The following is a 57,671-nucleotide window of genomic DNA, read 5'->3' as shown; positions in this document are numbered from 1 at the left end:
ACATTCTGGGTATTTTTTCAGGTATAGGTGCAGCGCTGGCGTATACTTCTATACGGGAACTTAGAAAGTACTATGATACACGTGCCATTGTGATGTCATTTATGGGGGTAGGAACTGCAGCACCACTGGTATTAATGCTGATCACTCCGTATGTCAATGTCTCAGAAGAATTTGACTGGATGTTTGCAGAATTTGTCATGCCATCGGGTATAGAGTGGGTCTACGTGATTGCAGTCGGTATCTTTGCTACTATCTCTCAGCTTTTGATGACCAAAGCGTATGAACTGACAAAGGCAGGTATCGTTGGTACCATTAGTTACAGTAATATTGTCTTTGCAGTAGTGATCGGTATCATGTTGGGAGACCCCATTCCTGATATTTGGACAGTTTTGGGTATAATCTTGGTAATATTATCAGGGCTTCTCGTAGCTCTGCCAAAAGGACTAAAATGATTTTAATCGCTGGACCTTGTGTTCTGGAGAGTCGTGACACTGTGATGCGTATAGCAGAATCTTTAGGGAAGTACCATGATGACTGTACTAAAGATTTTTATTTTAAAGCAAGTTTTGACAAAGCCAATCGTACCAGTCTCGACTCTTTTAGAGGTCCGGGACTGGATGAAGGGCTTAAAATGCTTCAAGAGGTCAAAGAGCAGTTTGGCTATAAGATCTTAACGGATGTCCATGACTACACACAACCAGCAGCAGCAGCTGAGGTAGCAGATGTCCTTCAAATTCCAGCATTTTTATGTCGTCAGACTGACCTGCTTGTGGCAGCTGCAAAAACATCTGCGGTAGTGAACATTAAAAAAGGACAGTTCCTGGCACCAGCTGCAATGGAACACTCTGTAGGAAAAGTGCTTAAAACCCGAGGGTTCGATGGTGAGGTCAGTTATGAAAATGCCAAGAAATATAACGTATGGCTCACCGAGAGGGGTACAACATTTGGATATGGTAATCTTGTCGTAGACATGCGTGGTCTTAAAACGATGCGTGAGTTTGCTCCGGTAGTATTTGATGCAACACACTCTGTACAGATGCCTGCATCTGGCGGAGCAAGTTCAGGTGGAGACTCTTCATTTGTACCCTATCTTTCACGTGCAGCAGCAGCAGTAGGTGTAGACGGTTTCTTTTTTGAAACACACTTTGATCCGAGTATTGCTTTAAGTGATGGCCCTAATATGATAGAGTTAAGCAAGTTAGATGCATTAATCCAACAGATCGATGAGATCCGAACGATCGTCGAATAAACAAAAATTTAAATACTAAATTAAAGGAATAACATGAAAATTGTAGAAGGTCAATTATCCGTAGATAAGAGTAAAAAAGTAGCGATCATCAATGCAAGATTTAACCACTTCATTACAGACAGACTGGTAGAAGGGGCAAAGGATGCTTATGCAAGACATGGCGGAAATGCAGATGATCTGGATCTTATCTTGGTGCCGGGTGCATTTGAAATACCATTCGCATTGGACAAAGCATTGGCTTCTGGAAAATATGACGCAGTATGTTGTTTAGGTGCAGTGATCCGTGGTGCAACACCTCACTTTGACTATGTATCCGCAGAAGCAACCAAAGGTGTGGCATCAGTAACACTAAAACATGGTAAACCGGCAACATTCGGTGTACTTACCGTAGACAGTATTGAACAAGCTATAGAAAGAGCGGGTACCAAAGCAGGAAACAAAGGTGCTGAAGCGATGGTAGGCCTTATTGAACTCATCAACCTATACAGTGAGCTTGACTAATGGCTACTAGACATCAGGCACGTACTGCTGTAGTGGGACTACTTTATGCTTATGACTTAGGGAATGAGAACATAAGTAAGTTTTCAGATGAAATTTTGGAAGAGGGTAAGATTCGAAATAAACAAAAAGCTTTTTCAGATACACTTTTCCAGGGCACTATAGAAAATCTTGAAATGCTGGATGCTAAAATTAAAGAACATTTGAAAGATTGGGATTATGAGGGTATTGGTAAAGTAGAAAAAGCGATCATGAGACTGGGAGCCTATGAGATCCTTGTTGCAAAAACAGATAAAGCCATTATCATCAATGAAGCAGTTGAATTGGCAAAAGAACTTGCAGATGAAAAGTCACCACAGTTTATCAATGGTGTTCTAGATGCATTGGATAAAGAGAAATAAAAAATGATGTGCGTTAAAACGCAATCTGAGTGAGGTACCAAATGACGATTCGTACTAATTCTACAAATAAACGTATGAGTGTGGATGAAGCCGTAGAGCTTATTGAAAAGGCTGATCTGAAAACCCTTGGAAAGATGGCACTTGCACGTAAGAAAGAGATGCATCCCAAAGGTGTTACTACCTTTGTTGTGGATAGAAATATCAACTATACGAACATTTGTTGGGTGGATTGTAAGTTTTGTGCTTTTTATACGCATGAGAAAAAAGAAGATGCGTACATTCTGAGTTTTGATGAGATAGACCAAAAGATAGATGAACTCCTGGCTATAGGTGGAACACAGATACTCTTTCAAGGAGGTGTGCACCCTAAACTGCAGATAGAGTGGTATGAAGATCTGGTTGAACATATCTCAAAGAAATACCCTCAAGTCACGATACACGGTTTTTCATCTATCGAGATAGATTACATTGCCAACCGTTCAAAGATAAGTATCTCCGAAGTCTTACGCAGATTGAAGGCAAAAGGACTCAGTTCAATTCCCGGTGCAGGTGCAGAGATACTTTCAGACAGGGTACGTGACATCATAGCACCTAAAAAACACGATAAGGACACATGGCTGGATGTGCACCGTCAAGCGCATAAGCTTGGGATCAAGTCAACAGCTACGATGATGTACGGTACGGTGGAGACAACACGTGAGATAGTGGAGCATTGGGATTATGTACGTCAGCTTCAGGATGAAACCGGAGGGTTTAGAGCATTTATCATGTGGTCTTATCAAAGTGACCATACACAGCTAAAAAGAGAGTTACCAACGATCACTAAGACTTCTTCAAATCTCTATCTTCGTTATTTGGCTGTAGCCAGACTCTTTTTGGACAATGTTCCCAATATACAGAGTTCATGGGTGACGCAGGGTTCTTACATAGGACAAATGGCACTTCTTTTTGGCGCGAATGATCTGGGTTCAACGATGATGGAAGAAAACGTCGTTTCAGCAGCTGGAGCTAAGAATGAGATGAATCAAGAAGAGATGATCAAGCTCATTAGAGATGTGGGGGAGAACCCTGCAAAACGTAATACTGCGTATGAGATATTAGAACGTTACTATTAATAGGACGTTTTTTAATCAAAGCTCAAAAAACTACGTTAACACTGGGGTGCACCTAAAGGTATTTCCTTCGGGCACTTCAGCAGTCGGCTCATGTGACTGGTCACATTTATTTCTACATCGGAGTAAATAAAAACCCAAAGGTTTTATATGAAGAAAATTATTTTATTATTGATAGCAGTACAAGGAGTATTGATGGCAGCATTCGTTCACGAGATAGAGATTAAAGAGAGTAAGGTACCCGTTGTATTTGAGCAAGAGAAGTATCTTCCTATCGTATCGATGCAACTGGTCTTTAAAAATGCAGGACATTTGAGTAATACCAAAGATGGTTTAGCCGATATGTCTGCAAGGCTGATGAATGAAGGTACATCGAAAGAAGGAAGTGTAGGATTCGCTACCAAACTTGATGCACATGCAGTAGATATCGGTGCACATGTAGGACGTGAGAGTTTTATGATAGAGGTTTCTTCATTAAAAAGTGAATTTCCTTATGCAGTAGAGCGTTTGGAGGAACTTTTAAAAGATCCAAATTACACGCAAGAAGCATTGGCTCAAATTAAACATCAAAAGATAGGTTGGCTGACACAAAAGAAGAGTGACTTTGATTATATAGCAGGTACTTCTTTGAGAGCGACACTTTTTAAAGAAAGCGTTTTAGCCAGACCGTATGACGGTACGATTGAGAGTATAGAGAGTATCTCACTGGAAGATATTCAAACATTTATCTCTACACATGTAGGGTACAACAATGCCATAGGTGTTGTGGGCGGTGATATTACTTTGGATGAAGCAGAAGGATATCTGACAAAACTTCTTGCAGTGTTACCAAAAGTTGAAGAGAAAGAAGTGAAACGTATTCAAGCTTCAGATAAAAAAGAAGTTGTACTCATCGATGAAGATACACAACAGGCATATATCTATTTTGGTGCCCCCTTTAACTACAGTTATAAAGAAAAAGACCAGTACCTCGCAAAGATCGCAGAGTATCTTCTTGGAGGTGCCGGGTTTGGTTCCCGTCTGATGGAAGAGATACGTGTAAAACGCGGACTCACCTATGGTGTCTACTCCTCATTCAGACGTACAAAACCGGTTTCTTATTTGAGTGGTTACATGCAAACAAAGCTCAGTACACAAGATGAGGCAAAAGATCTGATACAAGAAGTGGTAGACACTTTTGTCAAAGAGGGGATCACCCAAAAAGAGCTTGACGATACGAAGAAGTTTTTACTCGGTTCTGAGCCTCTGCGTATAGAAACACTTTCGCAAAGACTGCATAGGGCTTATAATGATTATTATTATGGAAGACCACTTGATTTTACTAAAGCGCAGTTAAAAAAGATCGAGTCTGTTACACTTGATGAGGTCAATGCCTTTATTAAAGCACATACAGAGCTGTCAGATATTACTTTCAGTATTGTCACAAAAAAGGAAGCTTCTTCTACTAAATAATATGCACTTCTAGGGCATTTCCTCGCTATACTCATCGCATGATCTGAATTGTCATACTTAAAAGCATGACAATTTGACATATTATTTCTTTTGTCTTTAAAACTTTTTGTATAATCATTAAAACAAAAGGGAAATAGTATAGAGATGGAAGAAGCAAAACAACTCTTTAAAAAGCTTAAGATTCACTCTTTGCTTGACTTAGCACTCATCATTCCTACTTCATATAATGATACAACACTCTCAACTACTCTGGAACTAGGTAAAGTCAATACCCTTGAAGCCAAAGTAGTTGATTCAAGTATTTACGGGGGGAAGCTGCGTGTCACGTTTAACCTCACAAAATCAGGAAGACGACTCTCTTCTACTTTTTTTAGGGTGACGCCTTACCACCATAAACTTTTTGAAGTAGGCTCAAGCCATGTGATACAAGGCAGGCTGGAAGAGTATAAAGGCTACTTGCAAATGTCACAGCCCAAGTCCATCAAAACAATAGGTAAAATAACACCTAAGTACAAAACCGTACTCAAAGAGAGTGAGATATCTTCTTTGATAGAGTGTTATATCAATGAACAAAATCTATATAATGAAGGTTTGGACAGCAGAGAAGTCTCAACCCTGATGCATATACATTTTCCAAAAAGTATGGAAGAGGTGTATGATGGCACAACATTTAAGCCGGACTTTGTCACTGTACTAAAGTTTGTTGAAGCCTACAATCATCTAAAAAAATTACGGGGTAAAAGGGCAGATTTTCCTGCACACAGAGCACTAACCGGGAGTATAGAACCTTTTGTTGATCATTTGCCTTTTACGCTGACACAAGAACAGAAAAAGGTCATAGCACAGATACGATCAGACTTGGCAAGAGAAGACAAAGCAGCCAAACGAATGGTCGTTGGTGATGTGGGTTCTGGTAAAACGATGGTGATACTTGCCTCAGTGATGATAGCGCTGCCGCATATAAGTATTTTGATGGCACCTACCTCACTGCTTGCACTGCAACTCTATGAAGAGGCATGTAAACATTTGCCCGAACATGTCAAAGTGGCACTGGTCATGCAAGGCAAAGATCAGGGAGATTATAGAACTGCAGATTTTATTATAGGTACGCATGCGCTTCTTTTCAAAGAAGATCTACCCCAGGCCTCTTTGGTCATGGTGGATGAACAGCATCGTTTTGGAACCAAACAGAGACAGAGTCTGGAAGCCTTGGTAAGTGCAGATGAGAAAAAACCGCATTTTATACAGTTCTCTGCTACCCCTATACCAAGAACACAAGCGATGATGGAGTCTGAACTTCTTGATGTCAGTCTCATTACCACCACGCCTTTTGAACGTGAAGTATTGACTCAGACCATCAGTAAACAAGATTTTCCCAACCTTTTGACACATATCAAAGAAGAGATAGCACAAGAGCATCAGGTGCTCATCATTTACCCCTTGGTAGAGGAGAGCAGTGAAGTACCCTATCAGTCTCTGGAAGAGAGTAGAGGATTTTGGGAAGAGAAGTTTGAGAATGTCTATGTTACACATGGAAAAGATAAACAAAAAGAGGATGTGTTACTTGAATTCAGGGAAAAAGGAAACATACTTTTAGCAACCACAGTGGTTGAAGTGGGAATCTCCTTGCCGAAGCTTACACTGATCGTTATAGTTGGTGCAGAACGGCTTGGACTTGCTACACTGCATCAACTCAGGGGTAGAGTAGGCCGTAACGGTTTAAAGAGCTGGTGTTATCTCTACTCTAACAGTACAGAGAACTTCAGACTGGAACAATTTTCCCAAACAACCAATGGCTTTGATATCGCGAAACTGGATCTGAAGTTTCGAGACAGTGGTGATATACTAGATGGTAGTATACAGAGTGGGCAAAGGTTTAAATGGTTAGATATGGCTGAAGATGAAGAGGTGGTTCTCAGGGCTAAAAATAGATTGGGAAGTGTGAATATGAATGGTTAAGATTTAAAGTGACACCAGTGTCATGATCCGGTTGCTGACAAGTAACTAAATTACAGTGCATGCGAGGCATTAAATGCGAGTCGTAAGCCAAGTAAGCGTTAGCGTAGGCAAGATGGGCTTTGCCCATTTGCCTTTCTATTAATAGAGTCCGAATCTCCCATCCGCTCTTTTATACATGACTCTCATCAACCCCTCATTGTCATTAAATACAATAAATTGTCTTTTTTTCTCAGCTTGAAGTGCTTCTATCGCTTCATCAAAATCAATTGGCTTGTGAAGCTCTAAGTCCATTGGGACAATCTCTACTTCCTCTGTGGTTAATTCACTGACAGCTTCAGCTTCTTCTCCCAAATCCCTAAAACTCATAACTTTATGATCTTTTATTTTATCGGCATGTCTTCTAAGTGATTTTTTCACTCTTTCTATAGCAAGGTCCATGGCAGCATACACATCTTTATCCACTTGGGTGATAACGATCGTGTTTTTATCTTTAAGGTTAATAATGAACTCTGTGACAAAGCCTTTTTTCCCATTCTTCTCACTTGCAGAGATAACTGTACTGGCAGATATAATGTCTAAATGATATTTCTCTAAACTATCTATGGCTGCTTCAGCATATGCCTTTATAGGCTCAGTCAGTTCGAAATGTCTTCCCGTTATACTTTTGTTCATAATATATCCTTAATATTAAAGTATAGATATATCGCTATATCCATACTTAATTTTAACTTAAGATACTTAATGAAAGGTAAATAGAGAAGAGATTAAGAATCCTCTTGACCATCAATATAGGCATATCCAGTTTCTTTTGTGATAATGATAGAAAAAGGTAAAGCTGCATTATTTGTAAAACTGAATGTCAAATTACAGTCAGCACTCATATATGTATTATAAGTATTTCCTGCACCACCTACATTTGTATGCGGTCTTCCAAGTTGATCGAAAGCAAGTTGTTGAGTGGTACATCCTCCAGTTGGATTTACTCCAGATACACCATATTTTTTCCCTAAAAGTATATTTGGGCTCTCTTCATCTTGAAGTTCAGAGTTTGCACTTATATGGAATATATATTTACCATTTACGGGATCAATGGCTGTTTCCTCTTTTGCAGGGTAAGCTGTAGTTCCTCCAGTATGATCTGTATCTGACCCAATAACATAAAACAGATAGCCTGTAGATGCTGTTGTACTAAATTGAATTTGCCATAATTCATTTTGCCAGTTCGGATCAAATGGATCTGTCTTATCATCATTAAGTGCCAAATGTTGTGTATATCGTATTGCAGAGAGAATGTTATCTGCTGCTTCCTGCCTTAAATCACGATCCATTCTAGGGAGAGCAAGTGCAGCAAGTATACCCAGAACGACAATGACGAATACTAATTCAATCATAGTAAAGGCTTTTGTTTGTTTAGTTATAGTTCTCATATTTTTTGTAAGCTCCTTCTATGATAAGTGGTATCAGGTGTATTTGCACCTGCTGGATGATCTAAATCTTTATATTTGACAAAGACATCAACAATAATGTTGAGTGGAGATTTTGTAGCGACGACACTATTACTTAGTGTTCTACAATTCGCATGTAAGTTCGTATCTCCGATATAAGAGATATTGACATCAATATTATAGAGATAATTACCACCCCCAATATCTCCATAACCACCACTAATATTATTCAGGCAGGTAGAGGTATTATGCTCATTTGCAGTGACCGCCATAATGGCATATTCAGTATAGCTTTTTGCCAAAAGAACAGACTGTTCATGTTGGAACTGTGCAGTAGTTCCTTTAACCATTTTCCCTGAAAGATTCATTATAAATGCTGCTACTGTTGCCATCAAAACGATAATAAAAATCGCTGTTAACATTGAAAATGCTTTTCTCATTAGAATACCGCCTTTTCTTTACATGCTGTGATATTTATATCCTCGCTTATTCGTTCTTCTTTGCAAATCTTAAATCGGATGGTTTGTCCATCACCTTTAAATTTGAATGTACTAACATTTGATAACAATAGTGATTTTTTAGTACCGACTCCTACTGCCGGTATGGCAGGAAAATCATAATAAAGATAGAGGTCTCCATTCTCTACTGCTAAAGCATAAGAAGACCAAGCCAGTTTGTAGTGCTCTACGATATGTGGTGCTCCCGCTCCTGAGAGTGTAATGGTTGTACCGGCAATTGTGGCATTATATTCATTAGAGTCATAAGGAAAATATATTTTAGGCGCAGGTGCAGATGATGAGAGGTTATTTATAACAGCAGTGGTAGTACCCAATGCAGATCCTGGAGTTGAAAGTGAATTTGCTGTATTGGCAGGATCATCAATATCACAAAATCCACTCCATCCAGGTGTAGCTGCTGCATTGTAACTGTCCATGTCACTAGCAACCCATTGAAGCACAGTATATGCATTTCCAGGTAAACTCATATCATCAGTTATCTCTTCAATAACAGTTGCGCCACTATTTTTTCGATAAACAGTACCCGGAATTGCAGAAGTAAGTCTATTTGCTATCTGTGTTGCTGCTAACTCTGTTTTAATTGTAGCTCGATGCTCTGCTCTTTGAACAATATAGCCTTCATAGACTTTGGCGATCAATTCAGCACCAATGGATGAAACAATACCAAGTATGGTGATAACAAAAACAAGTTCGAGCATACTAAAGGCCGGGGTGAGTCTCTTGTGATTCATATTAGAAATCCCTCTCTTCAAGTTTGTATCCACCTATATTGCAAGAAAATGCATGCAGTATAATAGTTTTGTCAAGTTCGTCCGGACTCGCAGCATCACTGGTAAGTGTAGTGCTGATACGTTTTATGTTAGTGGTAGTTGCTGATTGCTGGGTAAAGTCTGCATTAAAATTGATGGTATTGCCAGCAGGATTGTAATTTGTATTATCGGATATATAGAATACTGCAGTGGCAATAGTTACATTCTTTTCAATGTAATTTGTCCCTGTTCCCGTTCCTGCAAGATTCAATCCGATAATACCTATAAAATCGTCTATGTCATTTTCTAGACCATCATTTCCCAGTCCACCTGCTGCTGTAGCTGTAAGTCTGGAACCATCCGGTCTCACAAAACTTCTGTAGCTCTCCAATGGAGTACCAACTCTTCGTCCTGTCCCATTTCCGTCTGTATATGTAGATTCCGCAAGGTCGGCTACTGGACTTGCAGTTTGTAAAATAGGATCGAGCACAGTTTCATCTGCACTGTTTTCATCCCAATGGTAACCCATGATCATGTTAATTCTGGATGCAGCCTCATTGATAGCTTCCTGTTGGATCGCAACATAACCACTTTTGGTTGCTGTACTGATGAGTTGAGGCGCAGACATCAGTATGATGCCCATGACCACAATGGCAAAGATCAATTCTATCATGGCAATTGCCGGACGCATTATTTTAGTTTTGAGAATCATTTACCATCCTAGTCGTCTATTTTTCTTGGTACTGGTACTACCACCAACAACATGTCCTGTATCACCATGCCCCGCCCAATCAGATATACCGATAAAACGTACTTTATAGAAAGGACTTGGAAGGTCTAAAGAGTCCTCATTATAGATCAACCAACTGTTAGTATATGGTATTGAAGCGGTATAGTATGGCAATGTGAATGGCAGTATGTTGTGTACCAATTCTATATCAACAGTCATAGGTCTATCTGCTGAAGTGGCTGTTACACCAACAGTTGGATCTATACCACCCAAGGTAATTTGCACTTCGGCTGGGTCTGTAGATATTATAGAGGAAACGGATGCGGTGCCTGCAGGGGTAACAGCACCTACATGAAGTGTGACATTCCCATCATGACGTGTATTGTTTTCAGTATGATCTAATGATAACCACCAATCCGCTTCATTGATCTGTGCATTGTATATATCTATACCATATTCATAGCATTCTGAAAATAGAAGATCACAATAGACATCGATCGCAATAGGCGTATTGACATTGGCAGCTGTGATGTCATCATAAAAATATTGAGATGGTCGGGTTCTTGCATAGTAGAAAGTTGCTTTTGATGCTGCATTAGAGTTGACACAACTTCCCGCCGGTGGTGCAATACATGGTGATGTTGAAGCATTATCATCACCGACGCGACTTCCATCTATTTTTGCTAGGTTTCCAGTATCTATATCTACATACTCAGAGGTGACCGAAATGGAATAGTAAGTACCATTAACATCAAATGGGTTTGCCTCTTCATTGATCTTTCTTTGGAAGTTAAAATCGAGTGGGTAAGTACTTTCATCCCATTTGATATTTCTTGTTCCTGGACTATCTGTTTCTGTACCAATAGTCCGACCAAATCCTATAAGCTTGTTATCTATTTTAGATTCATTTGCATCAGATCCAAATAGATAAGCATGCGGTTCATTAGGAAGGGTACGAGCAGTTGGTATTTTAACCTTTTGAATAACTGTAATATTATTTTCATAATATTGGTTTCCAGCAAAGTCCTTTTTAAAGTTTTGTGTAATGCCATTTTGTTTATTAAGTGCTTCTATACGTGTCTTTACTCGGGCAGCCATTGGGCTTCTTGTAGGTGGAGTTGTAGACGGCATACCCCTTTTATCTGCAACATAGGTAAAGTCACTAGTTGGACCTGCATGGTTATAGATAGCAAGCTCTGCAAATCCGAAGTGATGAGGAATGAAAGTCACATTTAAATCTCCACAGATATAAGTATGCTTAGAACTATTACAATCCATTGGTGTATCATCATTATCTATCGCAGCCCACTCTTCATCATATATTTCTAAATTTATTTTACCTACATCATCATAGGTTACATCAACAATTTCTTGTGCACTTCCTGGATTGGAAGTGGTTAAACTTGACAAACCTTCAACCATGTATGCTACAGCCGTATTATTTAATTCAGATGTACCGTGAAGTAGGTCGGACGTATCTACAATTCCGTTTTTAAAATATTTCGTTGTCCTACTAGCAAGATCGCTATTGAAATTGTGATCAGTCACCGTATAGTCAACTGGCATATTGCCTAGAGCATCTCTTGCGGTCAGAGAAACACCATAACCTTCTCCTGCACGCAAAAGATTAGGTGCATCGGTGTCTGACATCTCCATATCAAACTTTTCAGGACGGATGGCAAAGTTATCTGTTGAGCAGACCGGTGCAACATTAAAGGTACACAAATAACAGCCGTAATCATTCACATAAATACTGTCTGTATCTGGATTATAAGAGGGATCACTTGTGTTTGCAATACCATGATTATTTGGGTCACAAGGTCTTCCACTAGCTATACCACATCTATCCCAGGCATCTTGACCAAATGAATCTGAATATTGTACTTCAGAGTTGGCACAGGATGGTACCCCTGCAAAGTTTCCATCAGCACTACTACTAAGAATACATTGCTGTCCCTCTACACTTAAAGAGTCAGGGTCTATAGCTATAAGTTGCAATCTGGCACTTTTTCTTACAGTACTAGGAACTTCTATGGCCCCTGTAGCAGAATATGCATTATCGGGTACGATAATAAAAGCTGGATTATTCGTACCAGGTTCATAGAGCGGCTCAACTCCTCCAGCACATGAATCATTAACAAGGATGGGTGAAATAATGAAGTTAAAATCAGGATTGGTTGGCGTATAGACTGTAGCAGCTCCATCAAGATTAAGATGCACACCCTCAATCGTCCTAGTAGGAGATGCACTAACCATGGTCCGTATATATTTTATGTTATTATCTGTATCTGAAGTATCTGTACTGGCATTATATTGGCTTGCTATAGCAGCATCAGCACCGATATGAGTATCAATGACATCAGTAGAATAGTTAATTTCTATACCACCTTCACTGGCCCCACTACAGGCATAAATACGTCCAAAGTGATGCTCATTAGATATATTATAATCCGCATAAAGCGCAATACCATTCATATTTGGAGTATAATCAGATCCTGTATCAGTAATAGTTAAATTGTTATCATCTATTACGCCGTCGTTCACCCGTACGACATAGCCTTCCTGATAAGAAGTAAAACTTTCAAAGTTTAAGGTGGTTTTTACTCCACCGTTAAGTACTGTACTTCCTGTTGAAGAAGTAGCTGAACCACTACTAAGACCAGGAGCATACATTTTAGTGACATCAAGTCCGGTTATAGGGTCAATTGATACATTTAGGTCTTTTCGAATAATCACTTGTGCGACACAATCGTCCTGTCCGCCAATATTACCATAAAAAAAGTTACCTCTTTTTTCACATGAAGCATTGATATCGGTATTGGCACCATATGCAACAGTGTTTTCTATGTAACAAAGATTATCTGCATTTTGTATTTCTGCCGTAATAGTTGTCTCTTCAAATGCAGTATCATGAGAACCGTTATTGTCACTGACCTCGACGTTATTGGTAATGACGCCTGCTATATCAGGTGCCGTTACATGTAAATAGATAGTATGGGTCACTCCTGAAGGTATATCACTGTTATGAGTACAATAGACATGAGGAGAACCAGCCTGTTGATCACATGACCAAAACCCAGAAGCTTCATTGGTTTTAGTTTTATTCATATCCATACCTATAGGCAACATATCATGTACTACTATACCCGATGATGTACTGTCACCTGCATTTGAAACATCAATAATATAATAAAACTCTTCATTAATTTCAACAGGATCATCACTGTCCACTTTTGTAATTTGCAAGTCAGTACCTGGAGTAGGAGTAGCAAGATTATACGTGATGGTAATACTATAGCCTTCAGCCTCACCATCATATATTTTTAGGTAAATAACATCATTTGCATTCACGGAAAATGTATCTGTCGTATGTGTATTTTCACGGCTTGACCCATCGTAATAGATATCATCATCACAGGATGAACCGACTAAAAAAGAAGCTTGATTTCCATTGTCGTCAGTTTGCCATGTGATAGTGATATTTCCATCACTTGGAATAGTCATTTGAGAATAATCAATACCAGTTAACCCTAGCCCGTTATTTGCTCTTTCAATGGTACCAGTAAAAGTAGTTGTACCACTGACAATTGTGCTTAAAGCTTCACCCGGGCAGCTATCATTAATGGGTTCAGCATCTTCATAAGTTACAGCGTGTATATATGTACTTAAGAAGAAAGAAAAAAGTAATAGAGTAAAAAGTTTATTTAAAAGTTTCATCATATATCCTGTTATAATTTAGCTAAAGAGATCAAACTCTCCAGTTTATAGAGGACATCTATCCCTAAATAGAGCCTAATTCATATTGTACATAAGTATAAGTTTTTTAACATTTAAGTTATCTTAAAATAAAGCTTCTTTTATTATTTAATATTATAATTGGTAACTTTTGTATATTTTAAAACATAGATTTACTTTATAATGACCATTTTTAAGAAATATTATTTTGATTTTACTGGTGTAGAAGTATCTTTTAAAAAGATATTTAGTGAAATAGAGTTACTGCTAATACGCTTTTTACATACTTTGAGCTATTATATATGTTATTAGATTTTAATTAGGGAAAGATATGAACTTGAAGAAAAGTGTTTTAGTAGGTATGGCTTTAGCAATATCATTTTTATTTGTAGGATGCGGAGATGAAAAGGAAGTGGCCGAGTTTAATAAACCTGCACTCTATTGGTATCAGCAAATAGCCAATAGTATTACGAGCGGAAATTTGGATAAAGCTGATGCGTACTACATTTCCCTTAAGAGTGAACATATGCGTTCACCGCTCATGCCGACCTCTTTAATGATGCTTGCATATGCACATATGAATGCTGAAGAGTATCTGCTTGCGAACTATTACCTTGATGAGTATAACAAACGTTTTGGTGAGTATGAAAGTCGTGAATATACAGACTTTATGAAACTCAAAGCATCGTTTTTAGGTATCAAAGATGTCTACAAGGACCAAAAACTCATTATAGACAGTATCGCCACGGCTAAAGTATACATTAACCGTTATCCGGGCTCTCCTTATGCACCACTTGTCAACACTATGCTGATAAGATTACATATGAGCCAGTACTTGCTGAATGAAAATATCGCAGCATTGTATGACCGTACAGGCAAAGAAGAGGCAGCAAAGATCTACAGAGAGAAAAACAAAGGCTCTGTGGTTGAAATGACTGATATTACGCCACCTGAGAAAGGCATTATAGGTTATGTCTTCGACTAACCTTTAACGTGAAGCTATAAAACACCTTTTAAGGGTGTGTTTGATATATAAAACAAAATTTAATATTTTTAAAGGAGCAACATTATGCAACTCAGTGATTATGATGCATTTCCCACTACCTTACCTATAGTGGTCGAGGATGAACTTTTCCTTTACCCTTTTATGATAAGTCCTATTTTTCTTACAGATCAGAAAGATATCGATGCCGCAACCGATGCGATGGAAAATAACTCTTTACTCTTTGTGACTTCATCCATACCTGGGAAAGAAGGCATACATGATTTTGATACCATGTATAAAGTAGGGGTTGTCGGATCGATCATGCGAAAAGTACATATACCTGATGGTAGGGTCAAGATACTTTTCCAAGGTCTTGCCCGAGGAAAGATCGTTGAACCTCAAGAAGGACCTTTTAATCGTGCCATGATAGATGTGGTCACGTTAGAGAGTTATAATAAACTCAAAGCAGATGCTTTGATGGATATTCTCAGAGATAAAGTCAAAAAACTTTCTGCTTTAAACAGTCAAATACCTGCGGACCTTGTACGTACCATAGAAGAGAATGATGAACCAAACCGTATAGCAGACCTGGTTTCTTCTATGTTGAAACTGGATAAAGAAGTAGCCTATGTTCTCTATGTGGAATTGAATATAGAAAAACGTTTATTGGGTCTCATTGACATCGTAACCTCTGAGATAGAGTCTGCAAAAGTGCAACGTGAGATACGTACAAAAGTGCATACCAAGATAGAACAGACCAACAAAGAGTATTTCCTCAAAGAACAACTTAAAGAGATCCAGCAAGAGTTAGGCATGGATACGCAAAGAGAAGAGGAGATCGCCAACTTTAGAGAAAAAATAGCAGAACTCAAACCTCACATGCAAGAAGATGCCTTTAAAGAGATCAGTAAACAGTTAGACCGTTTTGCACGTATGCATCCTGATTCGGCAGATGCCAATGTACTTCAGAGTTATTTGGAATGGGTACTTGAACTTCCTTTTGGAAAGTTAACCAAGAAAAACCTAAGTGTGAAAGATGTTTCGCTTGAGCTCGATAAAGACCATTATTCACTGGAAAAACCCAAAGAACGCATTGTTGAATTTTTCTCTGTTCGTGAACTGGCAGAGCTTAGAGGCATCAAACAAAAAGAGACAGGGGGTGTCATACTCTGTTTCGCAGGACCTCCGGGTGTAGGTAAGACCTCACTTGCCAACTCCATCGCCACTGCATTGGGAAGACCCCTTGTGCGAATGGCACTGGGTGGACTTGAAGATGTCAATGAACTTAGAGGACATAGAAGAACGTATGTAGGGGCAATGCCTGGGCGCCTAGTACAAGGACTCATAGAAGCCAAAAGCATGGACCCAGTCATCGTACTCGATGAGATAGATAAAGTAGGACGTAGCATGAGGGGTGACCCTACCGCAGCACTGCTTGAGATACTAGACCCGGAGCAAAACAGCAAGTATAGAGACTATTATCTCAATTTTAACATTGATCTGAGTAAAGCTATTTTTATTGCTACTGCCAATGATGTGGGACGTATACCTGCTCCGTTACGTGACAGAATGGAATTCATAGGGTTGAACTCTTATACCCCTAAAGAGAAATTTGAGATCGCAAAGCGTTATCTCATACCTCAGGAACTAAAAAAACATGCACTCAAGCGTAGAGAATTTTCTATTTCCGATAAAGCACTTAAAATACTGATCGATGAGTATACCAGAGAAGCAGGCGTACGTAATTTACGTCGTAGAATAGCCGGCTTGATGCGAAAAGGTGCAAGACAACTCTTGGAAGATACAACAAAAGAGTCGATAAGCATCACAAGAAAGAACTTGGAAAAATTTACAGACAAGAAAGTATTTGAAATATCGCAAGTAGACAGTAAACCTCAAGTCGGAATTGTCAGTGGATTGGCATGGACGGCAGTTGGAGGAGATGTTTTAACCATAGAAGCGATCAAGATCAAAGGTAAAGGTGCATTACAGCTTACCGGTAGTTTAGGTGATGTGATGAAAGAATCTGTTCGTATCGCACATTCTGTTGTGAAGATACTGATAGACAATGGTGAGCTTCCTATCTCTCCTTCCATCATACCTCACAGTCCTAAAGAGAGAGAAGAACATATCACAGTAGATGCGAGTGAAGTCTATAAGCGTTATGACCTTCATATCCATGTACCTGAAGGTGCAACACCTAAAGATGGACCAAGTGCCGGTATCGCTATGGTAAGTGCCATCGCCTCCATTTTAAGCGGACAAAAGATAGACAATAAAGTTGCAATGACAGGCGAAGTTACACTGACGGGGAAAGTACTTCCTATAGGTGGACTTAAAGAGAAATTGATCGCTGCTTATAAAGCAGGGGTTAAAAAAGCACTCATTCCAATGAAAAATTATGAACGTGATCTAGATGATATTCCTGATGAAGTAAAGGGTAATATAGACATTATTGGAGTGTCTCGAATTGAAGAAGTATTGAAAGAAATATTTGTAAAATAAAGGGATTATTTATAAAGGTTGACCAGCCTTTATTGGGCTGGTCGTGTTTGTAGTATTAAGATCTTAGTCTGTCCACTGATCTATTTTCTGATAGAGATTGTCTTGCATAACAGGTTTACGTAAGAAGTCGTTTGCACCATTGTCATAGACTTCTGTTTTACGTGTATCATCTGTAGAGAGTACAATGACAGGTACCTGTGCATTATTCATGTCAGACCTAAAGATCTTAAGAAATTCTATACCATCTACAACTGGCATCATGATATCTAATAGTATAAGATTGATACTAGGATCTTTTTTCATTTTATCTAATGCGTCAGACCCATTTTCTGCCTCTATGATTTCTGTTACTTTTGGATTCTTTTTTAAAAGAGTCTGTATTAGCTTTCTGTTGATGAAGTCATCATCAACAACGAGTACTTTTAATGCCATGTCTATTATCCTCTATACTTATTTATTATATTTTCTGTCTCTTCTTTAGAAGCTGTATTTGAGATGGTTTCACCTTTTTGTACACTTACTTCTTGAGGAACATTTGTATTACTTGATGAAATTATAGCTACATTTCTATTAGCTTGGCTGATGCTCTCTGTAACCAGGTTTGTATCGGTAAAGAGTATATCATAGTCACCTGACGCCAATGTATTCTCTAACATCTCCATATCATCCAATATATCATAGTCATGACCCAGATTTTCCAGGACTTTAGCTAAAACTCTACGAGCCAGTACGAATTTTTTAGCAATAAGAATCTTTTTTTCTTTTGGTGTCTCAATGAGATCTACTGCAGGTTCTTCGAGATTTAGTTCTGGTTCATCAGAGACTTCCATTACCGGAGTGACACTCTCTTCAGGTGTTTCCATCGTTTTCTCTTCTACAACCTTCTCTTCTGTTTTAACAGGTTCTGCGGTCTCACTGCTTGCTTTGTCTGATAAGAATTTGTTGAGTATATAAAGTAATTCTGTCGTTTCAATAGGCTTAGTGATATACTCATCCATACCCTCACTTAAGAACCGCTCTCTGTCACCTTTAAGTGCATTTGCTGTTAAGGCTACGATAGGGATATGCGCTAACTCTTCATCTTCTTCATAGTCAAGGATTTCATGTGTTGCTTCGATACCATCCATCACAGGCATTTGAATATCCATAAAGAGCAGATCATAATCACCACTTCTACGTTTTTCAAATGATTCAAGACCATTGTTTGCGATATCAACCGTGATCCCATGTTCTTCAAGTATACGTCTGATAAGTTTCTGGTTAATGATATTATCTTCTGTAACCAATACTTTGGCATCAAATCTTGTCTGTTGTGTTGCTGCTGTTTCTTTAATCAGTTGTGGCGCTACAGAAGCTGTATTGGTTAAGACAGTTTTTAATTTAGAGAGTGTAACGGGCTTAAAGAGAACACGACTTTGATCAATACCCAGCGCTTCAACTTTATCACGGCTTGTAACATTAGCAATAACAATGAGTTTTGATTTATCCATATTCTGAATAGCATCCAGTATATTTTGTCTTGCTTTGTCAAGATCGATCCAGTAGTTTTTACACGTATCATTATAGTCAAGATCTTTTAGTTCAGCTATGGATTCAAAATGTTTGACAGTCGGACTAAAGTATTCAAACCATTTTTCAAGATTTTTGTCTAGTTTTGTCGGAATCTCTTGCTCATATTTACCTATGACAAGATCGCTGAACGCATGTTCGTAATTGACCTCAGTAGATGCAACCTCTTCCAATGGTAAAGAGAAGAAGAATGAGGTACCATGGTCTTTAGCACTTTCAAGTTCAAGTTTTCCACCCATAAGTTCAACGAATTGACTGGAAATAGTTAGACCAAGACCTGTACCACCATACTTTCTTGTAACCGATACATCGGCTTGAGAAAAGGCATCAAAAATACGAGACTGTTGGTCTTTTGTCATACCAATACCGTTATCTTTTACCGTGAATTTAACTCTGTTGACACCATTGTCATCTGTCTCTTTTACAATATCAAGATTCACTTCTCCACCGTAACTTGTAAATTTGACGGCATTAGAGAGAAGGTTAATAACAATCTCTTTGATCTTTGTCGGATCCCCTTTGAGTTTTGTAGAGATCGTTGGATCCATATAGTAGTTCATATCAATATTTTTCTCTGTTGCAGCAACAGCATAGGTTTCCACTGCACTTTCAAACTCTTCGGCCGCATCAAATACAACACTTTCAATCTCGACCTTGTTACTTTCAATTTTTGAAAGGTCAAGAATGTTGTTGATAATACTCAAAAGGTTTTCAGAACTCTTATCGATAATTGCAAGGAATTCCTCTTGCTCTTCTGAAAGGTTTGTACTACGTAAGATTTCTGTAAACCCAACAATACCGTTCAGTGGTGTACGGATCTCATGTGACATGTTTGCAAGGAAAAGAGATTTTGCTTCATTGGCTTGGAGGGCAATGAGTTTATCATCTTTTGCTGTTTCAACAAGGTCTTCAAGGAACTTATAGGCTTCTTTTGTACCTTCATGCGTATCAAGGTCAATATTTTCAATAGCATGTGAATCGGATGCAAGATATTCATCGCTGGTTTTCATCTCTTCCACTGCTTTGTTAAGTACGTCTTCAAGCTCTTTAATATTTCTTGTAATATCTCTTGCGGTTGTGTACCCGAGGTATGCCAAAATAAAACTCAGCAACCAGATAGCGCCTGCGATAGCAAGAAGTAAAAGTTGTTTCTCAAGGTAGAGGTTACTTTTTTTCCATAAAGCATTTGACACCACAAGTTCTGCTTTTGAAAGCAATGCGATCTTCTGTGTTTGAAGTGCAAACCAGTCTAAAACCTCTTCCGCATAGTCTCCATTATCGATATCCGTTTGAATCGCAGATGATGTCTGGGCTAGGTCATTCATCACTTCTTTAGCTTGATCATTATAGAGGACTTTCTCAAGTTGTTGACGCAATGCACTATTGGCTACTTGCTTAATATCAAAAATATGCGCTTTTGTTTTAAATTCATCCCATAAAGCAATTTCCTCGAACGTTAAAGAAGATTTTTTTGCCATATAGTATGAAATAAACCCTCTTTCAAGTCCACTGTTCTCTTTAGCCGTATAAATTTGTGTAAGTGTATCGATCAGTACTGAAATATCTGTATCAAGAGCATACTTCTTAAGTGTAAGAATCTTGTCAAGCGTTGGAGTAGATAAACCATTTCTATAGGTTTGAAAAAAAGTAGTTTTAAAATCTACATTTTCAGAATCTATCTTTTTTCTCGCTTCTGGAAGTTTACCTATATTTGATACAAGCAGTGTATAAGGGTCTGTCCATTGTACTGTTCTACTTCCTACAAGTTCAACTAAGAATGGAAGGTATACTTTTTTTTCTGTGATTACCTCATATTTAAGGTTTTCAAAAGACTCATCAGTTTTCTCTCGTTGTTTAATAAGTGCATCTTCATACATTTTCTTATCAGTTCCTAGATATAAGGCCGTTAATCCGCTTTCTTTACCTATTTCGATAAGTGATTTGTCCAAAGCACCATTATTGATCAATGTCGTTTTGAGTGCATTGGCCTTTTCATAGTTTACATATGAAGTTACAAAGAAATAACTTGATAGTAGAATGAGCAGGGTAATTGGTACAAGACCAATCAGTTTAAGTCTATTACGTATAGTCATAGTTTATTTCCTTTTATTTTGCTAGCGCATTTATTTGAATTTCGAAAGACAAAAAGTGTCCCCAATAGTCTTTGATTAAAGCTTCTAAATTACTGCTGTCTTCACAAAACTGTATCTTATAGAGCGTATCCGCCAATGGATTGATACGAAGGTTACTTGCGGCTCCTTTAAGGAGATGTCCTATTTTCTGAATGGCATCCAGATCACCCTCTTCATAGGCTTTTAACATCTTTTCAGTCTCAATATGACATTGTTCAATAAAATCATGTACAAATTCTTCAATAAGTTCTACAGGTAAAGAGAGATCATTTGCTGCTTCTTCAAGTTGAAAGTCAAAGTGAATAGGTTTGATACCTTCCAGAGAAATAGTACCGAAGCCCTTTTCACTGACTGTCACTTCTGGTTCAATTTCTTCTTCCTCTACACCTAAAAGATCAATTTTAGCCTCTTCTTGGGTATTAAAGAGTTCCATTTCAGGTTCTGCTTGAACAGTTGGTGCTGTAGTGATTCTTGTGAGTGCCGCGTAAAAAGATGCTACAGTTTCTTTTCTATCATTTACAGATGCAGTATCTATTTTTGCTATGATATCACCAATAAACGGGAGTTGTAATACCTCACCAAGATGGGAAAGTGTTGCAACAGCATCGGAACGTTTCGCACTGTCTTCGCTGATTAGATCCTGTTCTAGTCCCAGTGCTGTATCAATATATTCTTTAAGGAATGTATCGTAGTCTTCATGAGAAACACCGATCTGTTGAGAAACTTTATCTATGTCTATAAGAATCTCAGCAGTATCAATAGCCACTTCCTCTTCTTTATCTGATAACCCCAAGTCAAGGATCTCTGTATCTTCAGTAGAAACATCGAGTGACTCTTCTGCTCTGTCAATAGCTATTTCATCTTCTTTATCTGATAATCCTAAATCAAGGATCTCTGTATCTTCAGTGATTGTATCGAGTGGTTCTTCCACCGTCTCAACGCTATCCTCTGTTTCCTCTTCTGTGACAAGATCAAACAGCTCGTTGTCATCTATAGCAATCTCTATTTCTTCACTTATATCCTCTGTCTCAAGGGGAGCGATACTTTCTACGGTATCATCAAGTGTTAATACAGATAGATCATCTTCTTCTGCTTTTTCTTGCTCTGCTTGTATCTCAACTAATGTGATATTACCAAGCATACTTGAAAGGGGAGTTTTAGATATAGGAAACATTTTATCATTATGATCTGTAGTGATCGTGATATTTGTTTCAGATAAATCAAACTTTGTATCGTCTAATGCAATTTTTAATGATAATTCGTCTATGTGGGACAGTCCACACAATTCTAATAGACTCTTATCCGCAGCGATAATTTGATTTGTTTCGTTTAGTATATAGTACATTTTGTTAACAACTCCTCTTTAGTTACTTTCTTTTTCTAGCAAATCCCTGTAAATAGGAATGGTCTCTGTTACTTCCGTTTCAGATGCTGGTCTTCTGGCTGCAGTATAACCTGTGGTCTCTCCATCCACGACTATAGGTGAAATATGTGAATAAACCCAATAATATCTGCCATCTTTTCTCAAGTTTTTCACGATACCAGTCCACTCTTTTCCCCCTTGTATCGTGTCCCAAAGTTCTTGAAATGCTGCTTTTGGCATATCTGGATGTCTGACGATATTGTGATTCTTGCCTATGAGTTCCTCTTTGGTATATCCAGATATTTCACAAAATTTTCTGTTGGCGTATGTAATGATGCCTTTAATATCTGTAGAACTAACGATCAAGCCTTTTTCAAAGATATACTCTTCATCAATTGGATCAGGTTTATTCATTGTATTGTTTCCCCCCTTTTGTAATGTGTCGCGTAAGAAGTGTAGTTCCAATAAACTTACAGTCATCAAGTTTATTGTTCGCAGCCTGGCAATCTTCATGAGACCCATGGCTTTCTGTCCCCACTTCACAATGAGTTTAGCTTTTTAACTTAGCGTTATTTATAACATAAGATGCACTAGAATATACATGCCTAGTATTATTCAATTTATAACACAGTTCATAAAACTCTATAACAATTAAACTAAAAATCGATTGAATTAAGAGGCTTTTTAGTAAAAAATATTAAATTATGTATGATTAGGGATTATTATTTTTAATAATGTTAGAGATTTTCTTATTCGTAACTTTTTCTATTTCTTCGTAAGATGCGCTCTCTATGGCTTCAAATGTGCCAAAATAATCGATCAACTTTTTGACCGTTGCTTTGCCTATGCCTTTTTTATTGAGAAGCGAAATTTGCGTATCTTCTTTACGTTTTTTGTTTTGATGGTAAGTGATGGCATAACGATGTGCTTCGTCCCTTTGGCGCTGTATCCAGTGTAGACGTTTGTCATTTGCTTTGAGTTCAAGAACTCCCTGGGAGGTATAGAGGATATCTTTGGCTGCACCTTTCGCACGATGTGCTTTGGCGTCGAGTTTCTCTTTGGCTATGGCTATGACATCAAGATTGACATGGGCTTCTTTTAGAAGGGTTTTCGCAAGATTGAGATTGGCTTGTCCTCCATCAAGTATCCAAAGGTCCGGAGCAGGCTGTTCTTTAAAGTTTTCTATCCGTCTAGAGAGCATCTCTTTCATCTGTCCATACTCATCGCGTTCGTGTAGCGTGTATCGTCGGTATGCGGATTTAGCCCATTTGTTTTCATCCCAAACGACCATACCTCCTACGGTCGCTGCACCCATAAGATGAGAGTTATCGAACGTTTCTATGCGGTAAGGGATGACAGAAAGGTCAAAGAGATCTGCTATTTTTTGTTCCATGAGCGTATCACTCTGTGTTTTACGCAATAACTCTTCACAGTTTTGCAGAGCCAAAGAGATGAGTTTGGCTTTGGGCCCACGTTTCGGGGTAAGGATCTCTATTTTTTTGTCAAACCGGGCAGAAAGGCTATGCGCCACCTGTTCCGAGTCTTCAAAAGTATGGGCAGTAAGAATCTGTTTGCAACTATGAGGGGTGTCAATGGTATAAAATTCCAATAAAGCCTGCTTATAGGCTTCATTCTCGTCAAAAATATGGGTATGCCTGAAGTAAGAGTATGCAGAAGAGATGATCTTTCCTCCCCGCATAAAGAGTTTGACGATCACACCTCTTTCATCGCCATTGAGTATGGCAAAGATATCGAGATCCATGGCATTGGCCAAGTCGATGTTTGATGAGATTGTGAGTGAAGAGATGGCATTGATACTGTCGCGCATAGCCGCTGCTTCTTCATAACGTTCTTGCATCGCAAGGTTTGTCATCTTTTCTTCAAGGGTAGAGATAAGATCTTTACGTTTGACAATGGATGTTTTGGCTTGTGTGACGATCTCTCCATACGCTTCAGGTGATACTTTCCCTTCACAAGGTGCCAGACACTTTTTGATCTGGTAGAAGAGGCAGGCTTTCCCCTCTTTTAAACAAGACTTTTTTTGTACAAGAGGATAGACTTCATAAAGAGCGTCAAGTAAGGCTTTCCCACCAGTAGGAAAAGGCCCATAGTAGGTAATGCTTTTTCCTTTGATGACTTTTCGGGTAATCTCAAATCTGGGATATTCAGCAGATTCATCGATATAAATGTAGGGGTAGGTTTTATCATCACGAAGTAAAATGTTGTACTTGGGTTTGAGTTGCTTGATCAGCGAGTTTTCGAGGATGAGGGCATCTTCTTCTGTTTCTACAACAATGTACTCAAGTCTACTGGCTTCATAGAGCATTTTGATGATGCGAGAACTTTGAGCAGGGTTTGGTCTAAATTCAGGAGAAAAACGCCAGTAACTCTTGACTCTGTTTCTAAGATTTTTAGCTTTCCCCACATACAGCAGCTTGCCGCTTGTGTCAAAATACTGGTAAACACCTGCACATGAGGGGAGATCTTGAATTATTGACTGCATGTAACTATGGCTTTAATACGTTCAAACTTTTCTTTGAGTTCTTTATCTGAAGGTGTTTCAAAATTTCCCTTGGCACGTTCATGATAATGAGGGACACTGACATAAGTCGCTTTTTCCTGAGGCATAGCATAATACTTGCTATGGAAGACGACAACCTTTTCAGCCTGCATCATCTGACACCCTTCATCGTGTCTGTTAAGCTGAGTTAATAGGCTTTTTAATAAATCTCTATTATAATTAAGCTCCATTTTAAAACCAGGGTGCGTCACTGCTATGAAGAGTGTATTGTCTTTGATGTATACAAAGGCAACAGCTTTTTGCCATTTGGGACTCAGAAGATCGATATACTTTTGATAACACTCCTGCCGTTTTAATGATTTAAACTGAGGCTGTGAAGATAAATGAGACAAAATCATATTGGCTTTTTTCATAAAGCGATTATAACATCACTTTGCTGTATCATCTTGACAGGGTGTGGATATAAAACCAATCCGGTCTATGTAGAAGAAACTGTAGAGAACAATACAAGTATGAAGACGGAAGGTTAAAGATGCAGAAGTATGATGTGCTGATCATAGGTGCAGGGATAGCAGGACTTTATGCAGCCATGCAGTTACCTGCAAGTAAAAAAGTCTTAGTGGTATGCAAAGATATCCCTTGGGAATGTAATACCTTTTATGCTCAGGGAGGTATGACAACAGCATTGAATGAAGCAGATATCCCTATACATGTAGAAGATACCATGGCCGCAGGTTCGTATCATAATAATAAAGAGGCTGTGGAGATCCTTTCCCGTACTTCACTGGAGACCACTCCTGATATCATTTCTAGAGGGATGGAGTTTGATACAGATGCAACGGGGAACCTTTCATATACGAAAGAGGCTGCACATTCTGTAGAGCGTATTATCCATGCTGGAGGAGATGCTACTGGGCGTTACATGCATTACTTTATGATGGTGCAAAACAAACACCAACTTCAGAAAAATACACTGGTTTATGATCTGCTTATAGAAAATGGCAGATGTTTTGGGGTAAAAGCAACGGTCAATTATGAACCTACGACGATCTATGCAGATGATGTGATCATCGCTTCTGGAGGTATAGGCTCACTTTATGCATATAATACCAACTCACGTACCGTAAGTGCCGATATTCATGGTATCTGTGTTGAAAAAGGTATAGAACTTGCCGATATGGAATTCATGCAGTTTCACCCTACTGTATTTGTTGAGACCCCTTTTGCAAGAAAACTGTTACTGACTGAAGCACTGAGAGGTGAAGGTGCACATGTAGTGGATGAAGAGGGAAGACGTTTCTTGTTTGATTATGATGAGAGGGGAGAATTGGCAAGTCGAGATATTGTGGCTCGTGGTATCTTCAATCATAAACGAAAAACGGGACAAAAAGCCTATCTTGATTTTTCTATGTTCGAGGACCAATGGTTTGAACATCGTTTCCCTAATATCACGCATACTTTTGGTGCGCTGGGTTATAAATTTCCGAAGGATAAGATTGCTATTTCACCTGCATTTCACTACTCTAATGGTGGTATAAAATGCGATACCAATGGCTCTATAGACGGTATGGAAGGTCTTTATGTCATAGGTGAAGCAGCAAGAACAGGTGTACATGGCGCAAATCGTCTTGCATCAAATTCACTGCTTGAAGGAGTGGTCTTTGCCAAACGTGCCGTAGAGCATCTGCTTTCCAAAGAGCATGAAGCGATGCAAACACCTATATTTGAGAAAGATTACGGTAATATTCTGCACAAAGAAAACGATAAAACCTATAAACAAAAATTGCGTCAAGTAATGTGGGATGATATAGGGATTATCAGGACAACAAAAGGCTTGCATGAAGCGAAAAATCTTATTTATGATATGAAAAATAAAGAGATAGGCAGACTGCTTAAACTTAGATTAAATACTGCTTCTGCCATCGTAGATGCAGCACTTGCGAGAAAAGAGTCTTTGGGTTCGCACTATATAGAATCTATCTAAAATAAATGCATAGAGAAATATGGCATACCAAAGTATTAGGAGAGGAATTAATGACAACAGAAATACTGCACACAGATTTGACAACAACATGGGTGGGGATTGCTTCACTTATCATATTTGTCATAGGGTATTACTTTATTGCAGCGGAAGATAAGTACCATATAAATAAAGCTAAACCGGCACTTTTTGCAGGAACATTGATCTTCATGTTGATCGGTGTCTATTATGCTATCAATGGTTTAGACGGTAAACATTTGCACCATGAAATTGAGCTTCTTATTTATGAGATTGCAGGGATATTCTTCTTCCTTTATGTTGCAATGACATATATTGAAGCGATGATCGATAGGAATGTATTTTCTACTTTACGTTATAATCTTGTTTCTAAAGGGTACAGCTATAAAAAACTTTTCTGGATCACAGGTCTTTTAGCTTTCTTCATTTCTCCTGTTGCAGATAACTTGACAACAGCACTGATCCTTTCAACTGTATTGATCACCATTGATAAAACGAATAAAGCATTTATTGTACCTTCGGCGATCAATATCGTTGTTGCAGCAAATGCAGGTGGTGCTTGGTCTCCGTTTGGTGATATCACTACTTTGATGGTATGGGTTGACGGTAAGGGGGCTTTTGTTGATTTTCTTTATCTTTTCCCTGCGTCTATAGTGGGCTGGTACGTGACTGCATTCCTTTTAAGTCGTTTCGTACCAAACGGAACACCACCATTTGCAGCCGATGAACAAAAAGTTTATATTTCCAAAGGTGGAAAAGTGATCATAGGGCTTTTTGCGTTGACTATTGCCTCAGCTGTAATCTCTCACCAAGTCCTTCATTTGCCAGCAATGTGGGGGATGATGTTCGGTTTGGCTGTTCTGAAACTCTATATCTATAGAATGAGTAGAGAGGTTCAATACGATAGTGAAGGGATCGTTTGCCCTCCAGTAAATGTATTCTCATTCATTGCCAAAATTGAAAATGATACACTGCTTTTCTTCTTTGGTATTTTAGCTGCGGTCGGTGGACTTCACTTCTTAGGTTTCCTAGAGTACTTCACGGCACTTTATGCCCAATTTGGCGCTACAACAGTGAATATCGGAGTAGGATTCCTTTCTGCTATCGTTGATAACGTTCCTGTCATGTCAGCAGTACTTAAATCAAGTCCGGACATGGGTGCATCTGCACATGCACAGTGGATGCTTGTCACACTTACAGCCGGTGTGGGTGGTTCACTTATCTCATTTGGTTCTGCTGCCGGTGTGGGTGTCATGGGTAAACTTCACGGTATCTATACATTCGGTTCACATCTAAAATTAGCCTGGACCGTACTTGTAGGTTATATTGTGTCTGTCTCTATCTGGTATGTGCAGTTTCTTATACTTGGAATAGGCGCGTAACCCATAGCATAGGTTCGGTTTGTGAGATTGGTATTCCTGAGGGACGCTCAGGAATACTAAAAAAGTATTTTTATAGTTAAGTTTTTTTTGAAAGATTTAACCATACACATACAAGGAAAGATGATGAAACAAGTCCCTATATTAGTCTTAGACTTCGGATCACAATACACACAGCTTATCGCTAGAAAACTTAGAGAAAGCGGTGTTTATACGGAAGTGGTACCTTATCGCGAAAGTATTGAAGACATTAAGGCAAGAAAGCCGCAAGGTATTATCCTTTCTGGAGGTCCTGCTTCAGTCTATGCCGAAGATGCCTATAAACCAGATGAGGGTGTGTGGGATCTAGGATTGCCTATCTTGGGTATCTGTTATGGTATGCAGCTTATCACACAACACTTTGGTGGAAGCGTTATTGCCGCGGATCACCATGAATACGGAAAAGCAAAACTCAAAATAGAAAATGATTCGGGTATCTTCAAAGATATCTCTGATGACTCTATCGTATGGATGAGTCATGGAGATAGAGCAGAACGTATACCTGATGGTTTTGAAGTGGTGGGTACAAGTGAAAACTCTCCGTATGCGGCTATAGCAAATGAGAGTAAAAACATCTATGCATTTCAGTTTCACCCAGAAGTGCATCACTCGGTAGAGGGGACAGCGATGTTGAAGAACTTTGCTAAACACATCTGTGGTTGTGACAGCACTTGGAATATGGGAAGCTTTGCCAAGGAAAAGATCGCTGCGATCCAAGCGCAGGTCGGGGATAAAAAAGTGCTTTGTGGTGTCAGTGGCGGAGTAGACTCTTCGGTCGTTGCTGCTATGCTGAATGAAGCCTTGCCAAAAGAACAACTGATCTGTGTATTTGTGGATCAGGGATTACTTCGTAAAGATGAAGCAGAACAAGTGCAAGCGATGTTTAAAATGCTAGAGATACCACTCATCACGATCGATGCAAAAAAAGAGTTTATGGCAGTGCTTGAAGGTGTAAGTGATCCTGAGACTAAAAGAAAAGCTATCGGTGAGAAGTTCATCGAAGTCTTTGACATAGAAGCTAAGAAGCATACAGATGTTGCATTTTTAGCACAAGGAACACTTTATACAGATGTCATTGAGTCCGTTTCAGTCAAAGGACCATCTAAAACGATCAAGTCTCACCATAATGTAGGTGGACTACCGGATTGGATGACGTTTGAACTGGTAGAACCTCTTAGAGAGATATTTAAAGATGAGGTAAGAAAACTGGGGCTTGAACTGGGACTACCTAAAAACATGATAGGAAGACACCCATTCCCTGGACCTGGTCTTGCTATCAGAACTATGGGAGCAGTGACAGAAGAGGGCTTACACCTTATTAGAGAGTCAGATGCCATTATGCAGGAAGAACTTAAAGCGACAGGTTACTATGACAAAGTATGGCAGGCATTTACTGTACTGCTTAATGTACAGTCTGTGGGCGTGATGGGTGACAACCGTACGTATGACAATACGGTATGTATCCGTATGGTTGAATCAGTCGATGGTATGACGGCTACGTTTGCTCATATTCCACATGATGTACTGGAAGGTATGAGTAGAAGAATCATTAATGAGATCGACGGGATCAATAGAGTAGTGTATGACATCAGTTCTAAGCCTCCTGCAACTATTGAGTGGGAGTAGTTTATACTATTTTTCTCCCCTTAAAGGGCATTTTTTAGTTACTTTCTGTCACGTACACTCATCAAAAGGAAATAGAGTTATGAAATGTATTCCCGCTTACGTTAAGTATATCCTCCTAGGTGTTATGGTTGGTCTTTTTATTATTTTGTCAATCTTTTATACACATAGTACACTTCAGTTAGGAGTGGCAATGATCTTTGCCATACTTCAGAGTCGCATAAACTGTCCAAAGTGTAGTAATCCCATACTGAAAGACAGAAATGGTTGGTATATATTTACTGTAAGAACAACCTGCCGTCATTGTGGTCAAGATACCATGTTATGTGAGATTGAACCTGATGAGGTGACCCAAAAGCGTTTGCAGTAATCTATGTATAGTTACCATGATGTTTATTTGAACTGCTTCTGCTATAATATTTTATAAAGGAATCTCTTATGAAACAAACACTTCTTTTCACACTCTCTTCTTTTGCCATTGCAACATTGATGACCGCCTGCAGTGGTCAAATGGCTGATGAAATAGCACCTACCTTATCCTCTGATCCATGTGCTGCTCTAGATAAAAAAATTCTAAGATTAGATAGATTTACTGAAGTAGTACGAAACACCAGTGCTTTCCATTTAGAAGAAAAATCGACAGCAATTCTGGTACCTGGAATTACAGTGAGTAATAATAAAAAACAAATGTTAAGAGATGCAGAGAAGAAGCAGGCAGAATATGCTGCCCAGCGTCAAAAATACGGATGTGAAACTCCTATGCGAACAGGCATGACACCAATGGCAGATAAAAAGGCAGTGACAAGTAAAGCTGCTTTATCTTCTGGTTCCTGTGATGCTATTGATAAAAAACTGATGAAGCTGGATGCATTTACTACGATGGTCAACCATACCTCTGCTTTCCATTTAGAGGAAAAAGCTACAGCACTTCCTGTACCTGGGATCACGGTGAGTAATAACAAAAAACAAATGTTAAGAGATGCAAAGAAAAAACAGGGAGAACTTTTAGCGGAGCGTCAAAAACAGGGTTGTGAAATGCCTAGTCCTACAGGCACTGAGAAAAGGCAAGATAAAAAGACAGTGGTAAATACTCCTGCGTTGGTGTCTGAACCCTCTTCTGATACTGATAAAAAATGATGAGACCAGAGGCATTGATGACTAAGGTACACGGTACCGGGACTGTCCCTGTGCAAGCAAAGAGTGGAGCACTGCCGGTACCGGAGATCACAGTAAATCATAGTAAAGAACCAATGGTAAGTGATGCAAAGAAAAAACGGGCAGAACCTGAAGTAGAGCGTCAAAAATTTGCTGATAAACTCCCTGTACCCGATGGTACTGTACATATGAATGATCAGAAGGAAGTAGCAAGACAATCTACTGTTTCGTCTGGTACCTGTGATGCTATTAATAAAAAACTTATCGAACTGTATGAATTTACGATCATGGTAAAGAATACCTCTGCATTCCATTTGCAAGAAAAAGGTGCAGCACTATCGGTACCGGGGATCACAGTGAGCAATAATAAAAAGAAAATGTTACAAGATGCAGAGAAAAAAGGTGTAGAACTTTTAGCGGAGCGTGAAAAACAGGGTTGTGGAACCTCTACAAAATAAGACAATTTTTTAGAGGAGTGTGTAGATTGATATGAAAAACGAGAGCAAAAAAAACCTATCACTGCTCATTATTGTGATCTCATCTGTAGCCTTTATCTACGGTACTATCAAAGCAATGGGTATCGTAGATAAAACCCATGTAGGTACATCCAATGGTATATATAGATCTTATGTCACGACTTCTCAAGAGATACAAGACAAGGCATTTACATTAACAGCACACTGTTCTGATACACTTTGTGAAGTACAAAGTGTATTAGATTTTGTGACCAATATACCTTACCAGACCAACACCTTTCAGCAGTATTCAGCACAACAAACCATACAGCAAAATTTTGGGGATTGTGATGATAAGAGTAATCTACTTATTTCTATGCTGCATGCATTAGGGTTGAAAGCCTATTTTGTTTTGGTGCCAAAGCACATTTTCATCATTACGGCCATAGAGGATCAACGATTAGACAAGACAAAAGGGCTTTGGGTCAATGGAAAGAAGTACTTTATTCTCGAAAGCACAGCCAGAAATTCAAAAATAGGTTTTCCTTTACACTACACACTGGATGATATAGATGTCATCGTTGAGCCTTTTTCAAATGAAAAAATTCCATTCAAGCAATTAGAATGGAAACGATAAAATATTTATGTGTACATTTTGGGGTAAATGAAAAACTTTAATTTAACTTTTTCGGGTTTTAATTTTTGCCAATGCTTGATAGGAAGTTTCAATGCTACGATACCTAAAGTAGGTATATTATCAATATAGTCATCCAGCATCAGGTCTGTTAATTCAGTTGTTTCGGGATTGTGTCCGATGATAAATACATTATTGTATTTATCTTTTATCTCTTTTATAATAGAAATGACATCTATGGGTTCTGCCATATAGAGGGCATCTATGTATTTGATCTTTCCACCATAGCCTAGCTCTTTCGCTAAACCTTTGGCAGTGAGTTGGGCTCTTTTAGCAGAACTGGAGAGTATGAGATCTGGCATTACTTTTTTCTCTTTGAGTGCCTTTGCCATAGTAAGTATCGCTTTTTGACCTCTTTTATTGAGACCTCTATCGAAGTCACTTTTACTTTCATCACTCCAGTCTGATTTTGCATGTCTAATAAGATATAAATTTTTCATATCTCTATTATAACAAGATATACTAATATTTCAAAAAACAGAGGTACTTTAGTCAATAGCACTAAACTTTCTTTCGAAAAACTTGTAATATTTAGAAAAATATATTATAATCCCACCAAATTAATATACTATAGGAGAAACACAATGGCAAAACATCAGTTTCAAACAGAGATCGGGCAACTTTTAAAGCTCATGACACACTCACTTTATTCCAATAAAGAAATTTTCATCAGGGAGCTTGTATCCAACGCTTCAGATGCATTAGATAAATTTAATTATCTTGCTTTGACAGATGAAAAATTTAAAGCGGGTGAGTGGTCCGGAAAAGTATTTATTAAATTAGATAAAGAGGATAACTCTCTTACTATCGGTGATAATGGTATAGGGATGAATGAAACAGACTTAATGGATCATTTAGGGACCATTGCCAAGTCCGGTACAAAAGCCTTTATGGAAAACCTTACTGGTGATGCGAAAAAAGATTCAAACCTTATTGGTCAGTTCGGGGTCGGATTCTACTCTGTGTTCATGGTAGCAGATAAAGTAGATGTGATCTCAAAAAAGGCGGGTGAAGAACAAGCCTATATGTTCAGTACGGACGGTACAGGTGAATATGAAGTGAAGCCTGTGACAAAAGAAGAGCATGGGACGATCATCTACATCAAGCTCAAAGAAGATGAGAAAGAGTTCTTAGACAAGTGGAGAACACAAGAGGTAGTCAAGAAGTACTCTAACCACATTGCATACCCTATTATGTTGAACTACACTGAAGAGGAGACAGAGGGTGAAGGGGATGATGCAACGACTAAAATGGTCAATAAATCAGAACAGATCAATGCAGCTACCGCACTATGGACACTTTCTAAATCTGAATTGAAAAAAGATGATTATGTGGAGTTCTATAAAACATTGGCGCACGGTGATGATGAACCATTGACTTATTTACACAATAGAGTAGAGGGTGCGAATGAATTTACCACACTTTTCTATATCCCTAAAACAGCTCCTATGGATATGTACAGAGCAGATTATGAAGCAGGGGTAAAACTCTATGTGAAGCGTGTATTTATCACCGATGACAACAAAGAGTTGCTACCACCGTATTTGCGTTTTGTCAAAGGTATTATCGATTCTGAAGATCTGCCGCTGAATGTGTCTCGTGAGTTGCTTCAGGAAAATAGAATCTTAGCTAACATCAAGCAAAATGCAACAAAGAAGATACTTCAAGCTATTAAAAAACTAAGTGGTGAAGAGGCGGATACATTCATAGAACAATACAATAGAGTGATGAAAGAGGGTATTTACATAGATCATACCAATAAAGAATTACTCCTTGATATCGTCAAATACAAAAGTTCGACAGAGGAAGGACTTGTATCGTTTGAAGAGTATATGAGTCGTGGTGATTCTGAGAAGAAAGAGATCTATTATATCGTAGGTGAAGATGAAAATGTGTTAAGAAATTCTCCACTGCTTGAAGCGTATAAAAAAGCAAATATTGAAGTACTTATCATGGATGATAAAGAGGTAGACAGTATCGTTACTCCGATGATAGGAGCTTATAAAGAGTGGAGCCTTAAAGATATTACAACTATTGAAGCCCCAGACTCTAAGACGGAAGAAGAGAAAGAAGAGATCTCTAAAGAGTTCAAATCTCTTACGGATAAGATCAAAGAAGTGTTGGGTGACGAAGTCAAAGAGGTAAAAACCTCTACAAGACTGACATCGAGTCCATCATGTGTACTTAAAGACAGTTCAGATCCAATGGCAGGCATGGCAGCGATGTTTGCTCAAATGGGACAAGAAATGCCAGAGATACCTTTGATTCTGGAGATCAATCCTGATCATGAAATGATCAAAAAACTCGATGCATTGGAAGATGAATCTCTGTTTAGTGACCTCTCATGGATACTTTTAGATTCTGCAAAACTCTCTGAGGGACTTGAGCCTAAAGACAAGGGAGCATTTGCACAACGCGTAGCTTCTTTAGCGACAAAAGCACTCTAATTTTTCTTCATCGTATTTATAGCGCACGGGTAAAGTATCCCGTGCCATTCAAATCTAACTTATGTTAAAATCATTTTTCATTTAACTATGAGGCCGTCACCTATGAATATCCCGAATTTCTACGAAGAGATCATTGCTTTTGGAGCGCTTCTTTTTGCTGTGGCAGCAGTTTATTTTATGCTTAAATGGCATTACCAGTTTGCTTTTGGCTTGATGAAAAATACTGCTTCATATGAAAAACATAAGTTTAAGATAGACAAAGCCAAACACTATCTGTTCTTTATACTGAAAGTATTGTTATGGTTTGGACTGATAGGTATGTTTGCGTTTGGTAGCTATTATCTTTCGGAGGGAATGAGTCTTAAAGTACTTCTCTTTGAAACTTGGGCTGAGATACCAGAGGGGTTTTGGTTAGAAGCCTTATTTATTATCATTAGAATAGCAGTTATCATTGCTTTGTCACGCTATGTGCTAAAGTTTGTTTATGCATTTTTAGATAAAAATCAGAAAAAAGCGATTGAGAACCGATGTGCCAGTTGTCGTGAAACAACCATTGTGAAACGCTATACATATTTACACAATATGGTTAAATATACAGTCTTACTAGGTATACTATATCGTATCACACTTTTCTTCCCTTTCTTGGATGTGATAAGTCGTGGATTATGGATACTTCTTATACTTTATTTTATAGTATCTGTGGGGTTATTGGCAGTCAATGGATTGACAATAATGAAAGAAAAAAGAGGAGCATGAACATGAGTCATGAGTTAAAAATGTCACCACAAAAACGGGCAACACTTGTGTCAAGTTCTGTTGCAACCCTTTTAGTGATCGTAAAATTGGTCTTGGGAATAGCAAGCGGTTCAGTGGCTGTACTTGCTTCTGCCATAGACTCACTTTTAGATATGTTGGTTTCCGGGTTTAACTTTTTTGCGATTAAAAAGTCAGAAGAACATCCCGATGAAGAGTATCACTACGGTAAAGGTAAAATACAAGCTATTGCCGCGGTAATAGAAGGTACTATCATTACCATGTCGGGTATTTATATTATTTATGAAGCGATTAAAAAGCTAAGCACCGGAACTGAGACTACACTTCTTACACCTTCAATTGTGGCAATGACAATTTCCATTATCATCACCTATTTTTTAGTCACGTATCTCTTGAAAGTTGCAAGAGAAACAGACAATCTTGTGATAAAAGCAGATGCTTTACATTATAAAACTGACCTATGGAGCAATGCTGCTGTTTTGATAGCGTTGGGATTGGTATATATGACAGGTATGGATGCGATTGATGCGATATTTGGTTTAGGGATAGGACTTTATATTATTTACTCTGCCTATGAGATCGTAAAAGAGGGCATAGAGATACTTTTAGACCGTGCACTGGATACGGACATGGTGGAAAATATTAGTCAAATCATCTCGGATCACCCTGAAATAACAAGTTACCATTGGCTAAAAACACGTACGGATGGAACCACTAATTTTGTAGAGTTTCATATGGTCTTACGTCCCAATATGCTACTACTCGAAGCACATCGTATCGCTGACCAAATAGAAGATCAAATCTTTTTACTCGATATAAATAAAAAATGGGTTATCACGCCGCACTTTGATCCTTATGATGATGAAAGTATGAATGTTGCCATGCTCAATGGTGAACATTTATCCAGAGTGATCAAAGAGTAATCATGACCCACTCTGATGCTATGATCTATCTTTTATCTCCTATGCCCAGAGAAGGAACGATACATCTGCCCATCATACGTTTTTCACTTCTGCCGATAACGATAGATTTTTCAAAATGTGACACACTGATGTTTACCTCCAAGCAGGCGGTCAAGAGTGCAGAAGCATTAAACCCCGAATGGAAAAAGTACCCTTGTCTAGCCATAGGTTCAGCCACGGCAAAAGAGATAGAATCTTTGGGTGGAAAAGTAGTATACCAACCTAAATCATTTTATGGTGAGACATTAAGTCAAGATATTGTCATACAGTTTCAAGATAAAAAGATCTTATACTTACGCCCTAAAGAAGTCTCTTTTGATTCAAAAATTTTTTTAGCCAAGGCGGGTATAGAACTTCAGGAACAGATCATTTATGAGACTTCCTGTATCCACTATGAGAAAAAAGAGAAACCGGGTAAAAATGCCGTTATTATCTTCACATCTCCTTCGACTATTCATTGTTTCTTGAAAAATTTTGAATGGGATGAAAGCTATACAGCCGTAGTGATAGGTAAAGCGACAAAAAGACATTTACCTATTCATGCACGCTGTGAAGTGTCAGATACACCAAATATAGATGCCTGTATACTAAAAGCAAAAAGTGTGGCTAGTCACAAGAGCCTTCTGCTGAAGTTATCGTAGTGTATAGCTTTAGCAAGTCCTGCGATAATGTAGTTTTGTCTAGCTTTGCTAGAAAAACGTTCTTACATATCATAATTTACTCACTTCTAACTCCAAATAGGTTATAATAAATTTTACCTAGGTGATGCGACTACTGTATTTGGGGTCCAACATTAATCTTAGTGGGACATGTAGTCTCTTGGTGTGTGGAAGTTGTCATCTGAGCTTGACTTTGTCAGCGAGACATCATCCCCTAAAGAGGGACTCTCTCCTGCACTGTTGGCTATATAGGGCCGACTTTAAGCAGAACGCTCACCCGGGCCTTATTAGTGACGATTTTTGCACGAATAGGACTTTGGAAAGGTCATCGATGAACAAGACAGTTCGCCTTCAAACCTTTCCAAAACCCTCTACGCACAATGTCATCCCTACTAAACAAACCGCATATTATGGTGATAATTAAACTTTTTCGGAGAATTTTAAATGAACGTATTGATAATAGGTGCTGGCGGTAGAGAATATTCTATTGGTTTGGCATTGAAAAAAGATGAGAATGTAGAGAAGATCTATTTTGCACCGGGTAATGGAGCGACAGACACATTAGGTGAAAACCTAGAGATTAGTGACTTTTCTGCATTGGCTGATTTTGTTGAAGCCAATGGTATCGAACTGACTATCGTTGGTCCTGAAGCACCATTGGTAGGGGGTATTGTTGATGTATTTAAAGCCAGAGGTCTTACGATCTTTGGACCCACAGCCCAAGCTGCACAACTTGAAGGTTCTAAGATCTTTATGAAAAACTTTCTTGCCCGTCACAATGTGCCTACCGCTAAGTACATCGAAACGGATTCATTGCAGGATGCATATGATTTTATCATGACACTGGATGCACCGATCGTAGTGAAAGCAGACGGGCTTTGTGGTGGTAAGGGTGTGATCATTGCGCAAAGTCATGACGAAGCAAAAAAAGCTGCAGGTGAAATGCTTTCAGGTAACTCTTTTGGTGATGCGGGAACAAGTATTGTTGTAGAAGAATTCCTGGATGGCTATGAACTTTCTGTATTTGCTATTTGTGATGGAAAAGATTATGTGGTTTTACCTGCTGCACAAGATCATAAAAGACTCCTCAATAATGATGAAGGTCCCAATACAGGTGGTATGGGGGCATATGCACCCACACCTCTGGTCAATGATGAGATCTATCGTAAGTTGAACGAAAGAGTCATAGAACCTACACTTAAGGGTATGGAAGCCGAAGGTATGCCGTTTACGGGTGTACTTTTTATCGGTGTGATGGTGGTAAAAGGTGAGCCTATCATTCTTGAGTATAATGTACGTTTTGGTGATCCTGAATGTGAAGAGTTGATGCCACTGCTTAAGTCTCCAGCTTCTGAACTGTTCTATAAGGCAGCAACGGGTGATCTTAAAAATGCCAAGATAGAGTTTCATGACAAATATGCAGTCGGTGTAGTGATGGCAAGTAAAGACTACCCGTATAAAAGTACACCTCCTGCAGAGATCATCGTGGATGATATCTACCATGAAGAGGTACGTGAAAATGCACATATCTCTTATGCTGGAGTGACGCGCGGTGAAGATGGAAAACTCTATGCAACAGGCGGTAGGGTACTGGTCTGTGTAGGTGTCGGTGACAGTATTAAAGAAGCACAAAGACATGCGTATATGCTGGTAGGCCAAGTGCACTTTGCAGGCAAACAGTGTCGTACTGACATTGCATATCAGGCACTTTAGGAAGTAGGGATGTCTGACTCTCTCTCCTTGCCTATTGCAAGCATTCAAAAAAGAATTACTTCTTTTGTCATAGATGATATAGTCATCACCCTGTTTTTTATTATTATTTTTTATGATCAGTTTTCTGCAGTTTTTTCGAATATTACAGTGGTAGATGAAGCAGCACTTGAAAGTATCAATACCTTTATTGCTCAAAATCTTTTGGTTGTACTCTCTATAAAACTCATCTATCATACTGTCTTGGTCTGGCAAAACGGTATGACACTAGGTAAGTATCTCATGAAGATAAAAGTGATAGACCTGGAAACAGGGAATACACCTGATTTTCAAAAAGCATTTTTGCGTGCTTCCGTGAGAATCCCAAGTGAAGTACTGTTTTATTTGGGTTTTCTTATGGCATTCTTTGTTCCACTTAGACAAACGCTTCATGATAAACTTTCTAATTGCGTAGTTGTGAATGATTAAAAATATCTTTTTTTTTCTGGTATCTATTATAGTGGGTGTGCAACTATTGTCTGCTGCTTCAGATAAAAGTAAAATCGAGATAACAGCAAAATATGTTGATGCTGCAAAAAACTTAGTCAAAGCTAGAGATAATGTAGTTGTTTATTATGAAGATGCTGTGATTAAAGCATCTTCTGCATATTTTGACAAAAGTACAAAAGTACTTGTTCTGGATGGAAATATCGAAATGCTGGGCTACAAAGGAAGTAAAGTTCATACCAATCATATTGAAATTCATACAGATACGAAAGAGGTTACCTTTGATGAACTCTTTCTTATCGGTAGAAATGATGTGTGGCTTTTTTCCAATGATGCATATAAAGAAGAAGGTAAATATACTTTGGGTGCATCTTTGATCTCAAGTTGTGATATTGCAGATCCTTTATGGAAAATGGCTTTCTCAGACGCTTTATACGAGAGTGATACAAACTATATAAAGATATATGGTGCAAAAGTATATTTATGGGATATCCCTATGTTTTACACACCTTATCTCGCGTTCTCAACCGATAGAGAAAGAACTTCAGGACTTCTTTTCCCTGCTTTTGGATATTCATCCAATGAGGGATTTCTTTATGAACAACCTGTCTATTGGGCTATTTCTAAAAGCATGGATATGGAGTTTAACCCTCAGATTCGGACATCAAGAAGCATAGGAATGTATAGTACATTACGTTTTGTTGATACAGCTTATTCATCCGGAAAGTTAAGGGTAGGGTATTTCAAAGATAAGAAAGAGTATACAGAAGAGTATGCTCTTAATAATGACAGTCACTATGGGATAGAGTTTAACTATGAATCCTCCCAAGTCTTTTCAGATACATACCTTCAAGGTTTTACAGATGGTTTATACATCAATACTACCTATCTGAACGATATTGATTATCTGAATTTGCAGAAAAGTCATCTGGAGCATTTTGGACTTGTCCCCTTACAGGAATCTAGGGTCAATTATTTTGCCTATAATAATGACTATTATGCAGGACTCAATGCCAAATATTTCATCGATACAAGAGAGGGAGTGGATGATGATGAAACACTTCAGATACTTCCTTCTGTTCAATTACATCAATACCTAACTCATTTTATATGGAATAATCTTACCTATAGCACAGATCTCCGTATCAACAATTTTTATAGAGAAAAAGGTACTACTCTTCGTCAGGCAGAGCTCAAGGTACCATTGGAATTTACTACCTCATTTTTTGATGATTTTTTGAATCTATCCTTGGGTGAAGAGTTGTATTATAGTAAATTCTTTTTTGGCAATGAAGTGCATTTCTATGATGATTTTGAGTACTATAGCAATATACATAAAGTAAAACTTTTTACAGATTTAACAAAAAAGTACGATGGCTTTATACATGTATTGCAACCCTCATTAACGTACATTAGACCGGGTAATGAATACCAGTCTCCTGCGTTGTCTTCTCTGGATCTGAACCAAACGGCATTATTTACTGTCGGTCTGCCTGAAGAGCACTACGATTTGAGTGTAAGTCAATACTTTTATGATGAGACTATGAAGTTAAAGTTTTATCAAAGATTAACACAAACGTATTATCCTGAGAGAAATTATGAACTTGCTGATATGCGTAATGAAATGCAGTATAATTGGGATCAATGGAGACTTTATAATAATGTGATCTATTCTCACGAGTACGGTAAGATACGTGAATCATCCAGTCGTATTTCATTGAATAAACAAGACTATTATGTAGGGGTAGGGCATACCTATAAACAAATTTTACCTGATGTACCTAGTGATATTGCAGATGATGATATTAGTGCAAATGATGTTTATCTCACGTTTAGATACACGCTTAATGAACAAGTGGCACTGAATGGCGGTTTTACTTATAATGTGGATGACAGCTCAAATAACCAATGGAGATTTGGCGGAGGTTATCATCGTGACTGCTGGAGTGTTGACGCTGCTATTAGACAACAGATCACACCAAGACCTACAGGCTTTACCATAGACAATTCTTTTTATGTACAGTTGAATTTTATTCCTTTTGGTGGTATAGGTACTGGAGACACTAACCAATGATCATTAACCCTAAAGATGAGATAGAAAAAGCGTTAGAGATATTAAATCTACCTAAGTTGATCAGTAAAGCAGATATTAAAAAACAATACCATTTTTTGGCTAAAAAGAATCACCCTGATCTAGGAGGGGATGTGGAAAGTATGGAACAGTTAAATCACGCTTATAAACTATTGATGAAGTATATAGAAGAGTTTCGTTATACTTTTGATGAAGAAGAAATTTCTAAACAATTCCCAGGAGCGGATTATGCCCAGCGATTCAAACCCTAATACATATTTTGAAGATAGAGAAGATGCCTCAAAACAGTTGATCGAGACGCTTCCTATAGAGTTACTATCAAAAAATGAAACCGTAGTGATAGGTGTAAGTGAAGGAGGTGTTTATTTTGCAGATCAAATATCTAAGGCTGTCAATGCACAAATGGACATCTTACTGACAGAACCTGTTTTGGCACCCAATAACCCGGAACTTGTTATCGCAATGGTTTCAGAAACGGAAGAAGTGGTGATGCACAAAGCACTTATCGATGCGTTTGGGATCAATGAGGATTATGTCTATGGGGAAGCACACCGAAAGTATGAAGAAGAAGTACTTTCTTATGTCTATAAATATCGAAAAGGCAAGGATTTGATCTCTCTCAAGGGGAAGTATGTTGTCTTAGCTGATGAGTGCATAGAAACAGGACTTACCATGATGGTTGCACTGAAGTCGGTCATCGCAAGGGGAGCAAAAAATATCTTTATAGCAACGCCCATTTTGGATAAAGGTGTCTATCAAAATCTGCTTACGGTGTGTGATGGTGTATTTTGTCCTTATAAGATACGAGACTATATTTCGATAGAATACTATTATAAAGATTTTCAAAAATTAAATTTTGAAGAGATATCATTCATGGTAAATAAGCAAGAAGTAAAAATAAAAGAAGAAGACTAAATATATTTTTATGAAGAGAAACATGTAAAACAGAGTGTTGTAAAAGCATTAAACAGTAAAAAGGAAAGATAAACGAATGAAAGAACAAATAATAGAGATTAATGTAAACAGTCTCGAAGAACAATATGAATTTAATAAAATAGCAAAGCAGGCAAGTGGTGCAGTAATGTACAGACAGGGGAAAGCTGTACTCATAGCAGCAGTTGCTGTAGATGAAAAACCAGTGGATGAGGATTTTCTTCCGTTGACTGTGCAGTATATGGAAAAATCTTATGCTGCAGCTAAGATCCCTGGTGGTTTCATCAAGAGAGAGACGAAGCCTGGTGACTTTGAAACACTTACATCCCGTATCGTTGACCGTTCTTTACGCCCCTTATTTCCTAAAGGGTTTCATTACCCTGTAACGATCACAGTGATGGTGGTCAGTGCAGATTCAGAGGTTGATATGCAAGTGGCAGCTTTACATGCGGCAAATGCAGCATTATATGTTTCAGATATTCCAGTCAATACCAGTATCGCTGCAGTCAGAGTAGGTACAGTCGGAGATGATATTGTTATCAATCCGACACTCACGCAGCAGGCAGAAAGTGAACTTGATCTTTTGGTGGTAGGTTCAGGTAAAGATGTGGTGATGATAGAGATGCGTACACTCGCCACCGAAGATGAAGAGGGACAAAATGCCAATGAGTTTGATGAATCAGCATTGGTGGATGTGATCGCGATGGCAGCAGAAGCTATAGATGCAGCAACAACCGCTTATGTAGATGCCTTTACTCCTATGGTACGAGAAGCCCTAGACCTGCCATTAGCTGAAGATAAAATAGATGAATCACTGTATGCAATGATAGAAAAAAATTATGCAGAAGATGTTGAAAAAGCGATTTCGCATATGGCAAAAAGTGAGCGTTCTACTGAACTTAAAAAAGTACGTACGAAAATTATGGAAGCATTAGAAGCGGACGGTAAAGAGGCAGATAAAGAACTGGTATCTAAAGTACTGGAACGTTATAAAAAAACCGTTGTAAGAGCGATGATCCTGGATAAAAATATTCGTGCAGACGGCAGAGCACTGGATGAAGTTAGACCTATCAGCATCGAAACAAATCTTTTACCATCTGTACACGGGTCATGTCTCTTTACCCGTGGTCAGACACAAGCACTTGTCACGGTGACACTTGGCGATAAAAAAGATGCACAGATGTATGAACTCATCACTGATAAAAACGCTCAGTCAGAGAATTTCATGGTACATTATAACTTCCCCGGTTACTCAGTAGGTGAAGCCAAATACATTGGCGCTCCAGGCAGAAGAGAACTTGGACATGGTAATTTAGGAAAAAGGGCATTAGAGCCTTCTTTAGATTTAAACTATGATGGAAGTATCCGTATGGTCTCTGAAATTTTAGAAAGTAATGGTTCGTCCTCTATGGCGACTATCTGTGGTGGTGCATTGGCATTGCGTGCTGCTGAGGTACATACTACAGCACTTGTGGCAGGTATTGCTATGGGTCTAGTGAGTGAAGGTGACAAGTATGCTGTACTGACAGATATCATGGGACTTGAAGACCATGATGGGGATATGGATTTTAAAGTAGCAGGTACTGCAAAGGGTATCACCGCACTTCAAATGGATATGAAACTCGGCGGTATAGACTTAGCTGTACTGAGAGATGCACTACAAAAATCCAGCCAGGGTAAAAACCATATTCTTGGACTGATGGAAGAAGCAGAAAAAAATATCGTTTCAAGCACAGCACTTCCAAGTACAGAACATTTTACTATACATCCAAGCAAGATAGTAGATATTATCGGAAAAGCGGGTGCGACGATCCGTGAGATCATTGAAAAGTTCGAAGTTTCCGTTGATCTTGACCGTGATGTAGGCGGTGTAAAACTTTCAGGTGAAGACAAAGAAAAAGTAGCAGAAGCAAAAGCCCACATAGAAAAGATCGCTTCATCCCCTGTGAAAAAGCAGATGGAGTATAAAGTCGGTGAAAGCTATGAGGGGAAAGTGAAAAAGATCGTAGACTTCGGACTCTTTGTTGAAATGCCAGATGGCTTTGATGCACTGCTCCACATTTCAAAAGTGGCCAAGGAACGTGTCAATAACCTTTCAGAAAGATACAGTGAGGGTGATGATATCACCGTTGTTGTGATGGAGCAAAAAGGTAAAAAAGTTGAATTGGCAACCCCAGAGTTTTTAGCGTAAATTTCTTTTTTCCTCTACACTTTATATTTCAGTAATGCCCAATTCTAAAATAGCAATTGGCTTATTTGAAATATTGGTGAGCTCATGATATGCTTTATCCAGTATGTCAGTAAATGAATTATAGGTATCTTCTTTGGTTTGCGGACCATATACACTTACCCCAAGCCAATCAATATAGGTATCACCCGGATAATATTGATGTATTTCATTCCATGATTTTTCAGGATAGGATGATGCATTCACGTGAAAAAACCAGGTGATATTATCTACTTTATGATGACGAAAAAGTGTGATGATATATCTGTAAGCATCACGGAAACGTTCCGGGCCATCGGCTTTTTTTCTATCGCCATAAAGATCAGTTGTTCCCCCACCATTATAGCTTCCGTTCCATGGAAACCAATCTCCGTTGACTTCTGTTCCAAATTCAACTAACAGTGGAATAGCACTCTCTTTAGCATCAAGTGCCCATTGTATAAGTTCTTTGTCAAACTCTCCATCGATGATTTTTTGCATGGTATAGCGTGAATCTGGACCTCCTACGTTGAAATCACTTCTAGGCATGAGTCTGATAAAAGGTAACTTTCCGCTCTTATGAATGGTATTGACTTCAGCTAGAGGAAACTTGATCGCATCATACCAGTTGTTGGAGAAGTATGCCCAAACTATCTTTTTTTTTGCAAGGGATTCAAAATTTTTGATACTTTTTGATGTTACATTATCTTCTGTCCCTCCAAAATCGGGATTTGCAGCATGATAGATAGATCTATGTGGCGGTGCTTGAAGTTTTTTGGAAACAATATGTGCTTGAGATATAAATACGGAGGAAGCGATACCTTTTTGATAGGCCCTTAAACTCTTTTTGGATGAGTCGATCCTCAACCTTGTTTCATCAAAGTTTTCATTCCACCATGCAACAGCTTTGATATTGGGATATCGTTTATTTGCAAGTGAAAAGAGTGCTTCCTCGATCCATTTCGCCTTTGAATATTTTGCATGATCATTGCAGTATCCTATCTGAGTTGTAATAAATAGATAGAAAACTATCACTGGTAGCTTCAATAGATGAAACATAGGTCATTCCTTACTATAGCTACTCTACCAATGAGGTAGCTCTAACAAATGTATAGCCTTCATTTTGTAATCCGGGTATGATCTTTGAAAGTTCATCTGTTCCCAGATAAGGATGGTAATAGAAACTTGCAACACTATCACGTACCACTTTTAGCTTTTTGGAAAAACGTATAATATCATCTGATGTGATGGTTCTATAGCCATCATTTGGCGCATCCTCAATGTTGTGTATATTTTCAGGAATCACATAATATCCATAGGTGTCTTTTCTAATGATATACGGGTAAAACTGCCCGACAAATTTAGATTTATCAGTCTCATCTGGATAGTAGATAAGTCTGGAGTACTGTATTTGATAGACCTCTTGGATAGACCGGTAGTGCTCCGGTCCTGCCATATAGTGCGGTGCTTCCCATGCAAATGCCTGTATGCCAACTTCCTCTAAAATCGCTTTCCCTTCCAGTATTCTATTTTTTGCCCAAGTTCCATTATGATCTTCAGATAGTCCTTCATAAGTATAAATACTATTTCCATCATCTGTGACTCTTATAAATTCAAAATCCTCAGCCGTAACCCCATTATATGGATTAATGTAATCATATAGCTGATGACTAAATCCATGCTGTACGATATCAATCAGTCTTTCATTATAGTAGGCTTGCAGTAGTGTACCGATATCTGACTCATAAAGTTTGATCGTTGTATTGATTTCGTTATGGTAAACACCGTATGGATCCTTATACTGAGGGATGGTAGCAACATTGAAAGGAATGTTTTGGCTCTGCATATACTCTGTTATTGCAATTAAATCGGAAGGATCAGTCTCCGCATTTACATCCTCGAGTCTCATGGTCGCCTTGTGCGATTCATTATGGTCTATATTAAGCATATCATGCAGAAGATCTGCAAATGCGAGATACCTGTCCTCCTCTGACATATAGGAAAAAGGAATATCCCCAACAAACCAGAAATTTCCTCCATGTGTGACATAGGGTTCATTTGATATAGATAAATCGATTGTTGAGTTTGCTTCAGCAAGGACAGATGTTTTATTTTCATCAGAAATTAAAATAGTGTTAAGTTCTAATGCACAGGCATAGGCATTGTTTATTGTTGGTTCAGGTTCACAGTTTGATGTATCTGCATCAGGTGTTTTGAATGGTATTACACCTTTATAGAGTTCTGTATCCTTATACCATACACGAGTATAATTTGTATCTGTACCGGCGCTAGTAAAGCCAGTTGACTCTTCAAATGTTGTTCCTCCCCAAGCATTTGTTTTCCATTCATATTCCAGCAGGTCAAGGTTATAGTTTATCCATACAGTTGTTTTGTTGTTAGTAGCAATGTCTTTAAAAAAATCTAAGTAATTTGTAGTGTATCCATCAGAACTTTTAAAGTTAGTCAAATCGTTTAAGTATGTTGTACCAAGATAGAAAACAGTCGTAATATTTTCATCAACTATTTCATTGGCAATATATTGCTCAGCAGGTTTGGAGGTAATGTTGAGATCAAAGTGGCCTAAGAGGTTTTCAAGTAAGAGTGCATTGATATTTCCCTGTTCTCCATAAGGACCTGCGGTATCATACACAATCAGGACATTTTGCAAGGGAGGATTGTGACTTGGTACAGGAAGAGTAATATTAATATCTGTACCTGTCGGAGGATCTTGAATCGGTGTTTCTGCTAAAGAACTGCCACTACCTCCCCCTCCACAAGAGGTGAGAAGTAATAAAAATATAGCAAGTGCACCAAATTTAATTAATCTTTTCATTGTGATAACCTCCTTCTTTTTCAAATACTTAATAGATACAGTTTACTCCGTTTAAAAGAAAAATTCAAGCATCAGTCTTAGTGCATGATCATCTTCCGGATCTCCGGCATATTGATGACGATATTCCAGTCTTGCTCGTCCGATATATTGATGGGACTTATATTCGCGTTCATTACGCCAGAACAGGTAAGAGATCCCTGCACCTACATCAAACCTTTTGATTGTCTCTTTTGAACCATTATCATTGCTATATCCTGCAGAAGTACAAAGATAAGGCATCCAGGCATCTTGATATCCAGTTTTCCATACATATCCATGTTCATAGTTTGCATAGAGACTGTAGGTACCATTATCCAGATAGTATACACTGTCCATATAAAGGTGTTTCCATTCATACTCTGTTTTTGTAGGGTAAAAGTCATATCCATCAAAGAGTTCCCATGATGCTCTGAGCATGGTATCGTCACGACTTTCATCACCGCCTTTAAAGAATTTTTCTACAAAGAAGTAGAGTCTTTCATCTTTGAGTGGCTGAAAGCGTAGTCCAATGGATGGTTGCCATGTTTCTGATCGGATGGCCAAACTTTGGTCCCGTACTCCAGCCAGCGCTTTCACATAGACGGTCGCATAGTCATCAAAAACTTTTGGTTTATAATGAAGTTCTAAAGCCGAGAACCCACCATAGTTAGCAGAAAGTATGGGTGATATTCCGCCAGGATTATCATAGGAGTCAAGTCTCACCCCATAGGTTAAATATCCAAAGAAGTCACGGTCCAGTTCTGCTACACTGTATTTTAACTGATAGAGTTTGTCGATGTTTTCAGGTTCTTCTTTTTTAACGATATCAATACTTTTTTTCAAACTCTCTATAGCCTTTGTTTTCTCTTTTAATTGTATCTGAGAGTAAGCCAATGATTCATAATAGCCTGATGTTGGATGAAGTGCTGATGCTTTCTTAAATGCATCTGCTGCCTGTGCATACTTTTCCTGAGCGTAGTAAACATGTCCGAGCTGTTCATATCTTACTGCATTTTTTGGGTCATACTTCAGTGTATTTTTGATGTGTACACTTGCTTTATCATAGCGCTTTTCATGGATAAGATCATAAGCCTTCTGTGTTTCTGCTCTTAGAATATCTTCACGTGTAGGTCTTGGTTTGGTTTGTGGTTTTTTTCGCACTGTTTTAGGTTGTGGTTTCTTCGGAATAGTGTTTCTGTTACGCAGATACACCAGTCTTTCTTTATACTGAGGGAGCGGATCACTTTGATAGAGTGCTTCCATGAGCGCTATAGCTTTTTGGTCTTGATGATTTTCACTGTACTGATGGCTCAAATAGAGTTTTTGTTTGTCCGTCAAGTTTTCAAGCTGGGTAAGATCATCCACTATAGAGAGTATTTTAGCGACCTTGCTCTCTTTTTTATAAAACGCTATCAGAGAAATTGAAAAGTTGAATTTTTCTTCCTCTGTTAGACCTGCATAAGGATAGTATTTCTCCAGTATCTGATACTGCTGTTCAGGATCCTTTTTGAGATAAAGCAGTATTTTTAGATCTTCTGGGTTTTTTCCAACTTCGTATGTATCTGAATAAAGCGCAATTATTTTATCTTGCATCTTTGCATTTTCATAAAGATACACTAGACGTACCCTGTTCTTATCAGAAGGATTCGCATGATATATTTTTTCCATTGTTTCGATGGCTTTTGATGCATCGCCGCTTTTGAGATACATGGATAAAGTATGTTCATTTCTCAAATCAAACTCTTCCATATGGGCAATGATGTTTTTTTCTTGATCAAACAGATTCTCTTTTCTCAAAAGATCCGACCAGACAGCAAGTTTCTCATCCGGGATCTTTTGAGACTTGCAATGGTCTACGTAGAAACGGGTTTCTCTGAACGCTTCATCGAAGAGTTTATGCTCAAAGAGTAAAGAGATAATTTCTAAAGATTCAGACGGACAAGATGACGTACTATATTTTGGATGGAGTATTTTTTCCAAAGAGGCATCGGTTGCTTCTTTATTTTCAGACAGAATGGCTGATCTTAGAATGATATTATTGTTAAGTTCCTGTTCACTTTTTTTAAGCGTTGTAGCGTCTTCTATAGAAGATGCTGCTTTGAGGGCTTGCGCATAGTCTTGCAGCTCAAAAGCGCTATAGCCTTCGTAGTATTTTTGATAGGTAGATGGCTCTACAAGCTCAACATATTTCCTGGCACATTCAAAATCTTTATCCTGCATACAGAGTACAACGACTCTATTGCCCGCTCTAGCATTCTTTGGATCAATCTCTAGCACTTTCAAAAGAAGTTCTTTTGCTTCTTTGATCTTGCCCTCAGCAATGTAGTTATCAGCTTTTTGCAATCTAGGGTAGACTCGATATTCAGTGAATTCCTCTTTTAGATGATCTACAGGGTTATTCACCATATCGGCATTCAAGAATGTCATACAATATAGAGGTATAAATACTAGTATTCGTTTCATGCGTCGATCCTTGTAAGTTGGTCATCAGGTAAAAAGCCGAAATGTTGGCAACTGGCAATAAAGTCTTGGTTGTTTTGTGTTCTATACTCTAAGATTTCATCTACCATTCCTCTTGGGATCATTTTTTTCTTGAGAACGCTACGAAGCTGACTAAACTCTGTTTCACTCAGATCATGGAAAAGCACCTCTTTTTGAATGGTTACGATGGTACTTTCGTTGGTGATGTAAAGTTCGGTACGATCAGATAGCTTTCTTTTACATTCATCTACGACTACATCGACTACTTGCCCTGATGAAACGATAGGTTGTACATGATCGACAGTCTTGAGGATAATAATGTCATTTTCAAGCAAGGAATAGTGATCGACTCTATTCATAGTCTCATTATCTACTTGGTTTGGAGTGATATCATGGATATATTTCAGATTGCTTTGTATGGACATCGCTTTTGCCAGATCTGTTTCGCTTATAATGTTTTCTTCTAACAGTAGTTTACCTAAGGCCTTCTGCTTACTTCTTTGTTTTGCCAAGGCCTGTTCAAGGGTAGCCTGGTCAATGAGTTTTTCTTCTAATAGAATATCTCCCAGTTTTTTATGGAATTTTCTGCGAAGCGGGAAATCATGTGTGGTTTTATCCCATGGGATCTGCTGCCCTGCTTTTTTCAGTTTAAAGAACTGTGCTAATGCTTTGAACATGGCAAAAAAGTTGATAAAGTTCCCCCAAATAATTCTTGGGATACTCAGTAATGCGCCTTTGATACCATAGACTTCATAGGTAAAATACATTCTTTGGATGATACGGTTAAGAAAGAAAAAAGCGTTAATGATAAGAAGGTACCAAAGTAAATCCCCTTTTTTAATGATAGGTGGGAACCACCATATATCCTGGGTGATTTTTGTATACAGTGCCATCCCAAGAATATTGATAACAAGGATATAGGCCAGAACATTGGCAAGGTTGGTGAGAATGGCTTTTCTATCTCTATAAAGGATATAGTTGGTTTTAAAATTGTCAGACCATCCAAGTTGTTGCCATCCTTGAAGTGCAATACCTGTGATCCATCTTGCTTTTTGTCTGACCGCTTGACGGAATGTTGAAGGAAAAAATTCTCTAACGCTAATAAGGACCTGTTTTTTCTTATTTTTTTCCTTACCATAGCTATTTCTGGTCGTATACTCTAGTTCAGCAGGTACTCTTACAAAGATGAGCTTCATATTCTCATGAAACAGCTCGTACCCTAAGTTATAATCCTCTGTAAGGGTATCAATTAGGAAGACTTCTCCGTTGTGTATTTCTTTGAGTTTATCAATGGCTTTTCTACTCAGGGCTGTTCCTACACCTGCACTTGGAACAAATCCCAAGATACTTTCTCTTACAATAAGGTCTTTCCCATGATTTTCTGCAAATTCGTCTTCATAATGTCCTGTAGTAAAATCATACCATTCTCTTTCAAACGGAAAAACAGGGATCTGGATGAGATCATTTTTACCAATGAGATGATTGAACAACTTTAACTCCAAAGGGTGTATTAAGTCTTCCGCATCATGCAGTACAAACCCTTCAAACTCTATATTATGTTCTTTTTCAAATAAGAAAATATCTTCAATGATGTGATTGAGACAATCTGATTTATTTGTGGGCCCAGGGGTACGGGTAACAACCTTATGTACATTCCGATAATGCTCAACGACCATATCCACATCATGCTGCGTTTCAGGATCATTGGGATAGGTACCGATAAATATATGATAGTTGTAATACTCAAAGCTTGAAGCAGCCAAGGCAGCCATATCTGCAATAACCCCTTTCTCCTGCCATGCCGGAACCATAATAGCAATAGGCTTTTCTCTATCTTTATAAAGCTCATTCACATTAAATGGTTTATGTTTTTTGTATACAGTAAACCTTCGCCATATACGACGGACCCAATAATAACAATCTATAAAAAAATCATCTATACTACTTAGTAAAATAATAATGGCTGCGAAAAGTACTAAATATTTTATCACTAACCAATATGCTACAACATAATCTATAAATTCCATTCCCTTTTCCTTGTCCTTTTATGAGGGGGAGAGAAATTTTATACATTTTCCCCCTATATCCCTTATTTTATTTTATCATAATTTATTATATAATTTAAGTTAAAATTAAATAAATCATATGGAATATTTTTAACCCGATAGACAATGCATTTTTAAATATATTTAGATATAATTGCATCGTTATTTGAAGTGATCAGTAGGGAAATGTAGGCATTTATGTTTATGTTGGCGATATTTTAGTATCGTTTACGCTATCCGAACAGACTTCTGGAACAGTCGAAGAGACTTAAAATCTATTAATTTAAAGGATATAAAATGAAAAAGTTTTTCTTACTTTTCTTAGCACTTGGTGCTGTTGCATTTGCTGGTGAAGCAGATGGTGAATCTATGATCAAAGCATACTCAGTAGTTGCTGCTGGTGTTGGTCTTGGTCTTGCTGCTCTTGGTGGAGCTGTTGGTATGGGTAACACTGCTGCTGCGACTATCGCTGGTACTGCTAGAAACCCAGGTCTTGGTGGTAAACTAATGACTACAATGTTCATCGCTCTTGCAATGATCGAAGCACAAGTTATCTATACATTGGTAATCGCGCTTATCGCTCTTTACGCTAACCCATTTATCGGTTAATCTTAAAGACATTAAAAGGTTGTGATGGATATAATCCGTCACAACTTTTTAACCCCTCATTTTTTAAAGTTCAGTAGTACTTTTAAACTACAAGTCTATGTGCGTCAGTGGTGGAACGGTAGACACGCTACCTTGAGGGGGTAGTGCCCTACGGGTGTGGAGGTTCAAATCCTCTCTGACGCACCATCTTCTTGAAAGCCTTTAGTTAGGTACTTCATCACATTTTTTACTCTATTTAGCCCCATATAAAAACAGAGATAACCCATATTTTTTATTTTCTCTATCATGCAAATGCTACTTTTAAATCTTGGATCAGGTTTATGATTGAAAATCATTAGATAGGGTATTTGAAGTGCTTAGTATGGATTTAAATACTCGGTGATACACATTTTAATAGTTTGAATTCAAGGATATATTTTTACATATATGGCGAGCACAACGTCATTTAAAGGCTAGGTTTGCATAATCTAGGCTTTCTGATGTCACTATAGTATAATTTATTTATATGTTAAATATTATATATACGAATAACTAAATATTATAATTAGTCTTTTTTTTAACAAAAGCGTATTAAATGCCGTAAAATAGGGCTTTTTGTCTTATTTTTATCTTTTTTTAAGAATTAGTTGTGTTATAATGATTCCATCTTAAAAACAAGGAAGTAAGAATGACAAAATCAGATTTCGTAGAATTGGTACAGAAGAACGGTGAGTTTGAAAGTAAAGCAGCAGCAGAGAGAGCGGTAAAAGCATTTATCACTTCAGTCACTGATGCATTAGTAAAAAAAGAAACTGTATCATTGGTAGGTTTCGGAACTTTCTCTACAGTAGAAGTAGCAGAAAAAAGTGGTAAAGTTCCTGGAACTGATAAAACTTATACAAAAGCAGCACATACTGCACCTAAATTCAAAATGGGTAAAACACTTAAAGACGCTGTAGCAGGTAACTAAGTTCACCCTCATATCTACTCCCTTAGGGTAGTAGATATCCTTCACTCTCATTTCATCTTAAACTTTTTTAAAACACCCTATAAACATCCCTGAGATATACTACGTTAATACTTTATCTAAGGATTTTTATGCAATTACAAAATACAATAGGTTTAGGTGTCGCAGGAAATTTTGCACACCATTTGGAACAAGCAGGCGAACTCAAAGACTTTGAAAATGTTATAACTGCTGAACCTGATGCACCTAAAGGTATATTTCCTTTTTATCTTCCTGGATCAGACTCTTTTTTAGGAGTGTACTCTATAGGTACAGATACACTCACGCTTCCAGATTATGAAGCAAATGCACAAGTCGAACCGGAAATCGCTGTACTTTTTGATATTGTATATGATGAGGGGAAAAAAGTCATTGATCTCATGGCTCAAAAATTTACTACATTCAATGACTGTACCATTCGTAAAGAAGGGGCAAAAAAGATTTCAGAAAAAAAGTCCTGGGGCCTTAACTCTAAAGGCATAGGGGACAAATGGATATCTATTGACAGATTTGAAGAGGGCGGTGTGATGGATCATTACCATTTATGCTCTTTTGTGAAACGCGAAGGTATATTACATCCCTATGGTGTAGATGCACCACTGCTAGGTTACTCTTATTTCTATACAAAGCTCAAAACATGGTTGATAGACAAAATGAACACACAAGAAGATTTTGGTCCCTTAGAAGATATTGCTGCACATCTTCAAGCCACACATTATCCTAAACAGGCCCTCATCTCTATAGGTGCAACAGCCTATGCAGCGTTTGGTGAGAATAATTATCTGCAAAGTGGAGATGAAGTGTATGTAATCGCCTATGATAGTAGGAAGGATACCTCTAGTTGTGAACCATCAGAGTCTAAAGTGATACTACATCAGCGAGTTTCATAGTTGAAAGAGAATGAGGCTAAGTGCCATGACAAACATTCCTAAGACTAAGCCCACAATGACAGTGTGGTCATTTCCATATCGTCTGGCAGTAGGCAATAACTCATCAAATGAGATATAGACCATAATGCCTGCCACCATTCCAAATGTGATCCCCAGTGTCAATTCTCCCATAAGCGGCGTTAGAAGCATATACCCAAGGAGTGCACCAATAGGTTCTGTAAGTCCTGATGCAAAAGCCAGGGTAAAAGCTTTTTTTCTCTTTCTTGTAGCATAATAGATCGGAAGTGCGATAGCAAGTCCTTCTGGAATGTTGTGTATCGCTATGGCAAAGGCTACCGCTATACCAGAATTGATATCTTCCAGTGCCATCACAAAGGTAGCAAATCCTTCGGGAAAATTGTGTATGGCAATAGCAATTGCAGTAAATGCTCCTGCTCTTGAGAGTGCAGTATGCTGGTTTGATGGGTTAGATGCGTGTTGTTCATTAAATTCCAAAGCATGATGCGGATTGACATTATCAGGGATAAGCTGATCGATGATAAATGTGACTAGTATCCCAGAAAAGAAGGCAAAAAGTCCTAAGCTTTCACCCATGAGAGAACCATATTTATGTGTAAATGCATCTTGCGATTTTGTCAGGATCTCTACAAAAGAGATGTAAATCATGACCCCAGCAGAGAAGCCCAGTCCTATAGAAAGAAATTTGGTATTGGTCGATCTGCTTAGAAAAGTAAGTAAAGCTCCCAGTCCTGTCGCCAGCCCTGCAAAAAGTGTCAAAGCAAATGCAGACAAGACCTGAGAAGAAGTAAATGCTTCCACTTTATGTGCCTGTTAGAGCTTATTCTTGAGACTCACTACAAACTCACTGATATCATCATGGAGTGCCTGAAGATCTTCTTCGTGTTCTACTTCATCTGCAAGTATTTCCGAGACGATATCATAGGTCACTATATCTTTATCCCGTGTCATATCAGTAAGTTCAGAATAGACTGATATCGCACACTGCTCCCCTTTAATTGAATCTTCAAGGATACTCACGACATCAAAATCTTTTGGTTCTTCATATCCACAGTTCGTATGCGTAAACCACTCTTGTGGATGAAGGAGAGGAGTTCCGCCAAGTTGGAGAATCCTGTCTGCTATCATATTTGCATGTCTGAGTTCATCTGTAGCATGTTGTGTGAGTTCTGCTATTGCTGCATCTTTCATAATACCTTTGATAACTTTTGCTTCAATGAAATATTGATAATAAGCTAACCATTCATCCGCATACGCTTTGTTGAGCATGGTAATAATCTCTTTGATATCTAAACCTTTGATAATCGAATTTCCTCTTACTGCCATCATGTATCCTTTCTTAGTAAAATGAAGAAAACAATCTTCTTAATGTCAGTATAGTCTTATGAACTTAAAGGAAAATTATTATCATTTATAATAGAAAGAAGAGAAGGTATAGAAAACAGTGGGCAAAGCCCACCTAGGAGGAAGGTTTAGCTTTTAAACCAATTTTTTACTCTGTCAAATGCAGAATCAAAAGCACTTTTATGTGGACGGCTCTCTACACCATAACTATCCTGGAGTTTTTCAAGGAGTTCTTTTTGCTCATCATTGATCTTCTTAGGTAAGACCATACGAACCTGTGCGATAAGACGGCCTTTGCGTCCGCCATGTACATCTGTGATACCCTCACCGTCGAAGACAAATTGCTCTTTATCTTTGGTGCTTTGTTTAAGTTCCAGTTCCAATTCACCATCAAGCGCAGGGATAGAGATAGTTTCTCCTAGTATAGCTTGTGTAAAGAATACAGGTACTTCTATATAGATATCATTTCCATTTCGGATAAAGTTTTCATCTTCTTCTACATGGAAAGTAAGGTAGAGGTCACCACGTTGTCCATTGATAGCTTCGTTACCATAACCTTGTGCTCTGAGACGGTTCCCTGAGTCTACACCAGCAGGAATATTTACAGTGACTGTGTCTTCTTCTTCATGATATCCTTTACCATGACAGCTTCCACACTCTTCTTTTATACTTTGTCCTTGACCATGGCATTTCGGACATGTTTGTGCAAACTGCATAGGTCCTTGTCTCATTAGTACCTGGCCTTGACCTTGACAGTAGTCACACGTCTCTAGTTTTGCATCTTTTGCACCCGTACCTTTACAATCTGTACAAGGTGTTTTATAACGGATGTCTATCTTCTTTTCGCAACCAAAGACAGCTTCATGGAATTTTAATGGAAGTTCTATTTCAAAATCGAGTGCATATTTTTGGCCCGGGTCTCTACGTGTTCGACCGAAACCTCCGCCAAATCCACCACCGGAACCACCAAACATAGAGTTAAAGATATCCATGATGTCATCCATATTTGCACCGCCGAATCCGCCACCCATACCACCTTGGCCTTCAAGACCTGCTTTACCGTAACGATCATAAACCGCTCTTTTTTCTTCATCACTGAGTACTTGATAGGCTTCGTTGACTATTTTGAACTTATCTTCAGCTTCTTTATCATCAGGATTTCTGTCTGGATGATATTTCATCGCCAGTTTTCTGTATGATTTTTTAAGCTCAGCACCTGAACAGTCTTTACTTACTTCAAGTACTTCATAATAATCTAAATCTGTCATTAATATATCTCCATAATATCGGGAATGATTTTGGCGAATTCTACCATAATTTAGTTATAATCACAAAAATATAAATATAGGTAGTTCATTATGGTTGTACATATCGTTACATTTAAATTTAAAGAAGAAAATAAAAAGGCCAATATCATACAGGCAAAACAAATGTTGGAAAATCTCATGGGTGCTGTACCTTCACTGAGAAGTATCGATGTCGGGGTGAATTTTTCTACAGAAGAACGCGCAATGGACCTAAGCATCATAACTGTATTTGAAAGCAAAGAAGGATTGGATGCTTATGCCATACACCCTGAACATCTTAAGGTAGTGGACTTCATAAAGACAGTCGTCGAATACTCCAAAGTAGTGGATTACGAACGCGCCTAATGAAACACTACAAGATAGAAGCATTTGAAAATTTGGTGGAGGCTTTTGGTTCTTTGCCCTCCATTGGTAAGAAAACAGCAATTCGCTTAGCCTATCATGCGGTCATGGAAGATGGGTTTGCTGCCATGAAATTGGCCCATGCATTGGAAACCGGGGTCAATGCTATCCAAAAGTGCAGCAAATGTCATAATATGAGTGAAGATGAACTGTGCAGTATCTGTTCTGATCCTTATCGTGATAATACAAAACTTTGCATTGTG

Annotated in this window: 51 protein-coding genes, 1 tRNA gene and 1 riboswitch (2 of these 53 cut by a window edge); of the genes, 32 read left to right on the top strand and 20 right to left on the bottom strand. The window is 38.3% G+C overall.

All coding sequences use genetic code 11. The features are described 5' to 3' along the window. The 7 genes from LDM93_RS06710 to recG form a co-directional block, all read left to right on the top strand. Positions 1–452: the 3' portion of a DMT family transporter gene (locus tag LDM93_RS06710; RefSeq protein WP_223892053.1), read on the top strand. It extends 442 nt beyond the left edge of the window; the window shows 452 of its 894 coding nt (coding positions 443–894); the start codon falls outside the window, past its left edge; the stop codon is at positions 450–452. After that, positions 449–1,249 carry a 3-deoxy-8-phosphooctulonate synthase gene (gene kdsA, locus LDM93_RS06705; protein WP_238480477.1) on the top strand — a complete coding sequence of 267 codons (801 nt, stop codon included), beginning with the start codon at positions 449–451 and terminating at the stop codon, positions 1,247–1,249. The genes LDM93_RS06710 and kdsA overlap by 4 nt, the downstream gene beginning before the upstream one ends. Before the next feature lie 33 nt (positions 1,250–1,282). Next, a complete protein-coding gene (gene ribH, locus LDM93_RS06700) occupies positions 1,283–1,750 on the top strand; it encodes a 6,7-dimethyl-8-ribityllumazine synthase (protein ID WP_223891459.1) in 468 nt (155 codons plus the stop codon). After that, complete coding sequence (nusB, locus tag LDM93_RS06695) at positions 1,750–2,148, top strand: transcription antitermination factor NusB (protein WP_223891458.1); 399 nt, start codon at positions 1,750–1,752, stop codon at positions 2,146–2,148. Before ribH ends, nusB begins: the two co-directional genes overlap by 1 nt. A 41-nt stretch (positions 2,149–2,189) precedes the next feature. After that, complete coding sequence (locus tag LDM93_RS06690) at positions 2,190–3,263, top strand: dehypoxanthine futalosine cyclase (RefSeq protein WP_223891456.1); 1,074 nt, start codon at positions 2,190–2,192, stop codon at positions 3,261–3,263. A 192-nt stretch (positions 3,264–3,455) separates the two neighbouring features. Continuing rightward, positions 3,456–4,712: a pitrilysin family protein gene (locus LDM93_RS06685; protein ID WP_223891454.1), complete on the top strand. Its 1,257-nt coding sequence runs from the start codon at positions 3,456–3,458 to the stop codon at positions 4,710–4,712. Between the two features lie 144 nt (positions 4,713–4,856). Then, positions 4,857–6,671 (top strand): ATP-dependent DNA helicase RecG, encoded by a 1,815-nt coding sequence (recG, locus tag LDM93_RS06680; protein ID WP_223891448.1) that lies wholly within the window; start codon positions 4,857–4,859, stop codon positions 6,669–6,671. A gap of 138 nt (positions 6,672–6,809) precedes the next feature. On the opposite strand, the gene hpf is transcribed toward recG, so the two are convergent. The 6 genes from hpf to LDM93_RS06650 form a co-directional block, all read right to left on the bottom strand. Continuing rightward, complete coding sequence (gene hpf, locus LDM93_RS06675; protein WP_223891447.1) at positions 6,810–7,343, bottom strand: ribosome hibernation-promoting factor, HPF/YfiA family; 534 nt, start codon at positions 7,341–7,343, stop codon at positions 6,810–6,812. Between the two features lie 92 nt (positions 7,344–7,435). Then, the gene (locus tag LDM93_RS06670) at positions 7,436–8,098 is read right to left on the bottom strand and encodes a Tfp pilus assembly protein FimT/FimU (protein ID WP_223891444.1); all 663 of its coding nucleotides are present in this window, start codon (positions 8,096–8,098) and stop codon (positions 7,436–7,438) included. After that, positions 8,095–8,556, bottom strand: coding sequence for a type II secretion system protein (locus tag LDM93_RS06665; RefSeq protein ID WP_223891443.1), 462 nt, complete (start codon positions 8,554–8,556; stop codon positions 8,095–8,097). The genes LDM93_RS06670 and LDM93_RS06665 overlap by 4 nt, the downstream gene beginning before the upstream one ends. After that, positions 8,556–9,365 (bottom strand): prepilin-type N-terminal cleavage/methylation domain-containing protein, encoded by an 810-nt coding sequence (locus LDM93_RS06660; protein WP_223891441.1) that lies wholly within the window; start codon positions 9,363–9,365, stop codon positions 8,556–8,558. The genes LDM93_RS06665 and LDM93_RS06660 overlap by 1 nt, the downstream gene beginning before the upstream one ends. Position 9,366: 1 nt before the next feature. Further along, positions 9,367–10,095 carry a type II secretion system protein gene (locus LDM93_RS06655; protein ID WP_223891440.1) on the bottom strand — a complete coding sequence of 243 codons (729 nt, stop codon included), beginning with the start codon at positions 10,093–10,095 and terminating at the stop codon, positions 9,367–9,369. Further along, entirely contained in the window at positions 10,096–13,830 is a 3,735-nt protein-coding gene (locus tag LDM93_RS06650; RefSeq protein ID WP_223891439.1) for a DUF11 domain-containing protein, read from the bottom strand. Between the two features lie 349 nt (positions 13,831–14,179). Between LDM93_RS06650 and LDM93_RS06645 the strand changes: the two genes are divergently transcribed. Then, positions 14,180–14,833 carry an outer membrane protein assembly factor BamD gene (locus LDM93_RS06645; RefSeq protein WP_223891438.1) on the top strand — a complete coding sequence of 218 codons (654 nt, stop codon included), beginning with the start codon at positions 14,180–14,182 and terminating at the stop codon, positions 14,831–14,833. Between the two features lie 84 nt (positions 14,834–14,917). Continuing rightward, the gene (lon, locus tag LDM93_RS06640; RefSeq protein ID WP_223891437.1) at positions 14,918–17,338 is read left to right on the top strand and encodes an endopeptidase La; all 2,421 of its coding nucleotides are present in this window, start codon (positions 14,918–14,920) and stop codon (positions 17,336–17,338) included. 63 nt (positions 17,339–17,401) lie between these two features. Here the strand turns inward: lon and LDM93_RS06635 are convergent, their stop codons facing one another. From LDM93_RS06635 to LDM93_RS06610, 6 genes are all read right to left on the bottom strand, one after another. Then, positions 17,402–17,770, bottom strand: a complete 369-nt coding sequence (locus tag LDM93_RS06635; protein ID WP_223891436.1) for a PleD family two-component system response regulator — start codon at positions 17,768–17,770, stop codon at positions 17,402–17,404. Between the two features lie 5 nt (positions 17,771–17,775). Continuing rightward, positions 17,776–21,000, bottom strand: a complete 3,225-nt coding sequence (locus LDM93_RS06630) for an ATP-binding protein (protein WP_223891435.1) — start codon at positions 20,998–21,000, stop codon at positions 17,776–17,778. A 13-nt stretch (positions 21,001–21,013) separates the two neighbouring features. Beyond that, entirely contained in the window at positions 21,014–22,384 is a 1,371-nt protein-coding gene (locus LDM93_RS06625; RefSeq protein WP_223891433.1) for a hypothetical protein, read from the bottom strand. Between the two features lie 18 nt (positions 22,385–22,402). Next, a complete protein-coding gene (locus LDM93_RS06620; protein WP_223891432.1) occupies positions 22,403–22,816 on the bottom strand; it encodes a PAS domain S-box protein in 414 nt (137 codons plus the stop codon). 76 nt (positions 22,817–22,892) lie between these two features. Further along, positions 22,893–22,967: riboswitch (cyclic di-GMP riboswitch) on the bottom strand. Between the two features lie 147 nt (positions 22,968–23,114). Next, positions 23,115–24,905 (bottom strand): excinuclease ABC subunit UvrC, encoded by a 1,791-nt coding sequence (gene uvrC / locus LDM93_RS06615; RefSeq protein ID WP_223891431.1) that lies wholly within the window; start codon positions 24,903–24,905, stop codon positions 23,115–23,117. Continuing rightward, positions 24,893–25,336 carry a DUF721 domain-containing protein gene (locus tag LDM93_RS06610; protein ID WP_223891430.1) on the bottom strand — a complete coding sequence of 148 codons (444 nt, stop codon included), beginning with the start codon at positions 25,334–25,336 and terminating at the stop codon, positions 24,893–24,895. Before LDM93_RS06610 ends, uvrC begins: the two co-directional genes overlap by 13 nt. A gap of 119 nt (positions 25,337–25,455) precedes the next feature. On the opposite strand from LDM93_RS06610, the gene nadB reads away from it, so the two are divergent. The 7 genes from nadB (at position 25,456) to LDM93_RS06575 (ending at position 32,210) form a co-directional block, all read left to right on the top strand. Beyond that, complete coding sequence (gene nadB / locus LDM93_RS06605; protein ID WP_223891428.1) at positions 25,456–26,907, top strand: L-aspartate oxidase; 1,452 nt, start codon at positions 25,456–25,458, stop codon at positions 26,905–26,907. Positions 26,908–26,957: 50 nt separating this feature from the next. Next, positions 26,958–28,304 carry a sodium:proton antiporter NhaD gene (nhaD, locus tag LDM93_RS06600; RefSeq protein WP_223891427.1) on the top strand — a complete coding sequence of 449 codons (1,347 nt, stop codon included), beginning with the start codon at positions 26,958–26,960 and terminating at the stop codon, positions 28,302–28,304. Positions 28,305–28,427: 123 nt separating this feature from the next. After that, complete coding sequence (gene guaA / locus LDM93_RS06595) at positions 28,428–29,966, top strand: glutamine-hydrolyzing GMP synthase (RefSeq protein ID WP_276571368.1); 1,539 nt, start codon at positions 28,428–28,430, stop codon at positions 29,964–29,966. Between the two features lie 79 nt (positions 29,967–30,045). Beyond that, entirely contained in the window at positions 30,046–30,333 is a 288-nt protein-coding gene (locus LDM93_RS06590) for a hypothetical protein (protein ID WP_223891425.1), read from the top strand. Positions 30,334–30,401: 68 nt separating this feature from the next. Then, entirely contained in the window at positions 30,402–31,100 is a 699-nt protein-coding gene (locus LDM93_RS06585; RefSeq protein WP_223891424.1) for a hypothetical protein, read from the top strand. Further along, the gene (locus tag LDM93_RS06580; protein WP_223891423.1) at positions 31,097–31,576 is read left to right on the top strand and encodes a hypothetical protein; all 480 of its coding nucleotides are present in this window, start codon (positions 31,097–31,099) and stop codon (positions 31,574–31,576) included. Before LDM93_RS06585 ends, LDM93_RS06580 begins: the two co-directional genes overlap by 4 nt. Before the next feature lie 31 nt (positions 31,577–31,607). Continuing rightward, positions 31,608–32,210 (top strand): transglutaminase family protein, encoded by a 603-nt coding sequence (locus tag LDM93_RS06575; RefSeq protein ID WP_223891422.1) that lies wholly within the window; start codon positions 31,608–31,610, stop codon positions 32,208–32,210. Between the two features lie 5 nt (positions 32,211–32,215). Here LDM93_RS06575 and LDM93_RS06570 read toward each other — a convergent pair whose 3' ends face one another. After that, on the bottom strand, positions 32,216–32,707 hold the full coding sequence (locus LDM93_RS06570; protein WP_223891421.1) for a histidine phosphatase family protein: 492 nt from the start codon (positions 32,705–32,707) through the stop codon (positions 32,216–32,218). 144 nt (positions 32,708–32,851) lie between these two features. Between LDM93_RS06570 and htpG the strand changes: the two genes are divergently transcribed. The 10 genes from htpG (at position 32,852) to LDM93_RS06520 (ending at position 44,521) form a co-directional block, all read left to right on the top strand. Beyond that, on the top strand, positions 32,852–34,714 hold the full coding sequence (htpG, locus tag LDM93_RS06565; RefSeq protein ID WP_223891420.1) for a molecular chaperone HtpG: 1,863 nt from the start codon (positions 32,852–32,854) through the stop codon (positions 34,712–34,714). 102 nt (positions 34,715–34,816) lie between these two features. Further along, positions 34,817–35,470, top strand: coding sequence for a hypothetical protein (locus tag LDM93_RS06560; protein ID WP_223891418.1), 654 nt, complete (start codon positions 34,817–34,819; stop codon positions 35,468–35,470). A 2-nt stretch (positions 35,471–35,472) separates the two neighbouring features. After that, positions 35,473–36,411, top strand: a complete 939-nt coding sequence (locus LDM93_RS06555; protein WP_223891416.1) for a cation diffusion facilitator family transporter — start codon at positions 35,473–35,475, stop codon at positions 36,409–36,411. Positions 36,412–36,413: 2 nt separating this feature from the next. Continuing rightward, positions 36,414–37,091, top strand: a complete 678-nt coding sequence (locus LDM93_RS06550) for a uroporphyrinogen-III synthase (protein ID WP_223891414.1) — start codon at positions 36,414–36,416, stop codon at positions 37,089–37,091. Between the two features lie 462 nt (positions 37,092–37,553). Next, the gene (gene purD, locus LDM93_RS06545; protein ID WP_223891413.1) at positions 37,554–38,822 is read left to right on the top strand and encodes a phosphoribosylamine--glycine ligase; all 1,269 of its coding nucleotides are present in this window, start codon (positions 37,554–37,556) and stop codon (positions 38,820–38,822) included. Positions 38,823–38,831: 9 nt separating this feature from the next. After that, a complete protein-coding gene (locus LDM93_RS06540; protein ID WP_223891411.1) occupies positions 38,832–39,287 on the top strand; it encodes an RDD family protein in 456 nt (151 codons plus the stop codon). A gap of 37 nt (positions 39,288–39,324) precedes the next feature. Further along, positions 39,325–41,379, top strand: a complete 2,055-nt coding sequence (locus tag LDM93_RS06535) for an LPS-assembly protein LptD (RefSeq protein ID WP_223891410.1) — start codon at positions 39,325–39,327, stop codon at positions 41,377–41,379. Beyond that, on the top strand, positions 41,376–41,648 hold the full coding sequence (locus tag LDM93_RS06530) for a DnaJ domain-containing protein (protein WP_223891409.1): 273 nt from the start codon (positions 41,376–41,378) through the stop codon (positions 41,646–41,648). The genes LDM93_RS06535 and LDM93_RS06530 overlap by 4 nt, the downstream gene beginning before the upstream one ends. Further along, on the top strand, positions 41,626–42,312 hold the full coding sequence (locus tag LDM93_RS06525) for a phosphoribosyltransferase (protein ID WP_223891408.1): 687 nt from the start codon (positions 41,626–41,628) through the stop codon (positions 42,310–42,312). Before LDM93_RS06530 ends, LDM93_RS06525 begins: the two co-directional genes overlap by 23 nt. A gap of 76 nt (positions 42,313–42,388) precedes the next feature. Continuing rightward, a complete protein-coding gene (locus LDM93_RS06520) occupies positions 42,389–44,521 on the top strand; it encodes a polyribonucleotide nucleotidyltransferase (protein WP_223891407.1) in 2,133 nt (710 codons plus the stop codon). A 21-nt stretch (positions 44,522–44,542) separates the two neighbouring features. Here the strand turns inward: LDM93_RS06520 and LDM93_RS06515 are convergent, their stop codons facing one another. Genes LDM93_RS06515 through LDM93_RS06500 form a run of 4 tightly spaced genes read right to left on the bottom strand, consistent with a single transcriptional unit; the run spans position 44,543 to position 51,895 of the window. Further along, positions 44,543–45,595: a glycoside hydrolase family 26 protein gene (locus LDM93_RS06515; RefSeq protein WP_223891406.1), complete on the bottom strand. Its 1,053-nt coding sequence runs from the start codon at positions 45,593–45,595 to the stop codon at positions 44,543–44,545. Positions 45,596–45,614: 19 nt separating this feature from the next. Beyond that, positions 45,615–47,369 carry a DUF2334 domain-containing protein gene (locus tag LDM93_RS06510; RefSeq protein ID WP_223891405.1) on the bottom strand — a complete coding sequence of 585 codons (1,755 nt, stop codon included), beginning with the start codon at positions 47,367–47,369 and terminating at the stop codon, positions 45,615–45,617. 51 nt (positions 47,370–47,420) lie between these two features. Further along, on the bottom strand, positions 47,421–49,850 hold the full coding sequence (locus tag LDM93_RS06505; RefSeq protein ID WP_223891404.1) for a tetratricopeptide repeat protein: 2,430 nt from the start codon (positions 49,848–49,850) through the stop codon (positions 47,421–47,423). Continuing rightward, a complete protein-coding gene (locus LDM93_RS06500) occupies positions 49,847–51,895 on the bottom strand; it encodes a glycosyl transferase family protein (protein ID WP_223891403.1) in 2,049 nt (682 codons plus the stop codon). Before LDM93_RS06500 ends, LDM93_RS06505 begins: the two co-directional genes overlap by 4 nt. A 315-nt stretch (positions 51,896–52,210) precedes the next feature. On the opposite strand from LDM93_RS06500, the gene LDM93_RS06495 reads away from it, so the two are divergent. The 4 genes from LDM93_RS06495 to LDM93_RS06480 all read left to right on the top strand — a co-directional run bounded on the left by LDM93_RS06495 (position 52,211) and on the right by LDM93_RS06480 (position 54,397). Continuing rightward, positions 52,211–52,522: a F0F1 ATP synthase subunit C gene (locus LDM93_RS06495; RefSeq protein ID WP_223891401.1), complete on the top strand. Its 312-nt coding sequence runs from the start codon at positions 52,211–52,213 to the stop codon at positions 52,520–52,522. 101 nt (positions 52,523–52,623) lie between these two features. After that, positions 52,624–52,708 (top strand) — tRNA-Leu (locus tag LDM93_RS06490). Positions 52,709–53,189: 481 nt separating this feature from the next. After that, positions 53,190–53,471 carry an HU family DNA-binding protein gene (locus LDM93_RS06485; RefSeq protein WP_223891400.1) on the top strand — a complete coding sequence of 94 codons (282 nt, stop codon included), beginning with the start codon at positions 53,190–53,192 and terminating at the stop codon, positions 53,469–53,471. A 128-nt stretch (positions 53,472–53,599) separates the two neighbouring features. After that, the gene (locus tag LDM93_RS06480) at positions 53,600–54,397 is read left to right on the top strand and encodes a DUF5718 family protein (RefSeq protein WP_223891398.1); all 798 of its coding nucleotides are present in this window, start codon (positions 53,600–53,602) and stop codon (positions 54,395–54,397) included. Here LDM93_RS06480 and zupT read toward each other — a convergent pair. From zupT to dnaJ, 3 genes are all read right to left on the bottom strand, one after another. Then, on the bottom strand, positions 54,392–55,216 hold the full coding sequence (zupT, locus tag LDM93_RS06475) for a zinc transporter ZupT (protein ID WP_223891397.1): 825 nt from the start codon (positions 55,214–55,216) through the stop codon (positions 54,392–54,394). The genes LDM93_RS06480 and zupT overlap by 6 nt on opposite strands. A 12-nt stretch (positions 55,217–55,228) precedes the next feature. After that, a complete protein-coding gene (locus LDM93_RS06470; RefSeq protein ID WP_223891395.1) occupies positions 55,229–55,741 on the bottom strand; it encodes a ferritin-like domain-containing protein in 513 nt (170 codons plus the stop codon). 146 nt (positions 55,742–55,887) lie between these two features. Continuing rightward, positions 55,888–57,027, bottom strand: a complete 1,140-nt coding sequence (gene dnaJ, locus LDM93_RS06465) for a molecular chaperone DnaJ (protein WP_223891394.1) — start codon at positions 57,025–57,027, stop codon at positions 55,888–55,890. Positions 57,028–57,117: 90 nt separating this feature from the next. Between dnaJ and LDM93_RS06460 the strand changes: the two genes are divergently transcribed. After that, on the top strand, positions 57,118–57,411 hold the full coding sequence (locus LDM93_RS06460; protein ID WP_223891393.1) for a Dabb family protein: 294 nt from the start codon (positions 57,118–57,120) through the stop codon (positions 57,409–57,411). Beyond that, positions 57,411–57,671: the 5' portion of a recombination mediator RecR gene (gene recR, locus LDM93_RS06455; protein ID WP_223891392.1), read on the top strand. Its footprint extends 309 nt past the window's final position; the window shows 261 of its 570 coding nt (coding positions 1–261); its start codon is at positions 57,411–57,413; the stop codon falls past the right edge of the window. The genes LDM93_RS06460 and recR overlap by 1 nt, the downstream gene beginning before the upstream one ends.

Source organism: Sulfurovum sp. TSL6, from assembly GCF_019972115.1.
Classification (GTDB): domain Bacteria; phylum Campylobacterota; class Campylobacteria; order Campylobacterales; family Sulfurovaceae; genus Sulfurovum.
Note: the sequence above shows the minus strand (reverse complement) of the source record. Positions and strands in the feature narration are given on the sequence as shown.

What these genes read in the sequence shown, in the direction of transcription:
- kdsA (WP_238480477.1), top strand. Translation starts at nt 449, where the DNA reads ATGATTTTAATCGCTGGACCTTGTGTTCTGGAGAGTCGTGACACTGTG.
- ribH (WP_223891459.1), top strand. Translation starts at nt 1,283, where the DNA reads ATGAAAATTGTAGAAGGTCAATTATCCGTAGATAAGAGTAAAAAAGTA.
- nusB (WP_223891458.1), top strand. Translation starts at nt 1,750, where the DNA reads ATGGCTACTAGACATCAGGCACGTACTGCTGTAGTGGGACTACTTTAT.
- LDM93_RS06690 (WP_223891456.1), top strand. Translation starts at nt 2,190, where the DNA reads ATGACGATTCGTACTAATTCTACAAATAAACGTATGAGTGTGGATGAA.
- LDM93_RS06685 (WP_223891454.1), top strand. Translation starts at nt 3,456, where the DNA reads ATGGCAGCATTCGTTCACGAGATAGAGATTAAAGAGAGTAAGGTACCC.
- recG (WP_223891448.1), top strand. Translation starts at nt 4,857, where the DNA reads ATGGAAGAAGCAAAACAACTCTTTAAAAAGCTTAAGATTCACTCTTTG.
- hpf (WP_223891447.1), bottom strand. Translation starts at nt 7,343, where the DNA reads ATGAACAAAAGTATAACGGGAAGACATTTCGAACTGACTGAGCCTATA.
- LDM93_RS06670 (WP_223891444.1), bottom strand. Translation starts at nt 8,098, where the DNA reads ATGAGAACTATAACTAAACAAACAAAAGCCTTTACTATGATTGAATTA.
- LDM93_RS06665 (WP_223891443.1), bottom strand. Translation starts at nt 8,556, where the DNA reads ATGAGAAAAGCATTTTCAATGTTAACAGCGATTTTTATTATCGTTTTG.
- LDM93_RS06660 (WP_223891441.1), bottom strand. Translation starts at nt 9,365, where the DNA reads ATGAATCACAAGAGACTCACCCCGGCCTTTAGTATGCTCGAACTTGTT.
- LDM93_RS06655 (WP_223891440.1), bottom strand. Translation starts at nt 10,095, where the DNA reads ATGATTCTCAAAACTAAAATAATGCGTCCGGCAATTGCCATGATAGAA.
- LDM93_RS06650 (WP_223891439.1), bottom strand. Translation starts at nt 13,830, where the DNA reads ATGAAACTTTTAAATAAACTTTTTACTCTATTACTTTTTTCTTTCTTC.
- LDM93_RS06645 (WP_223891438.1), top strand. Translation starts at nt 14,180, where the DNA reads ATGAACTTGAAGAAAAGTGTTTTAGTAGGTATGGCTTTAGCAATATCA.
- lon (WP_223891437.1), top strand. Translation starts at nt 14,918, where the DNA reads ATGCAACTCAGTGATTATGATGCATTTCCCACTACCTTACCTATAGTG.
- LDM93_RS06635 (WP_223891436.1), bottom strand. Translation starts at nt 17,770, where the DNA reads ATGGCATTAAAAGTACTCGTTGTTGATGATGACTTCATCAACAGAAAG.
- LDM93_RS06630 (WP_223891435.1), bottom strand. Translation starts at nt 21,000, where the DNA reads ATGACTATACGTAATAGACTTAAACTGATTGGTCTTGTACCAATTACC.
- LDM93_RS06625 (WP_223891433.1), bottom strand. Translation starts at nt 22,384, where the DNA reads ATGTACTATATACTAAACGAAACAAATCAAATTATCGCTGCGGATAAG.
- LDM93_RS06620 (WP_223891432.1), bottom strand. Translation starts at nt 22,816, where the DNA reads ATGAATAAACCTGATCCAATTGATGAAGAGTATATCTTTGAAAAAGGC.
- uvrC (WP_223891431.1), bottom strand. Translation starts at nt 24,905, where the DNA reads ATGCAGTCAATAATTCAAGATCTCCCCTCATGTGCAGGTGTTTACCAG.
- LDM93_RS06610 (WP_223891430.1), bottom strand. Translation starts at nt 25,336, where the DNA reads ATGAAAAAAGCCAATATGATTTTGTCTCATTTATCTTCACAGCCTCAG.
- nadB (WP_223891428.1), top strand. Translation starts at nt 25,456, where the DNA reads ATGCAGAAGTATGATGTGCTGATCATAGGTGCAGGGATAGCAGGACTT.
- nhaD (WP_223891427.1), top strand. Translation starts at nt 26,958, where the DNA reads ATGACAACAGAAATACTGCACACAGATTTGACAACAACATGGGTGGGG.
- guaA (WP_276571368.1), top strand. Translation starts at nt 28,428, where the DNA reads ATGAAACAAGTCCCTATATTAGTCTTAGACTTCGGATCACAATACACA.
- LDM93_RS06590 (WP_223891425.1), top strand. Translation starts at nt 30,046, where the DNA reads ATGAAATGTATTCCCGCTTACGTTAAGTATATCCTCCTAGGTGTTATG.
- LDM93_RS06585 (WP_223891424.1), top strand. Translation starts at nt 30,402, where the DNA reads ATGAAACAAACACTTCTTTTCACACTCTCTTCTTTTGCCATTGCAACA.
- LDM93_RS06580 (WP_223891423.1), top strand. Translation starts at nt 31,097, where the DNA reads ATGATGAGACCAGAGGCATTGATGACTAAGGTACACGGTACCGGGACT.
- LDM93_RS06575 (WP_223891422.1), top strand. Translation starts at nt 31,608, where the DNA reads ATGAAAAACGAGAGCAAAAAAAACCTATCACTGCTCATTATTGTGATC.
- LDM93_RS06570 (WP_223891421.1), bottom strand. Translation starts at nt 32,707, where the DNA reads ATGAAAAATTTATATCTTATTAGACATGCAAAATCAGACTGGAGTGAT.
- htpG (WP_223891420.1), top strand. Translation starts at nt 32,852, where the DNA reads ATGGCAAAACATCAGTTTCAAACAGAGATCGGGCAACTTTTAAAGCTC.
- LDM93_RS06560 (WP_223891418.1), top strand. Translation starts at nt 34,817, where the DNA reads ATGAATATCCCGAATTTCTACGAAGAGATCATTGCTTTTGGAGCGCTT.
- LDM93_RS06555 (WP_223891416.1), top strand. Translation starts at nt 35,473, where the DNA reads ATGAGTCATGAGTTAAAAATGTCACCACAAAAACGGGCAACACTTGTG.
- LDM93_RS06550 (WP_223891414.1), top strand. Translation starts at nt 36,414, where the DNA reads ATGACCCACTCTGATGCTATGATCTATCTTTTATCTCCTATGCCCAGA.
- purD (WP_223891413.1), top strand. Translation starts at nt 37,554, where the DNA reads ATGAACGTATTGATAATAGGTGCTGGCGGTAGAGAATATTCTATTGGT.
- LDM93_RS06540 (WP_223891411.1), top strand. Translation starts at nt 38,832, where the DNA reads ATGTCTGACTCTCTCTCCTTGCCTATTGCAAGCATTCAAAAAAGAATT.
- LDM93_RS06530 (WP_223891409.1), top strand. Translation starts at nt 41,376, where the DNA reads ATGATCATTAACCCTAAAGATGAGATAGAAAAAGCGTTAGAGATATTA.
- LDM93_RS06525 (WP_223891408.1), top strand. Translation starts at nt 41,626, where the DNA reads ATGCCCAGCGATTCAAACCCTAATACATATTTTGAAGATAGAGAAGAT.
- LDM93_RS06520 (WP_223891407.1), top strand. Translation starts at nt 42,389, where the DNA reads ATGAAAGAACAAATAATAGAGATTAATGTAAACAGTCTCGAAGAACAA.
- LDM93_RS06515 (WP_223891406.1), bottom strand. Translation starts at nt 45,595, where the DNA reads ATGTTTCATCTATTGAAGCTACCAGTGATAGTTTTCTATCTATTTATT.
- LDM93_RS06510 (WP_223891405.1), bottom strand. Translation starts at nt 47,369, where the DNA reads ATGAAAAGATTAATTAAATTTGGTGCACTTGCTATATTTTTATTACTT.
- LDM93_RS06505 (WP_223891404.1), bottom strand. Translation starts at nt 49,850, where the DNA reads ATGAAACGAATACTAGTATTTATACCTCTATATTGTATGACATTCTTG.
- LDM93_RS06500 (WP_223891403.1), bottom strand. Translation starts at nt 51,895, where the DNA reads ATGGAATTTATAGATTATGTTGTAGCATATTGGTTAGTGATAAAATAT.
- LDM93_RS06495 (WP_223891401.1), top strand. Translation starts at nt 52,211, where the DNA reads ATGAAAAAGTTTTTCTTACTTTTCTTAGCACTTGGTGCTGTTGCATTT.
- LDM93_RS06485 (WP_223891400.1), top strand. Translation starts at nt 53,190, where the DNA reads ATGACAAAATCAGATTTCGTAGAATTGGTACAGAAGAACGGTGAGTTT.
- LDM93_RS06480 (WP_223891398.1), top strand. Translation starts at nt 53,600, where the DNA reads ATGCAATTACAAAATACAATAGGTTTAGGTGTCGCAGGAAATTTTGCA.
- LDM93_RS06470 (WP_223891395.1), bottom strand. Translation starts at nt 55,741, where the DNA reads ATGGCAGTAAGAGGAAATTCGATTATCAAAGGTTTAGATATCAAAGAG.
- dnaJ (WP_223891394.1), bottom strand. Translation starts at nt 57,027, where the DNA reads ATGACAGATTTAGATTATTATGAAGTACTTGAAGTAAGTAAAGACTGT.
- LDM93_RS06460 (WP_223891393.1), top strand. Translation starts at nt 57,118, where the DNA reads ATGGTTGTACATATCGTTACATTTAAATTTAAAGAAGAAAATAAAAAG.